Genomic DNA, 57,671 nt, shown 5'->3' with positions numbered 1-57,671 from the left:
GGATGCTGCTGCCCTGGCTGCCGTTCGAGACCACCGACGGGCACACCACCCTCGACGAGTTCGCGCGCACCCACCGCACCGTGCTCGTGACGTCCAGCGTGGAGGAGTTCCGGCAGGTCGCCGCGATCGCCTCGGCCGCCGGACTCGGCGTCGTCAACGGCGGCTACACCTACGACCGTGAGCTGGTTCACCGGCTGCCCGAGATCAGGCCCGAGGTGAGCGTCGCCGACCTCGACCCCGAGACCCTCACCGCCCACCTCGACCCCGTCGACCGGGAGACGGAACTCGCCGCCGCGGCCTACCTCGCCCAGGCCCGCGACGCCCTCGCCGTCTTCGACTGCGACGTCGCGCTGCGCACCTTCCAGCCGGCCTCCGCCCCCGCCCTCCTCGTCGACAGCCGCGAGGCCCGGCACGAGCGCACCCGCTCCCAGCTCGCCCGTGAGCAGGAGGGCGGTTTGTGGGGCGACATCCTCGGCGCCCTGCGGCAGGAGGCACCGCGGGCCCAGCTGATCCTCAACCAGCTCAACCCGCTGGTCCGCACCGCCGTCACCATCGACGAACCCGAACTGGCCCGTACCAGCGCCGAAGCCCTCTACGGACAGGCCGCGATGCTGTCCCGGCGCCCGCTCAGGCCCTCCGAATCGAGCCTCATCAACCGCTCCTTCCTCGACCTTCTCGCCCACGCCCTGCGCAAGGACAGCTGACGATGCCGACCGCACCCCATCCCCAGAACACAGACGAGCTGTTCCAGGCGCTCCAGGAGAACGACCGGCGCCCCTACGGCCGCACCCGCACCGTCACCGCCGAGGAACTCGTCGACGCCGCCGAACAGTTCGCGGAGCCCGCCCCGCTCGTCCACGCGCTCCTCGAACTCCAGGAGGCGTACACCTATGGCTCCGAACCCCGGAAGTCGCCCGTCGTCTTCGCCCGCCTGCTCACCCTCTTCGACGAGCAGCCCGACGTCTTCGACGAGCGCCTGCGCCACATGCTGTTCTGGCGGTTCAAGTGGGTGGCCAACGCTCTGCGCGCGCTGCCCGAGATGCCGCTGGCCAGCCTGCAGCAGTGGCTGAAGGAGATGCGCGACCGGTACGAGAAGGCCGACCTCGGCCTCCAGCCCTACTACGGACAGGCGTACCAGCTCGCCGCCCACGTCGGCGAGGACACCACCCTCGCCTACGAGCTGTGGGCGGGCCGCACCCGCACCAGGCTCAGCGACTGCGAAGCCTGCGAGATCTGCGAGCGCGCCCTGTACCACCTCACGGCGGGCGACGACGAGCGGGCGCTCAGCGCCTGGGAGCCCGTCCTGGCCGGGAAGGAATCCTGCCAGGAGGAGCCGGCCCGCTCCGTCTCGTACGCGCTGTTGCCCCTGCTGCGCACCGGCCGCACCGACCGGGCCCGCGAACTGCACCTCGCCGGCTACCGCGGCTGCCGCCGCAACCCCTCGATGTCCCAGGAGGTCGGCCGGCACCTGGAGTTCTGCGCGCTGACCGGCAACGAGGCACGCGGTCTGGAACTGCTCGCCGAGAACCGGAACCTGTTCGACGAGGTCGACTCGCCGCTGGACCTGCTCGGCTTCCTCACCGGCGTGGAGGTCCTCCTCCAGCGCGTCGAGTTCCTCGGCCACGGCGAACTGCCCGCCGCCGGGTACGCGGGCCGCACCTGGACGGTGGCCGGCCTGCGCGCCGAGGTGCGCGGCCGCGCCGACGACCTCGCCGCCCGCTTCGACGCCCGCAACGGAACCACGGCCCACACCGACCGCCGCAGGGCCCGCCTCGACCGTGCCCCGCTCCTGGACACGCTGGACCTGACCCTGCGCCCCCGCAGCCTCGACGACGTGGCCCCGGCCGCCCCGGTCGCCGAACCCGCCGCCCGTACGGCCGCCGCCCTCCCCGACTCCCTGCCCGAACTCATCCTCCGAGCAAGGACGTTGAACGAGCAGGCGCACCCGGACGCACATGCCTGCTGGGCGCGGCTGCGCACGCTCGCGGCCGCCCGCGACTACACCCACCCCGACGATCCGGCCGTGGGCCCGCTCGTCCAGCTGCGCGCGGACCTGCTGGCCGACGAAGCGAACCGGGCGGGTGAGAAGGACGAGTTCGCCGACGCCGCCGCCCTCCACGAGGAGGCCGCGGCCCTGTACGACGACGCCGGAGAGCCGGGTCACGCGGCGTTCTCCCGCGCCTGCGCCCTGCTCGCCACCGCCGAGACCCCCGCACAGGGCGCCGACGGAGCCGAGGCGAAGGCCGCCGCGCTGACCGCCGCCCACGCGTCCTTGGTCCGCCTGCACGAGGAGACGCCCGGCCTCGCCCCGTACCAGGAGGCCCGTCTGCTACGGCTGAGGGCGACCGCGCTCGGCCTGCGCCTGCAGACGTCGGGCAGCGAGGAGCACGTCGCGCCGGTCCTCGCCGAGGTGGACCTGCTGCACGCTTTCGCCACCCGGCACGACATCACCGGGCAGATCTCCGGCGCCCTGCTGCTGCGGGCCAGCACGTGCGCCATATCCGGCGACCTGCCTGCCGCGGTGTCCGAGATCGACGCCGTCCTCGACCGGCTGAAGGCGTGCGGCCCCGCCTGGCACCTGCCCCGCACGCTCGGACTGCGCGGCCGGCTCCAGCTCGGCCTCCAGGACGCGCAGGCCGCGCACGCGGACCTGACCGAGGGCTTGCGACTGGCCGCCGACTGGCCGGCCGACACGGTCGACACCGCTCGCCTCCACGGTGATCTGGCCGAGGCCTGCATGCACCTGGGCCGCCCCGACGAGGCACTGCGGCACCTGACGCGCTCCGCGGAGGTGGAGCTTCGCCGCGGCAGCCGGACGGACGCGTTCTGTGCCTACAGCAACGCGGCCCAGCTCAGCCTCGACCTGGGCCGCGTCGAGGACTGCATCGCTCTGCTCGACTCCCTTCTGGCCGAACCGGACGTCGCCGCCGGAGAGTTGGACGACCGGATCGTGGCCCAGCTGCGCCTGACCCGCGCCCGCGCGCTGCACGCGGGGGAGGACCTCAAGGCGGCCACGGCGGAGTTCGTCGCCCTCGCGGCCGAGTCGGCCGACTGGGACGACGACCCGGGGAGCCACGCCATGATCGCCGCGGAGACCGCCGTACTCCTCAGCGAGTCCGGCGAGTTCGGCCGGGCCCGCGAAGCCGCGGACCAGGCACTCGCCGCCCACGCCCAGGCCCCGCGCTACGAGCAGCTCAGCAACTGCCTGCGCGAACTCGCCCGCCTCCAGGCTCAGCAGCAGGGCCCCGACGGCTTGGCCGACGCCCTCGCCCTGCTCGCCGACGCGGGCCGGATCGCCGACGAGGCCCGCGCCGCCGAGTACGAGGCCCACGGCCGTTCCCTGGACACCGTCCTGGCCTACGAACATGGGCGGGTCAACGCCTACGCGGGCGAGTACGAGGACGCCCTGGCCGCCCTGGAGAAGGCCCTCGCCCTGCTCGGCGAGCCGGGACGGGAGGACGAACACGCCGGCGAGTGGGCCGAGTGCGTCCGTCTCGCGGGTGCCGTGGAGGGCATCTACATGGAACGCCCCGCTCCCGCCCTCACCCGCCTCGACGCGGCGATCTCCAGCCTGACCGTCTTGGGCCACACCGAGGAGACCGAGCCGCTGATCTCCCTGGCGGCCCGGCTGCGCGACGAGGAGTGACGCGGCGGTGCCGGGGCGACAGCCCGCCCCGGCACCGCCGCCCACCGCCAAGTGCGCGCGCCGAGCCGGGCAGAGCATTCAGGTCCTCTTCCGCTATTACGCCAAGTTCCTGGCCGGAGCGCGAAACCCTGCCCACAGCCTGATAGAAGACTCCATGCGGCCGGAAACGCCCCGGAACTGCTGGTCAAAGGGCGCCTGTCGGGAATCTGCCCTGGTCAGGCGCCTTTGGCCAACCTGGAGACCTGCATCGTCTGCGCAGCGAACGACGCCTGGTGAACAGCTCAGAAGCCGTATGAGCCATATTCGTTGTTTTTGTGGCGGCGCTACGGCGCCCCCTCCTACCGGGTGGCCCGGTCCAGCAGCTCGAAGAAGGTGTCTCCCCTCACCACTTCGAACGGGTCGGTGAGCAGCTCGCCGAGCTCGGCGATGTCGCTCGGCGTCCAGTTCCACGCGTTGACCGCCCCGGCGATGAAGAGCGGACCGCTCCCGTCCCAGCCCTCGATGTGCTTCACCAGCCCGTCCCGGTACTCCGCCGCGTTGCCCTGCGGCCAGTAGTTGCCGATCACCGGCAGCCCGGCGGGGCGGATCTGCAGGTCACCGGTCTCCCAGGACTGGATGATGCCGCGCAGCGGGGTGTTGTCCCGGTAGGAGCGGACGATGCGCTCGTCGAAGGGGACCCAGCCGTTGCCCTCCGCAAGCCGCTGGTTGTAGGCGTAGACCAGGTCCATGCCGGTCCGGCGCAGGAAGCTCCCGGTGAGCCGGGTGTACGCGTCCAGCGCCTCCTGCGGCCAAGAGCCGGGATAGGTGTATCCGGCGCCGGACGGGCCGCTGATCAGCAGGTCGTTGGCGGTGGCGGTGCGCTGGTAGTAGGCCAGCAGTGCGGGGCCGATGTCGGCCAGGAGCGGACTGACCGTCCAGTTGACGGGCACCTGACCGCGCGCGGGGTTGTCCCACAGGTCGCGCATGCGGCGTTGGCAGTACTGGATGTTGTCGCCCTCGCCCACGGTGAGCGTGAGGTACACCCGGTTGCGAAGCTTCGCCGACGGACGTGGCCGAACCCGGTCGGAGACTTTTGCCCGGGTGCCGGCGTGCACCGTGCCGTTCATGTAGTAGTCGGCGGGCACCACTTCCACCCCGTGCTGTGAGGCCCGGTCGACGCCGCCCCATTCCCCCGCCACGTCATTGGAGAACCAGCCGCAGTACGGGGTGGTCGGCTCGACCCGGCTGAACACCTCGTCGAGCAGCGCGCCGGTGGCTCCTGAGGGCGGCAGCCACACCACCATGGCCCGGGAGGCGACCGCGTAGTCGCGGAAGTACGGGAAGGGCTCGACGCGGGTGGGCGCGGTGGTCGTAGCGGTGACCAGGTACTGGTTCCACAAGTCGACATCGACCGTGAGCCGGGTGGTCCCGGCCGGTGCGGTGAACCGGTAGACGAAGTAACCGCCGCCGTCACAGAAGCGGTTGGCGTCGCCGCCGATGGAGGAGTTGAGCCCGTCGAAGAGGTACGTGGCTTCGGCATCCGTACCCGGCGCGAAGGACGCGATCTCCTGGCCGTCGGCCCGTACGGTGACCCGCCCCACCGAAGCGCCCCAGCCGTCGTCCCCCAGGGAGTCCTGGAAGCGAAGGAAGGCCCCGTCCTTGCCGGGGAGTTCGGGGCTGAGGTCGAAGGTGCGCACCTCCCGGTTGGAGGAGTCGCGGATACGGTTCGGCTCGCGGGCGATCTCCCGCCACTGGACACCGTCCACCTTCACGGTCCTCGTGGGCGGGAGCCCGGCCAGCAGGGTGTGGGCGCAGCGGGGAAAAAGATTGTCCAGCTGCCAGCGGTAGACCGCCTGCGGATCGTCGGCGAAACGGCCCCGCAGATCGGCGACGACCTTCAGGCCGTACCGGTTCGCCTGTTCGGCGGTGGCCGCGACGGCGTTCTCCAGACCGGCCAGGGTGGTGGCGACGTTGACCGAGTCGGGGACCTTGGGGTCGTGCAGGACGGCCCCGCGGACCTCGCCGCGGTAGCGACGGATCAGGTCGAGAGCGTTGTCGTGGCGGGTTATGTCGGCGCCGGTGCCGGTCAGCCAGCCCAGGTCGACGCCGCCGGCGTCGTAGTTGAAGTAGAGGCGGGGGCGGCGCCGGTTGACGACCCCCTGGAGGGTGGTCAGCAACAGCTGATCGTCCCCGTGGAGTGTGCTCACGTCGGCGACGTCGAGTGTGGTGGCGCGGCCGAAGGACGGCAGCAGGGGAGTGGGACTGTCGCGTTCGGCGGCGGCGGCCTGACCGGGGAGGCCGAAGCCCAGACCGGCTGCCGCCAGGATCGTTCCGTTGGTCAGCAGGAAGTCTCTTCGGGACACCATTGACGATCACTGCTCCTCGGGCGCGGAGTTGACATCGTTGTCACCAGCCAGTGAAGCTAGCGACGCGTGGGGGGTGTGTAAAGGGGGCGGACGCCTCGGCCGGGTCGGCAGCGTGGGCGCGTAGGTCGAGTGGAAGACCAGCGAGGCTGCGCCGATCGCCGCCGCGTCGGCTCCCATCGGCGCGATCTCCACCCGCACGTCGTGCAGACGGCGGTTGAAGGAACGGGTGTTCACCGCCTGCGCCATGGCATCGCGGAAGGCATCCGCGGCTTCACGCAGTGCCGGGCCGCCGATCAGCAGGAGGTCGACGTCGAGCAGGTTGACGATGCTCACGGCGGCATCGGCCAGCCGTACGGTGACGCCCCGGATCGTCTCGACCGCGCCGACATCCCCGGCGCGGAAGGCCGCGCAGATCCCGGCATGGGTGAGCCGGTGACCGGTGCGCGCCGCGTGGGCTGCCTCGATCGCTGCCGGGCGACACTCGGCCTCCAGGCAGCCCCGGTTGCCGCAGTAGCACTCGGCCCCGCCGGGGACCACGGTGAGGTGACCGAACTCGGCCGCGCCGAGGGACCGGCCCCGGTAGATCTGATGGTCGAGGACGAGGCCGCCACCGATGCCCGTACCCAGGTACAGGTAGGCGTAGCTGGGCACGGATCTGCCCGCGCCCGCCCAGCGTTCGCCGATCGCGGCGGCGGTGGCGTCGTTGTCGAAGCAGACGGCGAAGCCGGTGGCCTCCTCCAGGAGCGCCCTGATGGGGATCCGGTCCCAGCCGCTCAGTTGGGGCGGCGAGTACATGGTGCCGTCTGTGTCCAGCGGGCCGGGGCAGGCGAGCCCGACGCCGAGGACCTGGGCGTCGGAGACCCGCGCGGCGTCCAGCAGAGATCGTGTGGTGCGCGCCATGACGGCGATCACCGACGCGGGCCGGAGTCCGGTCGTCAGGGTGCGGCGGCAGGTCCGTACGGGAACTCCGGCCAGGTTGGCCAGGACGACCGTGATCTCGGCGGGATCGAAGTGGATCCCGATCGCGTATCCGGCGTCGGGGTTGATCCGCAGGATCGTGCGCGGCTTGCCGCCGCTCGACGGGAGGGTCCCGCCCTCCCGCACCAGTCCCTCCCCGAGGAGCCGCCGCACGATCACGGAGACGGTCTGCGCGGTGAGGCCCGTACGGCCGGCGATCTGGACCCGGCTGATGCCGTCCGAGGCCCGGATCGCCTCCAGTACGACGGCCTGGTTGTAACTCCCGATTCCGGGGTGGTTCGTTCCCATCGGCATGTGAGGCAATATCACACAGCGTATTGACTTAGTAAATCAGACTGACTTACGTTTCCCGGCACTTGAGGCACGACAGCGCACAACACCGTCATCAGGAGGACGAGTTGAAGAGGCGCACTATGTTGGCCGGGGCGCTCGCGACGGCAGCCGCCGGTGCGACCGCCGTCACGGGTTGTTCGGGTGGTTCCGGGAAGAAGTCGAACGAGATCGAAGTCCTCTACCGCGTGGAGCCGACCTGGCCCCACTTGGAGAAGTCCCTCAAGGGAGCCAAGGCCGAGTACGAGGACGCCCACCCGGACGTCAAGATCAAGCTGACGGCCGTCCAGGGCACCAACGAGGACTACTACACCAAACTCGCCTTGCTGAACCGGTCCGCCGACTCCGCCCCCGACGTCTACCTCCACGACACCTTTCAGGTGAACGCCGATGTGGCGGCCGGGAAGCTGGCACCGCTGGACGATTTCCTCGCCAAGTGGCCCGACTGGAAGGCGCAGTTCCCCGAGTCCGTCCAGAAGGCGGCGCAGGGACTCGACGGAAAGACGTACGGTGTGCCCATCTCGACCGATACCCGCGGTCTCTGGTACCACAAGGATGTCTTCGAGGCCGCCGGTCTGCCGATCCCCTGGACGCCGAAGACCTGGGACGACGTGCTGGAGGCGGCGCGTACCGTCAAGCGCAAGGTGCGCGGGGTCACCCCGTTCTCCATGTATTCGACGAAGATCCTCGGCGAGGCCGCGACCATGCAGGGCTTCGAGATGCTGCTGTACGGGACACCCGGTGGGACGCTGTTCGAGAACGAGAAGTGGGTGACGGCCAGTGCGGGCATCACCGATTCACTGAAGTTCGTCGACACCGTCTACCGGGAGGACCTCGGCCCGAAGAAGGCCGACGCCCTCAACGTCAAGCTCGGCGACAAGGTGCTCCTGGAGTGGTTCCCCAAGGGCAAGATCGGCATCGCGCTGGACGGCGCGTGGATCTCGGGCGCCTGGAAGCCGACGAGCCCCACCCCATGGGCCGACTGGACGAAGAAGGTGGGCTGGACCCCCATGCCCACCCAGAAGGGCGAGGCGCCTGGTGCGGTGAGCATGTCCGGCGGGTGGGTGATGGCGGTGAGTTCGTACAGCAAGCGCAAGCAGGACGGCTTCGACTTCATCACGTTCGCGATGAACAAGAAGCACGCCATGGAGTACTCACTGGGCACCGGCGACCTCGCGGTCCGCAAGGACGTGGCGGCCGACCCGGAGTACGTTGCGGACAACCCGTCGGTGGAGTTCTGGACCGATCTCGCGAAGGTGTCGCACTACCGTCCGGCCTACGAGGCGTACCCGAAGGTCTCCACCCAGATCCAGGAGGCGATGGAAGCGGTGACCCTGGGGTCGAAGTCCCCCGAGGAGGCGGCCGAGCAGTACGCCGAGGGTGTGGAGCGTGCCGTAGGGTCAGACAACGTTGTCAGCAAGGCGTCGTGACGCTCACCACCGCGACCGGACCGAAACGGGCGCCGGTCGCGAAAGCGCAGCCGTCGCCCGTACGGCGCGGGAAAACCATGCGCTGGCTGCTCCCTCTGGCCCCCACGCTCGTGCTGCTCGCGATCTTCCTGGTGGGCCCGGTCGGGTGGAGCGTGTACGTCGCGTTCACCAACGAGACGCTCACCGGGTCGGCGTCCGTCGATCCCCGCTTCGTCGGGCTCGACAACTTCACCCGGCTCTTCGACGACGAGGCCTTCGTCAGCTCACTGATCCGCACCCTCGTCTTCGTCCTCGGCTCGGCCGTCATCGGGCAGAACATCCTCGGCATGCTCATCGCGCTGCTCCAGCGCGGCAAGAGCCGCATGGTGCGCGGCGTGGTGAACGGGGTGGTCATCGCCGCGTGGGTGATGCCCGAAGTGGTCGCCGCCGCCTGCTGGTTCTCGTTCCTCGGCGACGAGGGCACCGTGAACTCGGTGTTCGGGATCCACCAGGAGTGGCTGGTCACCTCACCGCTCTTCGCGGTGATCCTCGCCAATGTCTGGCGCGGCACCGCGTTCTCGATGCTCGTGTACTCGGCAGCGCTCTCCGAGGTGCCGCGCGACCTCCTGGAGGCCGCGAAGGTCGACGGCGCGTCCACACTGCGTACGTTCTTCAGCGTCACACTGCCGCTGATCCGCCGCTCGGTGCTGTCCAATCTGATGCTGACCACCCTCCAGACCCTGGCGAGCTTCGGCCTGATCTACGCCCTGACCGGCGGCGGACCGGGCGAGGCCAGCCAGACCACCCCGCTGTACATGTACGAGCAGGCGTTCCGGTACTTCGAGATCGGCTACGGCAGTGCCATGGCGCTGGTGATGCTGGTCATCGGCGCCCTCTTCTCGCTGGTCTACCTGCGACTGATCAAGGTGGAGTCCTGATGACCCGCTGGGGCGCGCGCTGGTCGGCCCACGCCGTACTCGCGCTGATCACCCTCTCCTTCCTCGGCCCCTTCCTGTGGGTGCTGCTCTCGTCCGTCCAGCCCGGCTCCTCTCCCGCAGCCAAACCCTCCTTCTCCTTCTCCCTCGACAACTTCAAGGCCGTCCTCAACTACGACACCGTGTACGGCCCGCTGCTCAACTCCGTGGTCATCTCCGGCGGGACCGCCGTCCTCACCGTCGTCGTGGCCGGTCTCGCCGCCTACCCGCTCTCCCGCTACCAGTTGCGATTCAAGCGCCACTTCATGCTCACCCTGCTCTTCTCCACCGGCCTCCCGCTGACCGCGATCATGGTCCCGGTCTATGCGATGTTCTTCCGCTTCAGCCTGTACGGCTCGGTCACCGCGATGGTCCTCTTCCTGACGGCGAGTTCGCTGCCGTTCTCGATCTGGATGATGAAGAACTTCATGGACGGGGTGCCGATCAGCCTGGAGGAAGCCGCCTGGGTGGACGGAGCCGGCTGGATGAAGTCGCTGCGGTTCGTCGTCGCCCCGCTGATGGCGCCGGGCATCGCGGTCGTCGCGATCTTCGTGTTCGTCGGCCAGTGGGGCAACTTCTTCGTCCCGTTCGTGCTGCTCGACGCCCCCGACAAGCAGCCCGCCGCCGTCACCATCTACACGTTCTTCTCCCAGTACGGCCGGGTCGCCTACGGCCAACTCGCCGCGTTCTCCGTCATCTACACCACCCCCGCGGTCCTGCTCTATGTCGCGGTCAACAAATACCTCTCCGGCTCGTTCAACATGGCCGGCTCGGTGAAGGGATAACAGGTGCGCATTGTCGAGGTCGAGTCGACCGACCTGTTCGTCGGAACCGCGGACGATCCGCTCCAGGTCGTACGGGTCACGCTGAGCGAACCCGCCCAGGTCGTCATCAGCGGCCCCGGTGTGCACGGGGAGGGGATGGCGGGCGAGATCGGCGTACGGTGCGAGGCCGCCGTGCCCGGCACCGTCGTGCCCATCACCGTCCGGGCCGGCGACGCGCGGATGGAGGCAGAGCTGACCGTCGCCGAACCGGGGTGGACGGTGTGGATGGTGCCGCACTTCCACTACGACCCGGTGTGGTGGAACACCCAGGCCGCCTACACCACCACATGGGACGCGGCGGGCGACACCGCCCAGCAATTCCGGATCGACTTCCAGCAGACCGGCTTCGAGCTGATGCGGCTGCATCTGCGGACCGCCCGCCGTGACCCCGACTACCGGTTCGTCCTGGCGGAGATCGACTACCTCAAACCGTACTGGGACGCCCATCCCGGCGACCGCGCCCTGCTGCGCCGACTGCTCGCCGAAGGGCGGATCGAGCTGATGGGGGGCACGTACAACGAGCCGAACACCAACCTCACCTCCGCCGAATCCACCGCCCGCAACCTGGTCTACGGCATCGGCTTCCAACGCGGTGTGATGGGCGGTGACCCGCAGACCGCCTGGCAGTTGGACGTCTTCGGCCACGACCCGCAGTTCCCCGGCCTGGTCGCCGACGCCGGGCTGACCTCCTCGTCGTGGGCGCGCGGCCCCTACCACCAGTGGGGTCCGATGCTCACCGACCGCGACCGGGAGCGGGACGGCTGGGGCGACCCGTCGGGGATGCAGTTCCCCGCCGAGTTCGAGTGGCTCTCGCCCAGCGGGCACGGGGTGCTCACGCACTACATGCCGGCGCACTACAGCGCGGGCTGGTGGATGGACAGCGCGACGACCCTCGGCGAGGCGGAGGACGCTGTTCTGGAGCTGTACCGGCTGATGCGGAAGGTGTCCGCGACCCGCAACATCCTGCTGCCGGTGGGTACCGACTACACGCCGCCCAACCGCTGGGTCACCCAGATCCACCGCGACTTCGCCGCCCGCTACACCTGGCCGCGCCTGGTGTGCGCGCTGCCCCGCGACTTCTTCGCGGCGGTCCGCGCCGAGCTGCCCGCGCCCTTGCCGCAGACCCGGGACATGAACCCCGTCTACACCGGCAAGGATGTGTCGTTCATCGACACCAAGCAGGCCCAGCGCGCCGCCGAGACCCTGCTCACCGACGCGGAGAAGTTCGCCACCCTCGCCGCGGTCGAGACCGGGGCGGCCTACCCGTACGCCCGCATCGACAAGGCGTGGCGGCAGCTCGCGTACGGCGCGCACCACGACGCGATCACCGGCTCGGAGTCCGACCAGGTCTATCTGGACCTGGTGACGAGCTGGCGGGAGGCGTACGACACGGGGCGCGATGTGCTGGCCGCGTCGCTGCGGCGGCTGGGGGCCGACGACGCGATATGCGTGTTCAACCCGTCCGCCTGGCCGCGCACCGATCTCGTCCGCACGCGCCTGACACACCCTCAACCTGGCTTTCACGGCTGGGAGTTGGAGGACGGCACGCCGATTCTGGTGGAGAACGCCGTCCACCACGAGGACGGCTCGCTCGCGGAGGCCGACCTCGTCTTCCTCGCCCGCGATGTGCCCTCGCTCGGCTACCGCGCCTACCGGCCGCGCCCTTCGCGTACGGGCTGCGCCTGGACGCCGTCCGACGGCCACCGGATCGCGAACTCCACCCACACCCTGGAGGTCGACCCCCGGCGAGGCGGCTGCGTCTCCCGGCTGGCCGTCGAGGGCCGCGAGTTGCTCCAGGCGGGGCGGGTCGGCAACGAGCTGCTGGTGTACGAGGAGTACCCGGCGCATCCGCGCTACCACGAGGGCCCCTGGCATCTGGTCCCCAGCGGCCCGGTGACCGGCTCGGCGTCCCTCCCCGCCAAGTCGGTGACGGTCGAGACGAGCCCGTTGGGCGAGCGGATCACCGTCACGGGCACGGTCGGCCCGGTCTCGTACACCCAGACGCTCACCCTGTGGCACGGGCTCGACCGGCTCGACGGGGTCACCCACATCGACGCTTTCGACGGGGCCGACCAGCTGCTACGGCTGCGCTGGCCGGTGCGGGTGCCTGGTGCGCTGCCGGTGAGCGAGGTCGCCGACGCGGTGATCGGGCGCGGGTTCGGGCTCATCGATGTCGACTCCGAGGAGCACCCCTGGACACTGGACAATCCGGCGGGCAACTGGTTCGCGCTGTCGTCGACGGCCCGGGTCGATCTGCCGGGCGGGGCACGTGCGATCGGTGTCGCGGAGATCGTCACACCTGACGGTGGCGGGGCACGCGATCTGGCGGTGGCTCTGGTCAAGTCCGGTGTGACCAGCACCTGTTCGGCTGCTCCGGGCGCACGGTACGGGGATCTGACCGTCGACTCCAACCTGCCCGATGTGCGCATCACGATCGGAGGCCCCGAAGAGAACCCGTTCACGGCGGAGGTGCTGAGCGGTGTGTACGCCGACGCGTTCGCCGAGCAGCTTGCCGCGACCGGGCGGGTGCGGTTGTGGATCCCGGCCGACAGCCCGCTGGAGAAGGTGTGGGTGCCGGGCGCCGATCTGCGTGGCCCCTGTGCGCTGCCGGTGCTGGTGATCGCCGGTGAGGGGGCGGTGGACGCGCTCGTGGCGGACCTCGACGACGCCGTGATCGAGGTCACGGAGGGCGGTCCGCTCACCGAGCCGCCCCTCGACGACTACACCGTCGCCGTCGTCAACCAGGGCATGCCAGGCTTCGCCGTGGACACCGGCGGCGCGCTGCACCTGTCGCTGATGCGCTCCTGCACCGGCTGGCCGTCGGGCATCTGGATCGACCCACCGCACCGCACCACCCCCGACGGGACCGCCTTCCAGCAGCAACACTGGACCCACTCCTTCGACTACACGCTCCTCGCGGGCGCCGGGGACTGGCGGGCGCGAGGCGTCGTACCGCTCGCGCACGACATCAACCACCCGCTGCGCGCGGCGCACGGCGAGCGCACGGGGCAGCCGGAGCAGCGCTCGTATCTGTCGGTGGAACCGGCCGGGCAGGTCGTTCTCACCGCCCTCAAGCCCACCGGCAATCCCCTGTCCGACGGCCACGACCCCGGCCCGGTCGAGAGTCTCACGATGCGCTGGCACGAGGCGACCGGCCGGGACGCGCGGGCCGTCATCACCACGGACCTCCCGGTGACCGAAGCCCACCGCGCGGACCTGCTGGAACACCCTGAGTCCCCGCTTGCCGGCCTCACCCTGGACCTCGGCGGCATGGACATCGCCACCGTCGTCGCCCCCCTCACCACCCCGGGCGGCGCCCCCGCCCCCGGCCAGGAGCCGCACCAGCCGGTCTTCACCCGCTACTGGCTCCACAACACAGGTCCCGCCCCGATCGGCAACATGCCGCTCGCCCTCCATCTCGAACCGCCGGTCCTGCGGAACACCGACGACGAGATCAAGGTGACGGTCGCTTCGACCCTCGCCGATCGACAAGCCACAGGGAGCGTCGAGCTCATCCTCCCCGAGGGCTGGTCGACCCGGACCGGCCTCCTCCCGTACGACCTCGAGCCCGGTGGTCACACCTCCCGAACGGTCCGGATCGCACCACCCGCCGCGGCCGAGGCGGGCACGTACTGGGTGCGGGCGCGGACGACCCATGACGGCCAGGTCTTCGAGGACGTGACGCGGGTGCTGATCGGTGACGCTCCGGCCGCCGAGCCGGTTGCGGCGCTGGGGACGGCCGGGGTGCGACTGGCACCGGGCGAGTCCGGGGCCTTGGAGGTCACGCTCACCTCCCAGGTGAGCACCCCCGTCTCCGTACAGGCTCAACTGATCAGCCCCTGGGGGACGTTCGAGCTGTTCCCCGAGTGGGACACGGGCACCGAGGTGCCGGCGCACGGCGAGGCCGTGGTGCGCTTCCCCGTCACCGTCCCGGCAGGGACCCGCCCCGGCGGCTGGTGGGCCGTGGTCAAGCTGGCGGCGGCGGGCTGGCTGCACTACACCGAGGCGGTAGAGATCGAGGTGACCCCGTGACCGGGCCGCGGGCGGCCGCGCACGTCGGGGCGCGCGCCGTCACCGAGGACGCGGTCCAGGCGAGGGTCACGGCACTGCGCCGGGGCCCGCTGGCCACCCGGCTGCCCCGCCCGGGCACGGCGGACGCCCGCAATCTGCGCCGCTGGGTGGTCCAGCTGCTGACGTACGAAGCGGTGATCGAAGACGCGGCGGCGGCCATGGGCCTGGCCACTGAACAGACCCACCGGCGAAGGGAGTTCAATCTGTCCGCCGCACTGAGCACGGGCGGAGTCACAGCAGCCGTACTCGCCTCGCTCCCGGTCGCCATGGCTGTGTACGACCACATCACCGCCCACATCACTGTCCCCCCGTCCGAGGTACGCGCCTACTACGACCGCAACCGCGACGAGCACCCCGACCCGTACGAGAAGGCCCGCCCAGCCATCGCACACGAACTGCGCCGAGCGGCAGCGGACCGCCACTTCGCCCTCTGGCTGGAACACCGCCACGCGATGACGGTCACCCTTCATCCCGGCTTCGAACACCCCGCCGATCCCCGCCACGCCGACGCCACCCACCGGCACTGACGCGGCAAGGCACCACGCCTACAGTGCGGTGACCCCCGGAGTGTGGACACAGGGGCTCATGCGACGAGTGAGAGTTTAGCTATCTTGCGGTGTTGCTGTTCGAACTCCATCGGCGAGTACGACACCAGCAGGTTCTTTGTCATCGCCGCTGGGGACGCGGGAGTGATGCCGGACTACCCGTTCCGGCTGAGCTGCCAGGCCGCCACGCAGCTGGGCCCGGCGGCCGCCGACACGATCCTGCGCCGGATCGCGGGGAAGGCGCCCGCTCCCGTCCGGATGTTCTTCGCCGGGCAGTGCCTCAGCCTCGGCCGGAAGGAGGGCGTCACCCAGTTCTCCTACCCGAACGACAAGGTGAACGCGCTCAGCATCAGCGGGCGGCCCGGTGCCGGCGTCAAGGAGATCGCCTGCGTGTTCACCGTCAACAAGTTGGTGTCCGGGGCACGCAAGGCCGGTTCCCGCGCATCCCACGGCCACAGCACCGACCGCCTGGACACGCCTGGGGCGCGACAGACGCCGTCCAACACCGGGCGCGCCGCTTGACCGCTCCTCCTTCCTTCGGCCGGTTCATGTTCAACGGCCTGCTACTGGCGCATGGGGCCGACCGCGAGAGAGCGAAACACACGTATGCTCCGCCGTCGAAGCGGACGTGGCAGTTCGGGCAGAGGCACAGCAAGTTCTCGGTGAGGTCGGGTCCGCCGTCCTCTCTGGCTTGCTCCGGCTCGAACACGACCGAACCACCTGAACGAAGATCACCAAGAGTCACGAGACATTACTGAGATGCGGCGCGGTTCCGCCGGCACCGGCGGACTGGAGCACATACCCGCCCCGATCCGCCTGCCGACATCAGTGCTGTGCCGGGCGGCATCCTCATCCGCCCGGCACAGCGGACTGCCGGCTAGCGAGGCGTCACGGTGAAGCGGTGAGCGCCGGCGTCCAGAGCGGTGATCGTGACGTGGCCATCGACGACCTTCACGTCACGACGTGCGGCGCGGTGTCCGTCCCACACCTTGCTCCCGTTGACGCGTACCACCACGTCCTTGGCCGCTTGGGGGAAGACGACCACACCGGCGGTGCGCTTGGGAGCATGGACGGTCAGCTTGAACTGCGTGGGGGAGTTGGTCCACGCGACCCGTAGCGGACCGTGCGGGGTGGGCAGTTCACCTTGCGCCCAGGCAACGCTCCCCGGATGGGGGCGCACCTGCCATGTGGTGTATCCCGGCGCGGTCGGCTGGGCGCCCAGGAGCTCGTGCGTCAACGCCGGCAGAACACCCGTCGCCCACCCGTGGGCCATGCTGGTGAAACCGTCCTGGTAGAGCGACCCGTTGGGACCGATGGCCTCCCAATGGGTGATGCCCGGGTCGTGGCTGTCCATCCAGCCGTAGGTGCGCCGGATCTGGTCCAGTGCGGAGTCCGCGCGCCCGGTCAGGAAGCGGGCGACGATCTCCGGGTATGAGGTGAACGCGTACACGCGCTGCGAGGCGCCACCGAAAATGGTGTCGTTGTCCATGAACGCGTTGCCGTAACGCAGTTGCGTGGTGGCGTCGAGATGTCCGAGAGCGCTGGTGGCGCGCTCGGAGTCGGCGACTCCTGCGGTGATGGCGATGGAATTGCCGTCCTGGGCGTGCCGGACCGGGCCGGTCGAGGAGTCGAGATAGGCGCCCGCCGACTCGTCCCACAGATGGGTGTTGACAGCCTGGGTGACGTCCTCAGCGCGTCGTGCCCACCGTGTCGCGTCCGCGTCGTGCCCCAACCACCGCGCCAGGCGTGCCGCGTCGTTGAGGGCCTGGACGTAAAGAACGTTGTAGTAGGTGATCCGGCCGGTGCGGTTCAGGAAGGCGTAGTCGCCATAGCTTCCGGTGTCGTTGAGCCCCTTACTGAGCAGTCCGGCCGTGTCGGTGACGCTGGGGTACCACTCGTCCAGGACTTTCAGCAGGTTCGGGTAGTAGCGGGCAGCGTAGGCCCGGTCCCCGGTGTACAGGACGTAGTCCCAGCTGCAGGTCACCCACCACAGGGGATAGTCGAACAGGTGAAGGTCGTAATGGGCGATGGATGCCGGCGGGATCCATCCGTCGGCCCGCTGGTGGTCGGCGAGATCCGCCAGGACGTTGCGCGCTGCGGCTGCGGCGTCGTCGTGCGTGAGGTACAGGGTCCGCGCGGACACTGCGAGGTCGCCGACGTAGGGGTCGCGGTCCCGCTTGGGGGCGTCGTGCAGAACCAGCTTTCCCTCGAGCGATTCGCTCCAGGCGTTGCGAGGATCGACGTCGTCACGGCGGAACGTGTCGATGACAAGCTCGTTGGTGTACGACGCGCCGTACCAGTAGCGGTTCAAGTCCTCGTCGGAGCACTCGAACCAGCCACGGTAGGTATTCGGTGTCCCCAGATAGGCGCTGAACTCCAGGACGACGGAATCGACCGCGACCGTGCCCCAGGGCTGCGCCGCGGGGGCGTCGGTGGCCAGGGCATCCAGAGTGATCTTCAGGTAGCGGAATCCGTGCAGTCCGTCCGCGTAGACCTTGTCCCCGGCCTGGAAGCCCTTGCGGTCGAGCCAGTCGGCGCCCCGGGCGGGAACGGCGAACTGGTCGGTTCCCTGGCTCGCCCCGCCGGCCTGGTCGTTGCGCGTGAAGTCGGAGCGGTCGGTCAAGAACTGCTTCGTCTCCGAAAACGCCAGGCGCACCCCGGGCGAGTTGTCGGAGGCCGAGGCGAAGAGGATACGCGGATACCCCACGACGACTTTGCCGAAGTCGAGCGTCACACTCGGCGCGGCAACCACCGCGATCGGCTCGGGCCATACCTCATTGACACGGGTGAAAGCGCCGTGCGACGTGTCCTGGACCGCGGTGACCGTGATACGGACCCGGGTGGTGGTCACCGCTGCCGCGAACGGCACCGCACACTGGATGACATCGTTGTCTGAGATCGTGGCGACGGTCTGCCACCGCTCTTCCTGCCAGGCCTCGACAGTGAAGTGGGTCGGCACGCCGTCGCTGTTGGAGACGAGCGTGAGACCGGACAGCTCCTTCGGGGCGGGCAGAGTGATGGTCAGTGTGTCGGGTCCGGCGGCTATCGTGTCGTCGTTCCAGAACGTGTCCGGGTTTCCGTCGATGGCGTTGTCGGCCACGTAGGTGCGCGGCTTTCCGTCATTGCCGTTGTTGCCGGCGTGTGCGGAGGACGCCTCGGCGGTGGTCCCCTCGGGCCATGTGGGCGGGACCGCCGGCCTCTCACGGTGCAGGACGGTTGCGGGCCCGCCCGCTCGCAGCAGGGCGTTGGGCCGTTGTACATCGCCGGTGGTGGCAATGACCCGGACCGGCCGCACGGTGGGGGACGAGGGCGCCTGCACATAGCGGTGCCAGGATCCGGGGCCTCCAGCGGCCCCGGGGGCGGCCTTCTGCGGAGGAGTCGCGTCGGCCGATGCGGCCCCGGCTCCGGAAACAGTCACGGACAGGGCTACGGCGCTCGCTCCCGCGACCACCGCGCGACGGCTTGGGCCAGGCTGCTCAACACTCGGGCGCATACTGCCTCATCTCTCGCTCGATCGTTAATTGAAACGATTCAATTCCGGGGAGTGAGGTGAAGTTATCGCAGGGCGTTCGCGCCGTACAGAGATCGCGCAGGATGAGCCGCTCTCCGCGTGGGAATGGGCAGAAATGATCTACAACTCGCCTGACTGTCAGAGCCTGGCGTGGAGAAGCCGTGTTCAGTTTCGGCCGTGCGACAAGAGAGCGGGCGCCACGGAATGTCGGTTACGCCTCGGTTCACCAGAACGTCGGCCGCGCGGCCCATCAAGGCGAGCATCCTGGCCAGAGGTGCCGCATTGGAGGGCGGGCTCACCGGCGGTTCGAAAGGGCCGAAGCCGTGCAACTGCGTGTCCAGATGGGCGCCTTGCACAAGATCCCAGGCATGTACGGTCAGATCGAGCGTCAACTGCCAGGCGGCCGGCGGGGTCGTGACGCATGGCGGCGAACAGCAGATGTCGCCTGCCCTGGTCGTCGGTGAAGTCGGTGGCCAGGCTGCGGGCGTTTCACCGCGAAGCCCGCAGACCTCCGTTGCTCGGGATGCCCGCGGCCCGCGCACACCTCTCGCACATGGTCGAGCAGTTCCCGCGACCGGCAGATCGCGGGTGGGCGTTGCCCGCGCGTGGAGCGGTCCGCAATGCACGAGGCCACCCGATTGACGCCGTGTTCGTCGCGACGGCAGTCAGTCAGGCAGGCCCGCAGTCAGCCACACAGGAGAAATGTCATGCGGTACGTCGTCACAGGCGCCACCGGACAACTGGGCCGCCTGGTCGTTGAAGAACTGCTGGAGCGCGGGGTCGTGCCCCGCCGACCTCGTTGACCACAGCTTGGTCGTGACGAAGGCGTTGCCGCGGGGGAGGCCCAAGCGACGGATGCTCGCCGACCTCCTATTCGTTGCGATAGCCCGCGGCGGTTTCGATCAGCCCGTATTCGCCCTTGAGCGCGGTCTCGAGCCCAGGCACGGTCTCCTCAGGTAACCCAAGCGGCTCCAAGAGACCGAATCCGCTTGTGTGATGGGATGCCCACTGGCGCTCACGGCGGGCACGCGGGTACGTCGCGACAGCCGCAGGAACGAGGGAAGAGGGAGAGGGGGCCATGACGAGCGGGCACGAGACTCACGGGGCAGCTTTCGGCCCGCGGCTGCTGCAGACGCGCGCCCTGACCCGTGAGGCCGGGCAGGCACGGCAGCTCCTGGCCGCCGGGAAGTGGCGCCCTGCCGCGGTGGACTCCGAAGCAGCAGCGGCCGTCCTCGACCGCCTCGCGGCCCCGCTCCCAGCCCGGCGGGCAGCGACCGCACGGACGCTGGCCACGGACCGGGACCGGCGACTCCAACGCCTCCTGCGCACCACCCTCCACCATCTCGACGCAGGCACCGTCAGCCCGCCCGCGGCCGCCCTCTTGGCCGCCGTCGCCCGCGCTTTCCTGCCTTGGCATGCCACCCCGAACCCACCGGGCGCAGCGGCGGCCCCGAGATACGGGACCCCGGCGGGGACGGCAGACGGCCTGGCCGTGCCACCGACAGAGGCTGGCGAGGCCCTGCTCCCCGATTTGATCGCACTGTTCGCCGTGCTGGCCTCGACGAGCCTGCCCGGGACCGTCCCGCTCACGCACCCGGTCGAGCCCTGGCAGGTCCGGTACGCGGGCCGCTTCCGTCGTTATGACAGACCCGCTTTCGGGGTGTGGACGGCCGAGACCGTCGCCTGCCCGGCGTGCGGGGGTATGGCCGGCCCGTGGACCGTGACTTGCGACTGGCGCCTGATCTCGCTGGGCTGCCCGTGCGGGGTGGTGACCCACGAGCACGGCCTCGCCTTCTCCGAAGTCTGGCTTCTTCTACCGGACATGTGACCAGGCGTCGTGGCCGACCGCCCGACGCTCAGTCACAGCCAGCAGGTTGGAAAGGGCTTATGGCTTTCCCTGGGTTCCCCGGCTCCAGGATGAATCTTTCCCGTTTTCCCTAAGGACGAAGGGTGGGGCTGGACGCAAACGGCATGTCGCCGCCAGTGACGCCCGTTGTGCAAGCCCGGGACTTTAGTCCCGGGTAGTTGACTGATGCAGGCCAATTACTGGTGGCAGATGGAGGCCCGGCTGCACGCAGGGCCGGACCTCCAGCGGGTTGCACCATTTCTCGGACTGAGTCGTGGGGGGACTCAGCAGCCGTAGTTGATCAGGTCGAACGAGGCGTAGTGGTCGGCGGTGTAGTAGTCCTCCTGGTTCTCCTCACCGGTGACGATGCGGCGCGCACCGCGCGTGGAGGAGCCCGGCGTGATCACGGTGTATTCGTGATAGTAGCCAGAGGACTGGCTCGGCAGGATGCCTTCCCGGTTCTGGAAGACGGTGCCGTCCTGTGAGTACGGGTAGGGGCCGCCCTGCTCGATCAGTTCGAGGGTGTCGTACGCCTGGGAGGGCAGGTCGCTGTAGCAGATGCTGCCGACCGCGGCGGCCGCCGGGGTGGCGGTGACGGTGCCTCCGACGAGGAGGGCGGACAGGACGGCGGCCGCGGCGCCGATGCGGGTGATTCGTGGGGGGAATCTCATGCCCACATGATGACGCGCGTAGACAGTGGCATGTCAATGACAACTCCGGAGATTTTTCCGTCAAGTCCGATGAGTTTTCGGGAAGTTAACCTGTCGCGCGACGGCTTCATGAGGCCCGCACGTTCGGCTCGCCGGCGCTCTTGGCGTAGGTCGTTCCTGACCGCGCTCGCTACCAGCCGCGCGCGTAGGAACCCTCACGGAACATGCCAGTACTTCGTCCTCGCTGTGCCGCACCCCAAGGTCCCCGCTGGCCCTCACTTCCTCCTGGCCTGACGCCTGCCCGCCCAGGCCGGCGAGGATCGAACGCGCGCTCTCGGTGGTCGGCGTTATCGGAGCCGTACCGGCCCCGCGTCGATCGGCACGTGGACCAGGAGGCGCTTCGAGGTGGCGTACGCGGGTGTGGCGAGCGAAGTCGCGGCCAGGGACGTGGCGGCCGCGGTGACGAACGTGCGGCGCTTCACGCGAGTGCCTCCAAGTGGCTTGCAGAAGGAGCAAGTTGACTCAGAATCGCGGAACGGTGGGGGATCGGCCGGACAGCGCCGTGACCCGTTGTCGTGAGGGCGGCGGCCTCCACCGCCGAGGCGCCCTCGACCAGCCGGGAACGCTCCGTCGAAGGCGTCGCTGGCGCGGGAGGCGTCGACGGGGGTGACGCGGTGCGCGGCGTGACCGGCTGCAAGAAGCAGCCCGCGGCGCCGAAGCCCGCGTGGGCGCAGCCGCCGGCGCACGTCATGGCAGACCCTGTTCGTCAGGCGTGACTGGATGCACGGCGCCGACGCCTCGTCCGTACGTTCCCCACGACCTGCCCCGGCTACGGGTTCACCGGAGCCGGGCAGGTCCGCACCCGCTGCGTCGGGTTGCCGCGCGCCGGCGTCCCGGGGTTGGTCAGGGGCGCCAGCCGTACTGCGACGGGATGCGTACGTCCGCGCCGAGTTCGCGGGCGGCGCGGCGGGCCCAGGTGGGCTCGCGCAGCAGCTGACGGCCGATCAGGACGGCATCCGCCTCGCCGTTGGCGAGGATCTTCTCGGCCTGCTCCGGGTCGGTGATCTCGCCGACCGCCGCCACCGGCATCTCCGTCTCGCGGCGGACCTGGGCGGCGAAGGGCACCTGGTAGTTCGGGCCGACCGGGATGCTCACCCCGGCGGCGTTGCCGCCGGTGGAGACGTCCATCAGGTCCACGCCGTGCTCGGTGAGGATCCGGGCGAGGGCGACGGTCTCCTCCGGCGTCCAGCCGTCCTGCTCCAGCCAGTCGGTGGCGGAGATCCGGAAGAACAGCGGCAGTTCGTCGGGCCATTCCGCGCGTACGGCGTCCACGACCTCGACGGCCAGGCGGACGCGGTTCTCGAACGAGCCGCCGTAGGCGTCCGTGCGGGTGTTGCTGTGCGGGGAGAGGAAGTTGCCGATCAGGTAGCCGTGGGCGCCGTGGATCTCGATCACCTGGAAACCGGCCTGGAGCGCCAGGCGCGCCGAGGCGCGGAATCGGCCGACGACCTCCTGGATCTCCTCGACGGTCAGCTCGCGCGGCACCGCCAGTCCGGTATAGGCGACGGCACTCGGGCCGACCGGCTGCCACCCGTGCTCGTCCGGGCCGACGGCGCGGTCGCCCTCCCAGGGCCGGCTGGTGGACGCCTTGCGGCCGGCGTGGGCGAGCTGGATACCGGGGATGGTGCCCTGCTCCTTGAGGAAGGAGGTGATCCGACGCAGGGCGTCGGCCTGGGTCTCGTTCCACAGTCCCAGGTCGTTGGGGGAGATCCGTCCTTCGGGGGCGACGCCGGTGGCCTCCAGGATGATCAGGCCGGTGCCGCCCGCGGCGCGCGCGCCGTAATGCTGGAAGTGCCAGTCCGTGGGCACGCCCTGCGCCGGGCCCGCGGGGGCCGCGGAGTACATGCACATCGGGGGCATCCACACCCGGTTGGGGATGGTCACGGACCGCAGGGTGTACGGCTCGAACAAGACGCTCACGGAGGTCTCCCGTCGATCGGAAGGTGGGGGGGAGTGCGTCGGTCGCGCGCTGCGGTGGGCACGACCGGCATCTCGTACGATAAATCTCGTAGTACGTCATCTGTCAAATTACGATGACCCTCGTACAAGCATGTGCTGCAATGTGCTGCGAGAGGGTCGCCACCTGCCCGGAGCTGATCCGCCATGTCTCATCCGCAGGCCGAGGCCGCCGCGCGCCGTTCGACGGGGCGGGAGTTGCCGCACCCGGACCGCGACGAGATCCGCCTCACCGCCGTCCTGCACGCCCTCGCCGACCCGATGCGGATGCGCGTCGTCCGCGCGCTGGCCGAGGACGGCGGGGAGCTGTCCTGCACCGACATCGAGTTGCCGGTCACCAAGTCCACCCGCACCCATCACTACCGGGCGCTGCGGGAGAGCGGAGTGCTGCGCCAGGTCTACCGGGGCACCGCCAAGATGAACCGGCTGCGCCGCGAGGACCTGGACGCCCGCTTTCCCGGGCTGCTCGACACGGTCCTCGCCGCCGCGGACAACAGTCCCGAACTCTGACGCGCCGTGCGTCGGCGCGGCGTCTGCCGGATGCCGGTCTACCAGGTTCGGGCCGCCTGCCGGAGGCGGTCGCGGACGCGGTTCACGTCGGGGTTGGCGTCGGTGCCGGGGCGCTGGACCAGGAAGAGGGTGTTCAGCGGCGGCTCCTGCGGCTCGTGGAGGAGGGCGAGGCGGCCGGAGTCCAGGTACTCCTGGCACAGCGAGCGGGGCAGCACGCTGTAGCCGGCGCCCGCGTTGACCGCCGACAGCACCGCGTACAGGTTGGGCACGGTGACGGCCGCGCGGGCGGTGAGCTGCTTGCCGAAGATGCTGCGCCAGTAGCGGCGCACGATCGGCAGGTCCTCGGCGTACGTCACCATCGGGACGTCCCGCAGGGCTGCGCACGGGTCGTCGGCCTCGCCCTGCCCGGCGACGCGCTCCGCCCAGGCGGGGCTCGCGACCAGCAGATACTCCTCGTCGGCGAGTGGCACCGACTCCAGCGCCCGGCCGCGCGGGCGCCGGGTGGCGATCACCAGGTCGTGCCGGCCGGCCCGCATCTCCTCTAGCAGGGGCTCGGGCAGGCCCTGGGTGACGCGGAGCTGGACGCCGTCGGCGACGAGCGGGACCAGGGCGGGCAGTACCCGGACGCAGAGCAGCTCCGACGGTCCGGCCAGATGCACGGGCGCGGCCACCGCGCCGGCATCCTGCAGCGTGGCCAGCGCGTCCAGCGGGCCGGCGATCTGCCCGGCGAGTTCGTGGGCGTAGGGCGTGGGCTCCACCCCGCGGGACAACCGGGTGAACAGGTCGCGCCCGGTCTGCTGCTCCAGGGTGCGGATCTGCGCGGTCACGGTCGGCTGGGACAGCCCGAGCCGCGGCGCCGCCGCCGTGAACGACCCCGAGCGGTACACGGCCAGGAACGTGCGCAGCAGGTTCAGGTCCGCGTGCGGCGGGAGCGGCTTGCCACCGGCCGTCGGGGTTGCGCCGGGAGCCTCGCTCGTGGTCCTGCCCAGGAGCTCGCCCGTGGCGAGCATCTGGTGCTTCATGGCATCCAGCGTAGCGACCGAATCCATCGGGGTTCCGATAGCAGGAATCAGCCTCCCTATTGGCAATCGGATAGGAATCCGGATCGTCGGCGAGGCCTCCGACGGCAGCGAGGTCGAGGCGCTCGTCGAGCACACCCGCCCGGATGTCGTCCTCATGGACATCCGGATGCCGACCGTCGACGGCCTCGCGGCCACCGAGAAGCTGCGCGGCCGCAAGGACACCCCCAGGTCGTGGTCCTCACCACCTTCCACGCCGACGAGCAGGTGCTCCGGGCCCTGCGCGCGGGCGCCGCCGGGTTCGCCCTCAAGGACACCCCGCCCGCCCAGATCCTCGACGCGGTACGACGGGTCGCGGCCGGCGACCCCGTGCTCTCGCCCACCGTCACGCGCCAGCTGATGGAACACGCGGCCGCACACCGGGGTTCGTGCGCCGCACGGAGCATCACACGGAGGACCCCGGCGCGACGCCGGGCGGGGTCCTGAGCGCTCCGGTGGCCTCCGGACCGCCGCGGTGCGGCTCCGCACAGGGGGAGCCGCACCGCGGAAGGCCGGGTTCAGCCCCGCGCGCCGGGAATCTCCGACAGCCGCACCGGGCGCCGCTCGTGCCGCGACAGCTCGCAGGCCTCCGCGATGCGCAGCGCGTGCAGGGCCTCCCGGCCGTCGCACGGGTTGGCGCGTTCGCCGCGGACGACCTCGACGAAGGCGGCGAGCTCGGCCTCGTACGCGGGGCCGAAGCGCTCCAGGAAGCCCATCCACGGCTTGTCGGCGGGCGGCGGCCCGGCCGGTTCCGTGGAGGCGATCGGCGTACGGTCGTCCAGGCCGACGCCGATCTGGTCCAGTTCGCCGGCGAGCTCCATGCGGACGTCGTAGCCCGCGCCGTTCAACCGGGTGGCCGTCGCCGTGGCGAGCGTGCCGTCGTCCAGGGTGAGGACGGCGGCGGCCGTGTCGACGTCGTTCGCCTCGCGGAACATCGCGGGCCCGGCGTCGGAGCCGGTCGCGTACACCTCGACGACGTCGTGGCCCGTGACCCATCGCAGTATGTCGAAGTCGTGGACCAGGCAGTCCCGGTAGAGCCCGCCGGAGAGCGGGAGGTAGTCGGCCGGCGGCGGCGACTGGTCGGACGTCATCGCCCGGACGGTGTGCAGCCGTCCGAGCCGTCCCGACCGGACCGCCTCGCGCGCGGCCGTGTAGCCCGCGTCGAAGCGGCGCTGGAAGCCCAGCTGCAGGACCGTTCCGGCGGCGTCGACCTCGGCGAGCGCGGCCAGCGTGCCCGGCAGATCGAGGGCGATGGGTTTCTCGCAGAACACCGGGAGCCCGGAGCGAGCTGCCCGGCCGATCAGTTCGGCGTGGGCCGAGGTGGCCGCGGTGATGACGATGGCGTCCACGCCCCAGGTGAAGATGTCGTCCACACTGGGCGCCGCCGTCTCGCCCAGGCGGTCCGCGAGCTCTTGAGCCCGCGCGGTGTCCGCGTCCGTCACGATGAGGGAGCCGACCTCGCGGTGACGACTGAGAGCGGTCGCGTGGAAAGTGCCGATACGGCCCGTTCCGATGAGTCCGATGCGCATGGGAACAAACTGAGGGCGGACCAGGCACCATGTCAATGGTTTGTCCGGACAATCGAACTTCAGAACTTCCCGTCAACATCTCACGGAGCTACGCTCGGGCCGTGCCGAAACCAGATGTGGATCCGACCGTGTCGCTCCAGCTCAGCGTCGACCGCAGCAGTCCGGTCCCGCTGTACTTCCAGCTGTCCCAGCAACTGGAGGCCGCGATCGAGCACGGAACCCTGACCCCGGGCAGCCTGCTGGGCAACGAGATCGAGCTCGCCGCACGGCTCGGCCTGTCCCGGCCCACGGTCCGCCAGGCCATCCAGTCCCTCGTCGACAAGGGCCTGCTGGTCCGGCGCCGCGGCGTCGGCACCCAGGTCGTGCACAGCCAGGTCAAGCGCCCGCTGGAACTCAGCAGCCTGTACGACGACCTGGAGGCGGCCGGGCAGCGCCCCGCGACCCGGGTGCTGGTCAACACCGTCGTGCCGGCCTCCGCCGAGGTCGCGGCGGCCCTGGGTGTCGCCGAGGGCAGCGACGTACACCGTGTGGAGCGACTCCGCCTCGCCCACGGCGAACCGATGGCGTACCTCTGCAACCACCTGCCTCCCGGCCTGCTGGAGCTGGACAGCGCCCAGATGGAGGCCACCGGCCTGTACCGGCTGATGCGTGCCGCGGGCATCACCCTGCACAGCGCCCGCCAGTCCGTCGGCGCCCGCGCGGCCACCGCGGAGGAGGGCGAGCGGCTCGGGGAGCCCGCCGGAGCCCCGCTGCTCACCATGCAGCGCACCACCTTCGACGACACCGGCCGTGCCGTCGAGTTCGGCTCCCACACCTATCGCGCCTCGCGCTACTCCTTCGAGTTCCAGCTGCTTGTGCGGCCGTAAAGGCCCGGCGGATCTCAATCGTAAGAATGTTCTGACAAGTCCATTGACTGACGCGCGGACCCGGAGCTAGAACTCCCCTCAGCCGCAACGGGGCGGCGGGAGAGAGGGTGGTCCCACCATGCGTACAGCCCGAACCGCAGCAGCGGTGATAGCCGTCATCGCGCTCGCGGCCGGATGCAGCAGCTCCGGTGGCAAGGACTCCGAGAACAAGGCCGACAGCAGTGAGAGCGGTGGCAAGGCGGCCACCACGCCCCGTCTGAAGATCGCCATGGTGACGCATTCCGGCGAGGGCGACACCTTCTGGGACATCGTCCAGAGCGGCGCGAAGCAGGCGGCCAGTAAGGACAACGTCGACTTCCTGTACTCCAACGACAAGGAAGCCAACGGCCAGGCGCAGCTCGTCCAGGCCGCCATCGACAAGAAGGTCGACGGCATCGTGGTCACCCTGGCGAAGCCCGAGGCCATGAAGGACGTCCTCGCGAAGGCCGCGCAGGCGGGCATCCCGGTCGTCACGATCAACTCCGGCGCCGAGTTCTCGAAGCAGTTCGGGGCGCTGGTGCACTTCGGCCAGGACGAGTCGGTCGCCGGTGAGGCCATCGGTGACGAGCTCAACAAGCGCGGTCTGGAGAAGGCCGTCTGCGTCATCCACGAACAGGGCAACGTCTCGCTGGAGCAGCGCTGCGCGGGCGTGAAGAAGACCTTCCAGGGCTCGGTCGAGAACCTCAACGTCGACGGCACCAACGCCCCCGCCACCCAGTCCTCCATCGAGGCGAAGCTCCAGGCGACCAAGGGCATCGACGCCGTCGTCACGCTGGGCGCCCCGATCGCCGCCGTCGCGGTGCAGGCCAAGACCGACGCGGGCAGCAAGGCAGAGATCGACACCTTCGACCTCAACGCCGAGGTGGTCAAGCGTCTGAAGGCCAAGGAGGTCGGCTTCGCCGTGGACCAGCAGCCCTACCTGCAGGGCTACGAGGCCATCGACGAGCTGTGGCTCTACAAGACCAACGGCAACGTGCTCGGCGGCGGCCAGACCGTCCTCACCGGCCCGGCCATCGTGACGGAGAAGGACGTACCGCAACTCGAGAAGTACACCGCGCGCGGGACCCGCTGATGGGGTGCACCATCCCCGTGTCCGTTGCGTCTGCCTGGGGGGCAAACCCCGGACCCCCGGCCGAGGGTCGGCCGCGGTGCCCGGGACCTGGGCGGCGGCAGCGATCCAGGGTCGGCGATACTTGGGCGTTCGGGGCCGGAGGACATCCGGCCCCCGGGGCCTACCGGAAGGCCCACCGGGCCGGTCCGCGGGCCCTGGCGCACCAAGTAGCACAGCAAGAAGGGCACGGCCTCGTGGCACGGACTCGGACCTGGGTAAGCATCGCGCTCGCAGGGGCGCTGGGGGTGTCCCTCGCGGGATGCAGCAGCACCGGCGGGAAGCGGGCCGAGGATGCCCGTAAGGCGGCGGCGGCCGAGGGCAAGGCCGCGGTGAACACGCCCAACTGGACGTTCGCGATGATCACCCACTCGGGGGACGGCGACACGTTCTGGGACATCGTGCAGAGCGGCGCCGAGCAGGCCGCCGTCAAGGACAACATCAACTTCGTGTACTCGCACAACGCGGAGGCGCAGCAGCAGGCGCAGCTCATCGACGCCGCGGTGGACAAGCAGGTCGACGGCATCATCGTCACGCTGGCCAAGCCGGACGCGATGAAGGCCGCCGTCGCGCGCGCCGAGAAGGCCGGCATCCCGGTGATCACGGTGAACTCCGGCTCCGAGCAGTCCAAGGCGTTCGGAGCGCTCACCCACATCGGGCAGGACGAGACGATCGCCGGTGAGGCGGTCGGCGACGAGCTGAACAAGCGGGGCCGCAAGAAGGCCCTGTGCATCCTGCACGAGCAGGGCAACGTCGGTCACGAGCAGCGCTGCGCGGGCGTCAAGAAGACCTTCGACGGCACCGTGCAGAACCTCTACGTCCAGGGCACCAGCATGCCCGACGTGCAGTCCTCCATCGGCGCCAAGCTGCAGGCCGACAAGTCCATCGACTCGGTCGTCACGCTCGGTGCCCCCTACGCAGACACCGCGGTGAAGGCCAAGAAGGACGCGGGCAGCAGCGCCGAGATCGACACCTTCGACCTGAACGCGAAGGTCGCCGCGGAGCTCAAGGACGGCACGCTGGGCTTCGCCGTCGACCAGCAGCCCTACCTCCAGGGGTACGAGGCCGTGGACCTGCTCTGGCTCTACAAGTACAACGCCGATGTCCTCGGCGGCGGCCAGCCGGTCCTCACCGGACCGCAGATCATCACCAAGGACCAGGCCGCCGCGCTGGAGAAGTACACGAAGCGGGGAACCCGATGACCGCCACCGCACCCGCCCCCGCGCCGTCGCCGGGCACCAAGGCCGACGAGCGCCTCCTGAAGACCTCGCCGCTGCGCAAGCTCATGGGCCGTCCCGAGCTCGGCTCCGTGGTCGGCGCGATCGCGGTCTTCCTCTTCTTCGCGATCTTCGCGGACAGCTTCGTACGGGCCGCGAGCCTGAGCACGGTCCTGTACGCCTCGTCGACGATCGGCATCATGGCCGTACCGGTCGCGCTGCTGATGATCGGCGGCGAGTTCGACCTCTCCGCGGGCGTCATGGTGACCAGCTCCGCGCTGATCTCCTCGATGTTCAGCTACCAGATGACCACGAACGTCTGGGTCGGCATCCTGGTCTCGCTGGTCGTCACGCTGGCGATCGGCGTCTTCAACGGCGTCATGCTGACCCGCACCGACCCACCGAGCTTCATCATCACCCTCGGCACCTTCCTGATGCTGACCGGAATGAACCTCGGCTTCACCAAGCTGATCAGCGAAACGGTCTCCACGAAGTCGATCGCCGACATGGAGGGCTTCTCCTCCGCCAAGGACGTCTTCGCCTCGACGATCACCATCGGCGGCGTCGACTACAAGATCACCATCCTGTGGTGGCTGGCCCTGGTCGTCGTCGCCACCTGGATCCTCCTGCGCACCAAGGTCGGCAACTGGATCTACGCCGTCGGCGGCGGCGAGCAGGCCGCCCGCGCGGTCGGCGTCCCGGTCAACAAGACGAAGATCGGCCTCTATATGGGCGTCGCCTTCGGCGCCTGGGTCTCCGGCCAGCACCTGCTGTTCTCGTTCGACGTCGTGCAGTCCGGCGAGGGCGTCGGCAACGAGCTGATCTACATCATCGCGGCCGTCATCGGCGGCTGTCTGATCACCGGCGGTTACGGCTCCGCGGTCGGCGCGGCGGTCGGCGCGCTGATCTTCGGCATGGTGAGCAAGGGCATCGTGTACGCCGAGTGGAACCCGGACTGGTTCAAGTTCTTCCTGGGAGCGATGCTGCTCCTGGCGACCCTGCTCAACCACTGGGTCCGCAAGCGCGCGGAGGCGACGAAGTGACGAGCGGTGGCGACGAAGTGACGAGTGGAGGCGACGACATGACGACGGACGCGGACAAGGCGACGGACGCGGCCTCCGCGGAACGTACGGCACTCGTCGAGCTCGACGACGTCAGTAAGTACTACGGCAACGTTCGGGCCCTCGAAGGCGTCTCGCTGGTGGTGCACGCCGGGGAGATCTCCTGCGTGCTCGGCGACAACGGCGCGGGCAAGTCCACCCTCATCAAGATCATCGCGGGGCTGCATCGCCACGACGCGGGAACGCTCCGCATCGAGGGCGAGGAAACCCGTCTGTCGTCCCCGAGGGAGGCTCTGGACCGCGGTATCGCCACGGTCTACCAGGACCTCGCCGTCGTCCCGCTGATGCCGGTCTGGCGCAACTTCTTCCTCGGCTCCGAGCCGTCGAAGGGCGTCAGGCCCTTCAAGCGCATGGACGTCGACTTCATGCGCAGGACCACCCACGCGGAGCTTCTGCGCATGGGCATCGACCTGCGTGACGTCGACCAGCCCATCGGCACCCTCTCCGGCGGTGAGCGCCAGTGCGTGGCGATCGCCCGCGCCGTCTACTTCGGCGCCAAGGTCCTCGTCCTCGACGAGCCCACCGCCGCCCTCGGTGTGAAGCAGTCCGGTGTGGTCCTCAAATATGTGGCCGCCGCACGGGACGCCGGACTGGGTGTTGTGTTGATCACCCACAATCCGCACCACGCGTACCTGGTGGGCGACCGTTTCGTCCTCCTGAAGCGCGGCACCATGTCCGGCAGCCACACCCGCGACGAGATCACCCTGGACGAGCTGACCCGCCAGATGGCGGGAGGCAGCGAACTGGACGACCTCAGGCACGAGCTGGAGCGCACTTCGTAGGAGTCTTCGCCGCGAGCCGGAGCGCCCCGACAGGGGCGCGGTGCTGTGACATTTGTGACGTCGCCGCGTGGGCGCGACCAGCCACAACGGACCCGCAGTTCACGCGCGACAGGCACCGCCCCACCGCTCCCGCAGTGCAGCCAGGTGGCGGCGTAAGGCAGAATCGGCCCGATGAGCACCTACCGCGACCTCGCACACCGCGGCTCCGCGCGGGCCACTGTCCTGCGGACCGTCGGGACGCGTGAGCGCCGTTCCCATCTGACGGCGCCCCGCGTACCCACCGTCGGCATCGACATCGGCGGCACCAAGGTGATGGCGGGTGTCGTCGACGCCGACGGCAACATCCTGGAGAAGCTCCGCGCCGAGACGCCGGACAAGTCCAAGAGCCCCAAGGTCGTCGAGGACACCATCGTCGAGCTGGTCCTGGACCTCTCCGACCGGCACGACGTGCACGCGGTCGGCATCGGCGCGGCCGGCTGGGTCGACGCCGACCGCAGCCGCATCCTCTTCGCCCCCCACCTGTCCTGGCGCAACGAACCGCTGCGTGACCGGCTCGCCGGGCGGCTCGCCGTCCCCGTCCTGGTCGACAACGACGCCAACACCGCCGCCTGGGCCGAGTGGCGCTTCGGTGCCGGCCGCGGCGAGGACAACCTCGTCATGATCACGCTCGGCACCGGCATCGGCGGCGCGCTGCTCGAGGACGGCCAGGTCAAGCGCGGCCGGTTCGGCGTGGCCGGCGAGTTCGGCCATATGCAGGTCGTGCCCGGCGGCCACCGCTGCCCCTGCGGCAACCGGGGCTGCTGGGAGCAGTACAGCTCCGGCAACGCGCTGGTGCGCGAGGCCCGCGAACTCGCCGCCGCGGACTCCCCGGTCGCGTACGGGATCATCGAGCGCGTCAAGGGCAACATCCCCGACATCACCGGACCGCTCATCACCGAGCTGGCCCGCGAGGGCGACGCCATGTGCGTCGAGCTGCTCCAGGACATCGGCCAGTGGCTGGGCGTCGGCATCGCCAACCTGGCGGCGGCCCTGGACCCCTCCTGCTTCGTCATCGGCGGCGGCGTCAGCGCCGCTGACGACCTGCTGATCGGCCCGGCGCGCGACGCCTTCCGCCGCCATCTGACGGGCCGCGGCTACCGTCCCGAGGCCCGCATCGCCCGTGCCCAGCTCGGCCCCGAGGCCGGCATGGTGGGCGCCGCCGACCTGGCCCGCCTCGTCGCCCGCCGCTTCCGCCGCGCCAAGCGACGCCGGGTGGAGCGCTACGAGCGGTACGAGCGCTACGCGGAGACGCGCCGTACGACCCAGGGGACGCCGTGACGCCCTCGCTGCCGCTCCAGTCCTCACCCCAGGACGAGCCCGAGCGGCCCTCGGAGGATCCGCGCCGCAAGTTCCGCCGCCGTGCCCTGACGCTGCTGATCATCGTGCTGCTCATCGGCGTCCCGGCGGGCTACCTGGTGATCTCCGCCAACCAGAGCCGCGACAGCGGCAAGGAGAAGGAGAAGAAGTACTCGGCGACCGGCCTCACCTACGGCTGGCCGTCGAAGGTCCAGCGTCGCCTCTACCAGGTGCTGATTCCGCACCCGGCGAACAGGGTCGCGTTCTACGAGACGAACAACTGGAGGAGCAGCCGCCTCTACGCCCAGTTCCAGCTCACCAACGCCGGTCTGGACACCTTCCTCGGCGACCTGGGCACCAACCGGGACGCGCTGAAGGAGAACAACATCACCATCAGCGCCCGCGACCAGAAGGTCACCGGCTGGAAGTTCTCCGTCCCCGGCAAGTGGCGTGGCTTCGTCCGCGAGCAGGAGAACCCGGCGCCCACGCAGGACGTCATCGTGAACCTGGCCAATCCGCAGTACCCGATGGTGTACGTCGTCTCACGCACGGTTCCGTAACGGGGCCGGACCGGTTGTCAGACCCCGCCCGTAGAGTCGAAGACAACTGATTCGACGGAGGGGCGGGAGGTGACCGGGCGCATGGGGGACGGGGCAGTGACGATCGACATGGCTGTGCCGACGCGGCTTGCCGCCGTATTTCTGCCCGCACCGCTGCCGCGTGAGGGCCGCGTCGCCTTCTGGGACCCGGACGGCGAGCCGCTGCAGTCGCCCGAGCCCCTCGGGCAGAGCGAGCTGACGGTCGTACGACGACATGGATCCGGAGCCCGCAGAGGTACCGCTCCCGCGCTGATCCTGCCGCTCGGCGAGGCCCTGCCGCTGCTCGCCGGGGCGCGCCGCGACCCCGCCGCGCATCCCGCGACCGTCTGCTGGGGTGCGGCCGCGCTGCACGCGCTGCGGCTCGTCGCGCGGGGACGACTGCTGCCGGGGCTCACGGCGACGGGCCACGACGCCTGGCGCGCGGGCCCGCTGGACCCGGACGACATCGCCCACCTGCGGGCGGTGGCCGCCGCCCTTCCGTACGAAGGGCATGCCGTCCCGCTCCCCGGCAAGGGCCCCCTCCGGCTGCCCGAACCGGAAGCGCTGATGCGCTCCTTCCTGGACGCGGTCGCCGACACACTGCCGCGCACCCCGGCCGCTCCCCACACCTCCGGAAAACCCTTCGCGGCCAGGGAACCGCAGCGACTGCCCGGTGCCCAGGACTGGGCCGCCGAGGTCGCCGCGGGCATGGACGCGGGCGTCCGGATCTCGCTCCGCCTGGACCTGTCGGCCTACCAGCTCTTCGACGACGGAGAGGAAGCGCACCGTGCGGGCGCGGCCGTCGTCCAGGTGCACAGCCTCGCCGACCCCACGCTCGTCGTCGACGCCGCGGCGCTGTGGGCAGGCACCGCCGACGCCACGTTCGGGCCCCGCGCGCGCGTGGACGCGGCGCTCGCCGTCCGCCGTGCCGCCCGCGTCTGGCCGCCCCTGGACCGCCTGTCCGAACAGGACGTGCCCGACGTACTCGCGCTCTCCGAGGAGGAGCTGTCCGACCTGCTCGGCGTCGCGGCGACCCGCCTCGGCGCGGCCGGAGTGGCCGTCCACTGGCCCCGCGACCTCGCGCAGGACCTGAGCGCGGCCGCCGTGGTGCGCCCCGCGCCCGGGTCGGCCAAGGACGGCACCGGCTTCTTCGAGAGCGAGGAGCTGCTGCAGTTCCGCTGGCAGCTGGCCCTCGGCGGCGACCCGCTCACCGAGGCCGAGATGGACTCACTGGCCGAGGCCCACCGTCCGGTCGTCCGGTTGCGGGACCAGTGGGTCCTCGTCGATCCGGCCCTCGTCCGCAAGGCCCGCAAGCGGGAACTGGGACTGCTCGACCCGGTCGACGCGCTGTCCGTGGCACTCGCCGGCACCGCGGAGGTCGACGGCGAGACGGTCGAGGCGGTACCGGTCGGCGCGCTGGCCGCGCTGCGGGACCGCCTGACGGCCGGCCTGACCCCGGTGGAGCCGCCGCCGGGCCTGCAGGCCCGCCTGAGGGACTACCAACTGCGGGGCCTCGCCTGGCTGGACCTCATGACCTCGCTCGGCCTCGGCGGCTGTCTCGCCGACGACATGGGTCTCGGCAAGACCATCACCGTCATCGCCCTGCATCTGCGCCGGGCCCGCAGCGAGCCCACCCTGGTCGTCTGCCCGGCATCGCTGCTCGGCAACTGGCAGCGGGAGATCACCCGTTTCGCGCCCGGCGTCCCCGTCCGCCGATTCCACGGACCCGACCGCACCCTGGAGGACCTCGACGGCGGCTTCGTCCTCACCACCTACGGCACGATGCGGTCGGCCGCACCGCGGCTCGCCCAGCAGACGTGGGGCATGATCGTCGCGGACGAGGCGCAGCACGTCAAGAACCCCTACTCGGCGACGGCGAAGGCCCTTCGTACCATCCCGTCCCCCGCGCGCGTGGCCCTCACCGGCACCCCCGTGGAGAACAACCTCTCCGAACTCTGGGCCCTGCTGGACTGGACGACCCCCGGCCTGCTCGGCCCCCTCAAGTCCTTCCGCGCCCGGCACGCACGCGCGGTGGAGAACGGCGAGGACGCGGAAGCGGTGGCGCGTCTGGCCCGGCTGATCCGCCCCTTCCTGCTCCGCCGCAAGAAGTCCGATCCCGGGATCGTCCCGGAGCTCCCGCCCAAGACGGAGACGGACCACCCTGTGCCGCTCACCCGTGAGCAGGCCTCGCTGTACGAGGCCGTGGTCCGCGAGTCGATGCTCGCGATCGAGACCTCCGAGGGGATCGCGCGCCGCGGCCTGGTCCTGAAGCTCCTCACCTCCCTCAAGCAGATCTGCAACCACCCGGCGCTGTATCTCAAGGAGGACGCGCGGGCCGCCGCCCACGGACCCTCCGCCCGCTCCGGCAAGCTGGCCCTGCTCGACGAGCTGTTGGACACGCTGCTCGCCGAGGACGGCTCGGCGCTGGTCTTCACCCAGTACGTGGGGATGGCCCGCCTGATCAGCGCGCATCTGACCGCCCGCGCCGTCCCGGTGGAGCTCCTGCACGGCGGTACACCGGTCGCCGACCGGGAACACATGGTGGACCGCTTCCAGAGCGGAGCGACGCCGGTCCTGGTGCTGTCCCTCAAGGCCGCCGGCACCGGCCTGAACCTCACCCGCGCGGGCCACGTCGTCCACTTCGACCGCTGGTGGAACCCGGCCGTCGAGGAGCAGGCCACCGACCGTGCCTACCGCATCGGCCAGACCCAGCCCGTCCAGGTCCACCGCCTCATCACCGAGGGCACGGTGGAGGACCGCATCGCCGAGATGCTCGAAGCGAAGCGGGCGCTGGCCGACGCGATCCTCGGCTCCGGCGAGGCGTCCCTGACCGAACTCACCGACCGCGAGCTGTCGGACCTCGTGTCACTGCGGAGGTCCACGTGAGCGCTCTTGCGGACGAGGAGGGCCGGGCGGCCGGAGGCGAGGAGAGGCCCGCCGCCGAGCCGTCACGCCCGGTGGGCGGGGTGCGCCCCGCCGACGAGGCCCGTCGGGCGCTGCGGGCGGCGCGGGAGCGCGAGACGTGGGGGGCGGCGGCCGAGGCCGAGCCGGGTCCGTCGCCCTCGGCCTCGACCTCGCCGGGTGCGGACGACGCGCGTCCCCGGGAGGCTTCCTCCCCGGGGGCGCGACCGGGCGACGCGGCACGCGAGGCCTTGCGGCGCGGGGCCACGAGGGGGAGCGGAGCGGGCGCCGACACCGATGCGGGTGCGGGCAGCCACGCCGGTGCGGAGGCCGAAGCCGCGCCGGCTCCCGAGTCCGGCGCAGGCGCCGACCCCGGTGCGGTACGACCTCCGGCTCCGACGGCGGCCACCGGGCCGGACCGCTCCGGCGACGGGGCGTCGGGCGGCGCGCGGCCGGGTGACATCGCACGCGAGGCCTTGCGCGCCGCACGGAGCGAAGCGAGGCAGGCGCGGACGGACGCCGAGAACAAGGGGGCCCGGTCCGCACGCAGGTCCGCGAGCCGCGCGCCGACCGATTCCCCGGCTCCGAGGGCGGGTCGGGGAGCCCAGGCCCAGGAGGTACGAGACCTGCTCGCCGGAGCGTTCCAACTGCCCGATGCCACATCACCGCCCGCCGGGCGACCGGCGACAACGGACGCCCGGAAGGGAAGGCACCGCGCGGCACACCCGGACGAGCCGCGTCAGGCGACCCAGGACCCGCGCCCCGGGCACCCCACAAGCACCGCCGACCCGACCCCGAACCACAGCCCCGAACCGTCCGGCGGCGCCCACACGACCCCGGGCTCGCCCCTGCCGGAAGGCATGGACGTGGCGGGCTCGGCTGTGTCATCTGCCCTGTCCGGGGGCGTACGCCGGGCACCCCTTGAGCCGCGCTCGGCGCAGTCCGAGTCGGAGGAGTGGGGCGTACCCTCTGCCGGTGGGGTACGGAAGTCCATGGGATCCCCGGGGCGCGACGGGGAGTTGCGCCGTACGTTCGCGGCCTTCGCGGCGCGGGTGTCGGACGCGACGGCGTTCGCGGAGACGTGGTGGGGGAATGCCTGGGTCGGCGCCCTGGAGAAGGGCGCGCTGGACGCGGCACGGCTGGCGCGGGGGCGGGCGTACGCCGCCAAGGGCCACGTCGACGCCATCACGGTCACCCCGGGGCTGGTGCTGGCGTACGTGCACGGCAGCCGTCCGCGTCCGTATCGCGTACAGATCAGGTTGCGGACGCTGGACGAGGCCGACTGGGACCGCTTCCTCGACGCGGCCGCCGAGCGGCCCGGGCACATCGCGGCGCTGCTCGACAAGGAGATGCCCCGCTCGCTCGCCGACTGCGGAGTCGACCTGCTCCCCGGCCCCGGCGACCTCGCACCACAGTGCAGCTGCCCCGACTCCGGCCACCCCTGCAAACACGCGGCCGCCCTCTGCTACCAGACGGCACGCCTGCTGGACGAAGACCCCTTCGTGCTGCTCCTGCTGCGTGGTCGCGGCGAGCGCGAGCTGCTCGACGCCTTGTCCCGCCGCAATGCGGCCCGCGCGGCCCGCGCCGCCCAGGAACAGGATCCGGCGCCGCTGCCCGGCGTACGCGCGAGTGACGCCCTCGCGCGCCGCACGCTGCCGCCCCTCCCCGCGCCCCTGCCGGTGCCCACGCACCCCGAGCAGCCGCCGACCTATCCGGGCGCGCCGGGCGGCCCGGACCCGTTCGCGCTGGACCAGTTGGCCACGGACGCGGCCGCGCGCGCCCACGCACTGCTGACCACCGGCCGCGACCCGGTCGCGGAGCTGACGCTCTGGCAGGACGCGGTACGCCTCGCCGCGGCCCGCCCCGGTTCCGGACTCACCGCCGCGACCCGCGGCCTCTACTCCTCCCTCGCCTCCGCCGCCGGCCGCACCCCGTCCGACCTGGCGCGTGCGGTCGCCGCCTGGCGGCAGGGCGGATTCGAAGGGCTGACCGTCCTCGAAGAGCCCTGGGACCCACCGGCGGGCCGTTTCGACCGTGCCCGCCCCCTCCTCCTCGCCGCGGACCTCCCGGCCTTCCGCCCCTGGCGCAACCGCCTGACCCACCCCCGAGGCCACGCCCAGCTCCGCCTCGGCCATGACGGCCTCTGGTACGCCTACGAATCAGAACCGGGCCAGGACGACTGGTGGCCCCGAGGCACCCCCGACCTCGACCCCGTCGGTGCGCTGACGGGCCTCGGCGCACCGGGCGATCTCTGACCGCCGCGCGGGACGGGATGGTGCGTGGGGATACCGACTGGCGTGATTCCAGGGTGAGTTGGGCCCCTGACTTGTACGATGGCCGCATGATTCTCGGCAACCACCGCTCAGCCCCGCGGTCCCGCGCGCTGCTGTCGCGCGGTTGTTGTCGCTGATCCCTGCCACGGACGCGGTACGCGTCACGGCCGCCGCGTCCCGCCGACGATGACGTAGCCGCCGTTCGGCGCCAGGGTCCGCCGTTCAAGGCGCCATCGGACACCCGTCCCCCTCGTACGTCCCCGTCACCGTGCCCTGCGCGCGTTCGCGCCGGCCCCCGCCTCCGCCACGCCCTCCGAAAGGCAGGCCCTCATGCCCCACCCCGAATCCACCTACGACCGCCGCAGACTCCGCCAGTGGCTGGCGGGCGAGGCCCGTGCCGACGGAGTCGCCCGGCGTGACCTGCTCAGATTGCTCGCCGCGGCAGGCCTCACGGCGGCCGTGCCCACCGCCCTCGCCACCCCACCGGCCGTGGCCGCCCCCCGAACAAACGCCACCGCGACCGCCCCCGGCATCGTGAAGCCCCTCCCCGACGAGTGGTTCACCATCCGCGGCACCAACGCCGAGACCAAGTTCCCGTCCCTGGCCGGCACCGGCTACCACACCCCCGTGGACCACTTCTTCGTACGGAACCACACCGCCACCCCGGTCCTGGACGCCGAGACCTGGAAACTGACCGTATGGGGAGACGGCCTCGCCCACCCGGAACCCGTCGAGTTCACGCTCGACGAGCTGAAGCGGCTCCCGGCCACCAGCCGCACCGCGTTCGTCGAGTGCGCGGGCAACGGCCGCAGCTTCTTCGCGACCCAGCAGGGCCAGACGGTCAGCGGCACGGCATGGACGCTCGGCGCGATCGGCACGGCCCACTGGAAGGGCGTACGGCTCGCCGAAGTGCTGCGCCGGGCCGGACTCACGCAGCGCGCGGTGGACGTGCTGCCCCGCGGCCTCGACGCGGAGTACGTCACCGCGGACGGCACGAACCTCGGTCGCGTCCGCCGTCCGCTGCCCCTGTCGAAGGCGTTGGACGATGTGCTGCTCGCGTACGAGATGAACGGCGAGCCGCTGCCCGCGGACCACGGCCACCCGGTGCGCGTGCTCGTGCCCGGCTGGGTGGGCATCGCCTCGATCAAGTGGGTCGGCGACATCGAGGTCGCGGCCCAGCCCCTCTACTCGCCCTGGAACACCGACTTCTACCGGCTTCTCGGCGACGCGTACCCCGACGGCGGCAGCGCGCCCCTCACCCACCAGACCCTCAAGAGCGCCTTCGAGCTCGCCTGGAACGCGGATCTCCCGGCCGCCACGGACCAACGACTCACCGGCCGCTCCTGGTCGGGCGCCGGGGGCGTCGTCCGCGTCGACGTGAGCACCGACGGCGGCACCACCTGGCGCCGGGCCCGGTTGCACGACGCCCCGCGCCGGGCGGGCTGGGTCCGCTGGTCCACCGACTGGCGTCCGACGACTCCGGGCACGTACACCCTGCTGGCCCGCGCCACCGACACGACGGGCCGCAGCCAGCCGGAGACGACCGTCCCCAACACCCAGGGCTATCTCTTCGACGCGGTGGTCCGCCACCCCGTGCAGGTGGTCTGACCACGTACGCGCACATGTGGAGGCGTGTTTTCGAGCGCCGATCACGGGACAGAGCCATCTTCAGGACAGTCCCGATCTTGCCGCGACCACCAACGGACCGGGCGCTCGGCTCACCCCGGCCGGCAGCGGGGCATCGCAACGATGCCTCGCTGCCGACGGTCGGCGCGTCAGGACAGGAAGCTTCGGTAGGGGCCGTTCAGGCCGAACTTTCTGGCGCGTTCGTTCTGCATGTTGGTGACGGCCCACCAGTAACGGTCACCGCCGTTGGGCGTGTTCTCGTACCAGCTCCGCGGCTGGTCACCGCCCACGACCTCGACCGCGGGGTTGTTCAGCGTGAAGGTCTGGTTGGCCTCGCCGTGGCAGGCCCCGAACCGATCATCACGGTGAGCAGAGCCGCCCAGAGGGTCAGGAACCGAGATCGTCTCATCCGGCCATTCCCCTGTTCCCCTATTCCCCTGACGGTGAGGGCAGTGTGACGCCGAGGGCCGCCGGGGTGCCGAAGTTGGGTGTGCCGTCGGCGTTCCAGGTGAACTTCTGTGCTCTGGTACTGCGGTTCATGTCGCAGCCGCCGGAGGCGGAACTGTTGGCGTGGTAGACGATCCAGTCCTCGGTCCCGTCGGGCGACTTGAAGAAGCCGTTGTGGCCGGGCCCGTACACACCGTTGGCGTTGGACCTCTGGAAGACGGGGTTCGGTGACTTGGCCCAGGAGGAGGAGTTGAGAGGGTCGCCACCGTTGTAGGTGAGCATCCCCAGTTTGTAGTCGGGCGTGGAGCAGTGGCTGGCGGAGTAGACGATGAACGTCCTGCCGCCCCGCTGGAGGACCTCGGCGCCCTCGTTGACCGCGCCGCCCACCGTCTCCCAGCTGTAGGTCGGGGTGGACAGGACACGGCGGGTGCCACTTGCGGTCCACGGGTTCGACAGCGGCCGGATGAACATGGGCTGTGAGCCGTTGTAGAAGGTGCCGAGGAGGTAGAGCTTGCCGTCCAGTTGCAGAATGCCCGGGTCCAGCTCCCAGGTGTTGTCCTGGGTCGGATCGAGCAGGTCCGCCTTGAAGCTGTAGGGCCCCATCGGGTCCAGGCCCGCGCTTTCGAGCACGTGGATCCGCTGGGTGCCCAGGTCGTACGGCTCCCGTCCGGCCGTGTAGTAGAAGTACCACCGCTTTCCGTTGGGGCCGTCGAGCAGGTGGAACTCCGGGGCCCACATCGTGCCGGCGCCGTTGGGCCGGGTGAGGTTGAAGATCACCTGGTCGGTGGCCGTGGCGAGGCCCGCGAGGGTGTCGGCCTTGCGCATGGTGATCGTCGAGTTCCAGGTCGTGGTGGCGAGGTAGTAGTACCCGTCGTAGTAGGTGAGCCAGGGGTCGGGGCCGCGCTGGGAGAGCGGGTTGGTGAAGGTGCCCGGGCTCGTGCCGCCGCCGGTGAAGCCGGGCAGGCGCCACACCCTGCCGTTCGCGGTGCCGCAGGGCAGCTGCACCAGGCCGGTGTTCGAGGCCGACGAGCCGCCGCTCGGCGCGACGCACTTGCCGGAGCTGACGGAGACGAGGTTGAAGGTCTTGTCGGTTCCGCTGACGGTCACGGGGACGAGCCGCCACTGCTGGTTCGTTCCGTTGTGGCAGGTCCACTGGATGATCGTGGCGTTGTCCGCGGTGGACGCGCCGTAGACGTCGACGCACTGGCCGGAGGCGTGCGTACTGATCGTGTAGGTGTCCGCCGTCCCCGCGACCGGGGTGAAGCCGAAGGCCTGGCTCGCACCGGAGGTGCACGTGTTGGCGCGCAGCTGTGTCCCGTTGGTCGTCGAACTGCCCGGGACGTCAAGACAGTTGCCGCCGTTCTGGTTCACCCCCGTCGAGGTGAAGGTGACGGCGGCGGCCGCGGGCGCAGGCGCCACCAGGAAGGCGACCACCATGGCGAGCACGGCGGTGAGCACGGACAGGCATCTGGAACGGGTCACTGGGCACACCCTTCATCGCTTGGAGGTTGCGGTGGGGCCGTACACCTTTGCCTCGAGGAGGCCGACGGAGTTGGTGCCGTTGCCGGTGAGCAGCACCCGGAGCCGGGTGGTGCTCGTGGCGGTGAAGGTGACGGTGTTGTACTGGTTCTTGGACAGCGGGTAGGTGCCGGCACCGGGCAGGTCGACGTAGGCGCTGCCGTTCCAGTACTGCAGCTTCCATGAGGCGGGCATGTCGATGCCCTGGTCGTCGTCGAAGAAGTACACCTCGGCCTTGTCGAGGGTCTTCGCCGATGGCCAGGTCAGCTCGGCCCATTGCTGGCCGGTCTCCGGCCAGGTCCCCCAGCGCGGGTTCACGGTGTCGTTGGACGAGGGCGGGTCGATCCCGTCGTTGACCGCGGTGACGCTCTCCCAGGAGGAGGTGTACGACGCGGACGCCGTCGCGGACAGGGCCAGGTTGGGGTTGGCCGGTGGCTGGACGCCGCCCCGGTTGTACACCTTGACCTCGGTGAGGCCCGTCTTCGCCCCGGAGGCGTTGGTGGCCAGGACCCGGATGCGCTGAGCACTGATCGCCGGGAACTGCACCAGGTTGTAGTTGGCCCGCGGCGCGGACGGGCTCTTGGTCTGGCCGGGGGCGTTCACCCAGGCACTGCCGTTGTAGTACTGGATGGTGTACGCGGACGGGGCCCGGTAGGTGGTGCTTGCCGGGCGGCTGTCCTTGAAGTACAGGCGCACCTCGTTGAGCGTGCGGGCAGTGCCGAAGTTCAGCTCGTACCAGTCCTGGCTGTTGGCGGAGCCGCCGGCGCCCCAGAACGGCTCGTTGGTGGGATACCCGTCGACCGCGCCGGAGACGTTGCTGCCTGATCCGGTGTGGGACGCGGACACGGTCGCCCCGGAAGCGAGGTTGGTCAGGTCGGCGGTCAGATCGACGCCGGCCTTGGCGAGCATGTCGACCATCTGCGGACTGTTCTGCACGACCTGGTTGGGGGCCTTCAGTCCGGCGACGGCCGAGTGGTGGGTGACCGTGCCGCTCGTGGTGACGTCGCCGGTGGCCGGGTCCCAGGTGAGGGGCACCAGCGAGCTGACGGTGGCGGCCCGGTTGCCGTTGACGTAGATCGAGTAGCCCTCCGGGACGCCGGGATAGCGCACCACCCCGTCGGCCGGGTCGTCCCAGACGATGGACAGGTCGGCGCCCCGGTAGCGGAGGTTGTTGACGGTGAAGTGACTCCAGCCGATGTCGATCGGGGACAGCTCGACCTTGGCGTCGTTACGGGGCCGTAGGCCGGCGACGTCCTCGATCACCGTCCAGTTGCCGCTGCCCAGGATGTTGTGGTGGATCCAGGAGCGGTAGTTGATCGCGCTGCCGTTCCAGTCGGCCCAGAACTCGTTCGCGTCCGGCCACTGGGTGTTGCCGCCGACGTACTGCGCCCAGGTGTTCCAGTAGAGCAGTTTCTTGTAGTCGGTCGCGTTCATCCAGGAGTTGGGGTAGTTGCGCAGCACTGAGGAGTACAGCCGGAACTGGACGGTCGAGTTGATGGTGGAGAAGTTGTTCGAGCCCGGCTCCCCGGCATCGGCTGCTGCCTTCTTGTCGACCTGGTTCGCCGTGTAGAAGGGGAAGATCGGGTACTGGGCCGGATCGTCGTACAGCCGCAGAGCCTGCTTGTACGTCGCTGTGTCGGGGACGGCTCCGACCGAGAACGGGTAGTAGTTGTTGATCTCTTTCCAGGGCACCCATTCGTTGGTCGACTTCAACCGGTGCTCGAACAGTTGCCGGCCCGGATTCCAGAGCACGTTGACGATGGCGTCCTTGATCTGCGTCGCGAGTGTGCGCATCTCGGTGGCCTTGGCCGTGTTGCCGGTCGCCTCGTAGGCCTGCGCGGCGGCGAGCGCGCCGCTGTACTGATAGGCGGACTCGGCGCGGTCCATGGTGCCGGGCTTCCAGTGGAAGGAGACGGCGTCGGCGTCGTTGCCGGTCAGGGCGCCCCAGTCGTACTCGATGAGCTTGTTGTTGTCGTGGTCGTAGTGGGCGAGTTGGCCCTTGACGTCGCCTTCCGCGTAGCGGGCGAGGTTGCCGGCGATCGCGGGCTGGCCGCCGTGGATCTGGTAGCTCTTCCACGCCGCCTCGGCGATGTACTGGGTGTAGCTGTTGGACCAGTTCTCCGGGTCACCCGGGTTGTCGAGGAAGCGGCCGCCCTTGGAGGTCTGGCCGACGCCGATCCAGTCCCCGTACGCGTAGGCCGGGTTGCGCAGGTACTTGAGGTCGTCGATGTGCATCGGCTGGGTGAGCGCGATCGCGTTGTTGTAGCCGAGGACTCCTTCGGTCGAGGTCGGGAACTGGAAGGTCTGCCCGGGGATGTCGGCGTCGAGGCTGTTGAAGCGCATCAGCCACCAGCGGTAGTAGATGTTCTTCTTGATCGCGGCTTCGGGTACGTCGATGTAGGGCACGTTCTTCGCCCACCACAGGTTGTAGGCCCGGACGTGGGTGGCGAACGCGGTCGCAGGGGAGTAGCCCGCGTAGGCGTGGTACTCGGTGAGCGATTCGGGGATCTCGTCGGTGACGAAGCCCATCACCACCTTGGCGGTCACCGTGGCTCCGGCCGCGATCGTCACGGACCGGTTGAGCCCGCCGCCGGAGACGGCGAAACCGTCGCCGGTGAGCCGCGGGCGGATGGTGGTGAGGCCGTTGTAGGCGTTCACCTGCCCGGTCAGCTCGCTGCCGGTGCCCGTGGTGGCGTACGGGGAGGTGGCCCGTAGCTGCAGCGTGGTGGAAGTGCCGCCGTTGTTCTTGATCGACAGGTTGGTCACGGCGACGTTGTTGTCGGTGATGAACTTGGTCTGGTTGACCGTGACCGAGCCGTTGGTGTGCACGCTGTTCCAGTGGCTGGGTGCCTGCCGGCGCTGGGAGACCTGTTCGGTGAAGGTGCCCGGGGTGATCGCGACGGTGTAGGCACTGTTGTCGTTGATGCTCTCCCAGTAGGCGACCTTGCCGCCGAACCCGAGCCGGGAGGGGTCGTGCTCCTTCATGAACACCGCGCGGCCACGGCTCATCAGCCACGGTCCCGCCGGGTCGTCGCCGGAGCGGGCCAGCAGGCGGTCCATCCAGAAGTCGGTCCCCGAACTCTCCGCGTCGTAGATGCTCTGCATCATGTCGCCCGGTGTGTAGGCGACGGGCGGTGCCGGGATCGCGGGCCCGCTGAAGGTGGGGAACCCGATGGTCTGCGCCGCGTGGGCCGGGGTCGCGGTGAAGACGGAACAGACGATGAGCACCAGTGCGACGAGAAGGCGCTTCATCACAGGGCCTGCCGTTCCTGGACGCCCGACAAGTGAGCGGCCTTCGAGGCCGCGTTCGGCCGGAGCCGCATCGTGCTGCCGTCGCCTCGTGCGCCGACGTCGTACCGGTGGGACGCGCTGTTGGCCCCGCCGGGGACCGCCGTCCGTCGTCTTCTCATCGGATGCTCCCTGTCCGGTCGACAGCAAGCGTCTGCACCCGGGCGCGCATGGTGACGGGGCATCGGCTGCCGTCGCTCATGTAGTGCTCATGACATAAAGCTGTGCCTGTGAGGCTGTGCTTATAGGGCTGTGCACGTGGAAGCGCTGAAGTGCGAGGAAGGGGACCGCTCAGGGGAGTGGTCCCCTGCGTCCCCGAGAGGTGCTGAAACGAACCTAAAAGGTTTTCGCAACGTAAGTGTGGGCCCTGGAAGTGTCAAGAGGGACGCGAGCGGCCCCACCTGTCCACGAGATGGCCAGGCGTCGCAGCCGGCTGTTGCGGAACACCGGGCGCCGGCCGCGGTGCTCAGGACAACGGCGCGGTGGACCCCCTGATCACCACGCGGCAGGGCAGGGTCTCGACGCCCGAGCGCCGTGCCCCGGCGATCGCGCTGAACAGGGCGTGTGCGGCCGCCCGCCCGACCTGTTCGAGGTTCAAGTCGACACTGGTCAGCGGTGGGCGGGAGGCGGAGGTAAGGATCTGCCAGTTGTCGAAGCCCATGACCGCCACGTCCTCCGGCACCCGGTGGCCCCGTTCGCGCAGTACGTCCATGACACCGCGAGCGATCTGGTCACTGCCGCACAGGACGGCGTCGACGTCCGGGTGCTGGTCGAGCAGCATCGCGGTGGCCGCCCGTCCCCAGCCCTCCGACCACACCCCGAACCGTGGTTCGCCGACCAGGGCGAGGCCGGCGTCGGCGAGCGCGGACCGGGCACCCTCGGCCCGCTCCTGCGCCGCGAGATACCCGGGGTCGCCGGTGATGTGCGCGATCCGGTGACGGCCGCAGGCGAGCAGATGGTCCACGGCGATCCGACCGGCGCCCACGCTGTCGGGGACGATGGACAGATCCGCCGGATCCTCCGACGGGGCGTACGCGTAGACGACGGGGACGGGCAACTCGCGGCCCAGGGACGGGCGCGGGTCGGTCCGGCTGCCCACCACGATGAGGCCGTCGACCCGGCGTCCCAGCAGCGCGCGGACGTGGTGCTGCTCGCGGATCGCGTCGCCACGGGCATCGCAGAGGAACACCGCGACCTCGCCCGCTCCGAAGGCGTCCTCGGCACCCATGAGGATCGGGATGCTGAACCGGCCCTCCAGGTCGCTGGTGAGCAGACCTACGGTGCCTGTGCGCCCGGCGAGCAGACCGCGGGCCAGCTGGTTGGGCCGGAACGACAGCCGCTCGGCCGCGTCGATCACCCGCTGCCGGGTCTCGGCGCGCACCTGGCTGCGGCCGTTGAGGGCCTTGGACGCGGTGGCGATGGATACGCCTGCCAGCCGGGCGACGTCGCTGAGTGTGGCGGGCTGCGAACGAGAGGGGTCGGTGACCTGTGCCATGGGGTACTCCTGTCTCGTGTCGTGGGCCGGGCCGTCGAGGCTGATGCGTCGGGCGTAAAACAGTACGCGAAAGGTTTCGGAGCCGGATCCGCTCTGCCTTTCGATGATCCGTCGACACCCGCTCGCTGCAAGGGGATTGACGGGCACCAGGTCGAGTCCTAGCGTCTCAGAAAACCTTTTCGGCCCCTTCCCGCCGTCCGCCGTACAGTCCAGCGCCACCACAGCCATCGGCATCCATCGTCCCGACGGCAGGCCGCGTACGGCCTGCCGCGACAAGAGGGGGAGCGAACATGGGGAGCACGATCGGACCACGTGGACGCGTAGGCCGCCTCGTCACCGGCACCGTCGCCCTGCTCGCCGCGGCGAGTCTGGTCACGGCGTGCGGGTCGGGGGACGGCGGTTCGGGCGGTGGGGGAGGGAGCGGGGCGGCGGATGCCGACGGCGTCGACGACGGTGCGACGCTGACGATGTGGACGCGTGCGGCGACCCGGCCGCAGAGCGAGGCGCTGGTCAAGGCGTACAACGAGAGCCACCAGAACAAGATCGAGCTGACCGTCGTCCCCACCGACGACTATCAGGCCAAGGTCGGTGCGGCCGCCGGGTCCAAGGACCTGCCCGACCTGTTCGCCTCCGACGTGGTGTTCGTCCCGAACTACACCTCCAGCGGGCTGTTCGCCGACCTCACCGAACGCGTCGACGCCCTGCCCTTCGCCGAGAACCTCGCCCAGTCGCACATCAAGGCCGGCACGTACGAGGGCAAGAAGTACGTCGTGCCGCACACCCTCGACCTGTCGGTGCTCTTCTACAACAAGGACCTCTACCGGAAGGCGAAGCTCGACCCCGACAAGCCGCCCACCAGCCTGAGCGAGTGGGACCGGCAGGCACGGGCCGTGGACGCGCTGGGCGGCGGCGTCAACGGCACCTTCTTCGGCGGCAACTGCGGCGGCTGCGGCGTCTTCACCTGGTGGCCGTCCGTCTGGGCCGCGGGGGAAGAGGTGCTGAACAAGGAGGGAACCGAGGCAACTCTCGCCTCCGACGCCGCGAAGAAGGTCTACGACACCTACCGCGGGTGGGTGAAGGACGACATCGTGGCCCCCGGCGCACGCGAGGAGACGGGCACGACCTGGACCGGGGTCTTCCCGAAGGGCGAGGTCGGCGTCATGCCCATGCCGTCGACCACCCTGGGGCTGATGCCCAAGGGCCTCGACCTCGGTGTCGCGCCCATCCCCGGACCCGACGGCGGCAGGTCCACCTTCGTCGGCGGTGACGCCATCGGTATCGCCGCCACCAGCAAGTCGGCCGACCAGGCCTGGAACTTCCTCGCCTGGTCACTGGGCGACAAGGCACAGGTCGACGTGGTCGCCGCGCACAAGGACGTGGTGGCGCGCACCGACCTCGCGTCCAACAAGTACTCCGAGGCGGACCCCCGGCTGGTGACGATCAACGAACTCGTGGCCGACGGCCGTACCCCGTACGCGCTGAAGTTCGGCCAGACCTTCAACGACCCCAACGGGCCCTGGCTGAGCATGATGCGGGACGCCGTCTTCGGCGACGGGACGTCCGTCGACAAGGACAACGACGCGGTCAGCGCCTCACTGGCCGACTGACCGGCACCCGGCTCCCGCAGCACCCCTCCCACGTCACACGGCAGAGGAGAGTCATGCAGGTGAAGGCAGCCGACCCAGCGGCGGCCGAACCCCGGACCCGGCCGGAACACCGGGTCCGCCCGTCCCGCGCCACCCCGCCCCGGTGGCGGTCCCGCAAAGTACAGGGTCTCGCCTACGCGGCCCCCACGGCCGTGTTCGTCACGGTGTTCTTCCTGCTGCCGCTGCTGCTCGTCGGGCAGATGTCGCTCAGCGACTGGCCGCTCCTCGCGGGCGACCGGGGCTTCAACGCCCCCGAGAACTACACCGACGCGACCGACAGCACCCTGTTCTGGCCCGCGGTCCGCTTCACTCTCCTCTACACGGCGATCGTCACCGTCGTACTCCTCGGCCTCGCCCTCCTTCTCGCCCTGCTGGTGCAGGAGTCGCGGCCCGGGGCGGGCTTCTTCCGTACGGTCTACTTCCTGCCCGGCGCCCTGGGACTGGCCTCCGCGTCCCTGCTGTTCTGGGGCCTGTACAGCCCCAGCACCGGTCCGCTCAGCCGCCTCCTGGGAAAACTCGGCCTCGTCGACGACCCGGTGTCCTTCCTCGGCACACCGACCTCAGCCCTGCTGTCGACGGTCTTCCTCATCGTCTGGAAGTTCGCCGGCTTCTACATGCTGATCCTCCTCGTGGGCCTCCAGCGCATCCCCCAGGAGGTGTTCGAGGCCGCCCGCATGGACGGCGCGAGCCGCGGCCAGATCTTCCGCTCCATCACGCTGCCACTGCTGCGGCCGTCCCTCGCCCTGACCCTGCTGCTCTGCGTGACCGGATCCCTGCTCGCCTTCGACCAGTTCTTCATCCTCACCAAGGGCGGACCGGACAACAGCACCGTCACCGTCGTCCAGTTGATCTACCGCGAGGCCTTCCAGCGGCTGAATCTGGGCACCGCGGCGGCCCTGTCGATCACCGTCCTTGCCGTGCTGCTCCTGCTCAACGTCCTCCAGTTCCGCGGTCTGCGCCGCGCCGACGAGTCATGAGCCGTATCTCATGAGAAGGGACACCACGGTGCTGACCCGCGCCCTCGGCCGGACGCCCCACTACGTCGTCGCCGGAGGTCTGGCCGTCATCTTCCTCTTCCCGCTGCTGTGGAACGCCTGGGCCTCCGTCAGCGGACAGCCCGGCACCGCACAGGAATCCGGCTACGGCCTCGGCAACTACCGCACGCTGCTCGACTACGACGCGGGCCTGTGGCGATACCTCCTCAACAGCACCGTCGTCTCAGCGCTGACCGTCGCCCTGACCCTCGGAGTGTCGCTGCTGGGCGGCTACGCCTTCGCCCGCTTCGACTTCCCCGGCAAGAACCTGCTGTTCCTGGTGACCCTGGCCATCCTCATGGTCCCCTACGCCACCCTCCTCATCCCCCTCTACGTACTGCTCGGCAGACTCCACCTGCAGAACTCACTGATCGGGCTGAGCCTGGTGCTGGCCATGTTCCAACTGCCGTTCGCCACCTTCATGATGCGGATCTCCTTCGAGGCGGTGCCGCGCGAACTGGAGGAGTCGGCGCTGGTCGACGGCTGCGGCACGGCGGGCGCGCTGCGGCGGGTCCTCCTCCCGGCGGTGCGACCGGGACTGATCACCGTCGGCCTCTTCGCGTTCCTCGCGGCCTGGAACGACTTCATCGCACCGCTGATCCTCATCTCCGACAGCGAGAAGGCGCCGCTGCCACTGGCCGTCGCGAATCTGCGCCAGCAGAGCATGGGCGCCGTCGACTACGGCGCCACCGAGGCGGGCGTGGTGGTCCTCGCCGTGCCCTGCCTCGTCCTCTTCCTGCTGCTGCAACGGCACTACGTACGGGGCTTCATGTCCGGCGCGCTCAAGGGCTGATGGCTGACGCGTCAAACGACCTGGCCGGACAACCGGGACAACCGAAGGGATGAACCGAAGGCATGAAGTGGTGAAGGAGAACACAGCGGGGTCACTCGTCCTTCCGGTGGCGCCGACCCGCGGCAGGCTGCGACCACTCGGTCTCGACGAGGTCAGGATCACCGGGGGATTCTGGGCCCGCCGCCGGCACACCAACGAGAGCGCCTCCCTCGGCCACTGCCGCGACTGGATGGAACGCGTCGGCTGGACCGGCAACTTCCGGGCCGCCGCCCAGGGCCGCATCCACCGGGACCGGCGTGGCCGGGAGTTCGCCGACTCCGAGCTTTACAAGCTCCTCGAAGCCATGGCCTGGCAGGCCGGCACCTCGGGCACGTTCGACACGGACATCGCCGCACTCACCGAGGCCGTCGCATTCGCCCAGGAATCGGACGGCTACCTGAACACCGCCTTCGGCCACCCCGGACAGCAGCCCCGCTACAGCGATCTCGAATGGGGCCACGAGCTCTACTGTCACGGGTTCTTGATCCAGGCGGGCGTGGCCCAGGCCCGGGCTCGGGGCGAGGGCGAGCTGACGAAGATCGCCCGACGGGCTGCCGACCACGTCTGCGCCACCTTCGGGCGGGGCGGCATCGAGGGTGTCTGCGGCCACCCCGGGATCGAGACAGCCCTGGTGGAACTGGCCAGGCTGACGGGGGAACAGCGCTACCTCGACCAGGCCGCGCTCTTTGTCGACCGCCGCGGCCACGGCACGCTCGCCGACAGCGAGTTCGGCCGCGTCTACTACCAGGACGACATGCCCGTACGCCGAGCCACGGTGCTGCGCGGCCACGCCGTCCGCGCCCTCTACCTCGCGGCCGGCGCCGTCGACGTGGCCGTGGAGACCGGGGACGACGACCTGCTCGACACGGTCGTACGGCAGTGGGAGGCGACGGTCGCCCGACGGACCTATCTGACAGGCGGCATGGGCTCGCACCACCGGGACGAGTCCTTCGGCGACGACTTCGTCCTCCCGCCGGACCGCGCCTACTCGGAGACCTGCGCCGGCGTCGCCTCCGTGATGCTCAGCTGGCGGCTGCTGCTGGCCACCGGCGAGCCGCGTTTCGCCGACCTCGCCGAGCGGACCCTGTTCAACGTGGTCGCGACGTCCCCGGCGGAGGACGGCCGGGCCTTCTTCTACGCCAACACCCTGCACCGACGCCACCGGGGCGCCGTGCCCGCCGTGGACGCGGTGAGCCCGCGCGCCGAGTCGAGCCTGCGCGCGCCCTGGTTCGCGGTGTCCTGCTGTCCGACCAATGTGGCGCGGACGCTGGCCCAGCTGCCCGCGTACCTCGCGACGGCCGACGACCACGGCGTGCAGCTGCACCAGTACGCCGACGCGGAGATCGCCACCTCGCTCGAGGACGGCCACGGGGTCGCGCTGCGCGTCCGTACCGACTATCCGTCGGGCGGAAGCGTGACCGTGCGCATCGACCGGTCGTCGTCGGACCGCCCGTGGACCGTGTCGCTGCGCGTCCCCGCGTGGACGGCGGGCGCCACGGCGTGGCTGGTCGACCCGGACGGGACCCGCCGTGCGGTGGCCCCGGGCATGGCCGAGGTGACCCGCAGTTTCCGGCCCGGTGACGAGATCCGGCTCGAACTGCCCGTACGGCCGCGCTGGATCCGGGCCGACCCGCGCGTCGACGCCGTCCGCGGCACGGTGGCCGTCCAGCGCGGGCCGCTGGTGTACTGCGCGGAGTCCGTGGACCTGCCCGACGGACACGACGTCGACGTGATTCGGGTGGACCCGTCCGTCGCGCCGGAGGACGGGCCGGACGGCACCGTGGTCACCGCTGGGCAGATCACCGCGTACGACGCACAGCACGACGAGACCTGGCCGTACCGGCCGCTCGACAGGGCCGCCGTCCCGCCCTCCGCCGACCGCACGGGGATCGTCCTGGTCCCCTACCACTCCTGGGCCAACCGCGGGCCTTCGACGGTACGGGTGTGGCTGCCGGCCGTGGAACCGGGCCGTCCCGCCCCGCCGGACACCACCCCCACAGGGAGGTAGCCGTGCACGGACCGCGAAGACGGCACCGTCACCGGTACGCCGGGCCGGGCACCTTCGAGGTGAGGGGAAGCGTGGCAGGGAGCAGCCATCGTGCCACGGTCACCGTCACCGTGATCGCTGCTCCCTGACCGCGCGGTCGCCGTACCGCCGCCCGTACCCGCCGATGACCGACGACTGATGACCGATGACCGACGACCCATCACCGATGACCGATGATCGGAGTCCGTGCATGTCCCAACCCCCCACCCGCCGCCGTCTGTTGAGACTCGCCGCCGGGACCGCGGCCGCGGCCCCGCTCGCGTACGCCACCCCCTCGGCGTACGCCGGCGCGACCGGCCCGGTCCCGCCCGCGGTGCCCGTCCGGGCCGCCGCGGCTCCGGTGCCCGCCCCGCCCACCTGGGCCGTGCGCCCCTTCCCGCTGGACCAGGTGACGCTCGACGACGGTGTCTTCCGCCGCAAGCGCGACCTGATGCTCGACTACGCCAGGGCGTACCCGGCCGACCGCATCCTGGCGGTCTTCCGGGCCAACGCCGGGCTCGACACCCGTGGTGCCCGGCCGCCCGGCGGCTGGGAGACCTCCGACGGCAACCTGCGCGGCCACTACGGCGGCCACTTCCTCACCCTCGTGGCCCAGGCGTACGCCGACACGCAGGAGGCCGCGCTCAAGGCCAAACTGGACTACCTGGTCGGAGCGCTCGGCGAGTGCCAGCAGGCGCTGGCGGAGCACGGGTCGCCGAGGCCCAGCCACCCCGGCTACCTGGCGGCGTATCCGGAGACTCAGTTCACCCTGCTGGAGAGCTACACGACGTACCCCACCATCTGGGCGCCGTACTACACCTGCCACAAGATCATGCGCGGTCTCCTCGACGCGCACACCCTCGCCGGGAACGGGCAGGCCCTGGAGATCGCCTCGAAGATGGGTGACTGGGTGCACAGCAGGCTCAGCCCCCTGCCGACGGCGCAGCTGGAGCGGATGTGGTCGATCTACATCGCAGGCGAGTACGGCGGGATGAACGAGGTGTTGGCGGACCTGTACGCCCTCACCGGCCGGGAGGGACACCTCGCCGCCGCTCGCTGCTTCGACAACACCGCGCTGCTGAACGCCTGCGCCGAGGATCGCGACATCCTGGAAGGCAGGCACGCCAACCAGCACATCCCGCAGTTCACCGGCTACTTGCGGCTGTTCGACGCCACGGGAGAGGAGGAGTACGCCGACGCCGCCCGCAACTTCTGGGGCATGGTGGCGGGCCCCCGGATGTACAGCCTGGGCGGTACGGGTCAGGGCGAGATGTTCCGCGCCAGGGGCGCCATCGCGGCCACCCTGGACGACAACAACGCCGAGACCTGCGCGACGTACAACATGCTCAAGCTGAGCCGGCAGTTGTTCTTCCACGAGCAGGACCCCGCCTACATGGACTACTACGAGCGGGGCCTGACCAACCACATCCTCGCCTCCCGCCGGGACGCCCCCAGCACGGACAGCCCGGAGGTCACCTACTTCGTCGGGATGGGCCCGGGGGCGCAGCGCGAGTACGACAACACCGGCACCTGTTGCGGCGGCACCGGCATGGAGAACCACACCAAGTACCAGGACTCGGTCTACTTCTGCTCCGCCGACGGCAACGCCCTGTACGTCAACCTCTACCTCGCCTCGACACTGCGGTGGTCCCAGAGGGGCTTCGTCATCGAGCAGACGAGCGAGTACCCGGCCGAGGGCGTACGTACCCTGACGATCCGTGAGGGCAGCGGCAGACTCGACGTGAGACTCCGCGTTCCGTCCTGGGCCACGGGAGGGTTCAGCGTCACGGTCAACGGGGTCCGGCAAGGGGCCGAGGCGGTGCCCGGCAGCTACCTCACCCTGAGCAGAAGCTGGCGGCGCGGCGACCGGATCCGGATCTCCACTCCCTACCGCCTTCGCATCGAAAGGGCCCTGGACGACCCCGCCGTCCAGTCGGTGTTCTACGGGCCGGTCCTGCTGGTCGCTCGGAGCCAGGAACCGCAATTCCGCGCGTTCTCCTTCTACAAGGACTTCACGCTCCGGGGCGATCTCGCCGACTCGATCCAACCCGAGGGCCGTCCGATGCACTTCACCACGCACGGCCTGACCCTCGCACCGTTCCACGTCGCGGACGACACCCCCTACCACGCCTACTTCAAGCGCTCAGAACCCGTCGTCGTGTTCGGTACGACCGACTCGGGCGTGCCCAACCGCGCCCGCGGTGACGGTCTGACCTTCCTCGATGTGCTCTGGGAGCAGGCTCCCTTCGCCACCTCCGGCCGCTTCGTGGGGGCGGTACGCGCCCTCGCGGACGGATGGCTGTCCGAGGGACTGTTCACGCGCACCGAGCGGGATCGCGTCGTCGCGGCCGCGGGCCGCGCGGACCTGAAGCGCTGAGGTCGGCACCGATCTCCACCACGACGGATAAGGCCTACGCCACCTTCTGCGTCGGCTGCTGACAGGCGCTAACGGCTCAGGCCGGCGACGAAGCAGCCCCTCGGCGGACACCGCCCCTGGAACATGCGGGATGCGTGCCGACTCTCCCGGCACGCATCCCGATCCCGGCCGCCCGCCGCGTTCTCCCTCCGGCTGACTGTCCGGCCCGGCGCACAGCGATCGATGCACGCCGGTTTCGTAGGCGGTTTCCGCGCCGCTCACGGCTTGTGCGCTCCGCTGTTCGGGTTGCCCGCTCCGCTGTTCGGGGGATTCCGGCGTCACTGTTCTGGCATGGCGGAACCGGCCGGGAGCGTACTGGTCGGACCGACCGGAGTCGCCCAACTCTCTGCCGAGGGACGACGGTGTGCCTGCCCAGCACCCGTCGCCGCTGATAGCGGCCCCTGGCAGTGGGGGACGAGAGGCGGCCCCAACCAACCCAGACTCCTGCGGAGGGCCGATCCATGCCTGCAACCCTGACCTTAGCCACCACCTCGCCGAATCCTTCGGTCATCGGTCAGCCGGTGACGCTGACCGCGACCGTCATCCCCCTCGGGGCGGGGACTCCGACGGGGACGGTCACCTTCACCGTCAGCGGCGGGCCGACCGTGACGGCACCCCTCGTGGGCGGTACCGCGACAGTGACGGTCACCAACCTGCCCGTCGGAAGCCTCCCGGTCACCGCCACCTACAGCGGTGACGCCAACTTCACCCCGTCGACGGGTACCACGGTCCAGGTGGTCCTCAAGGCGTCCACCCTGACGACGGTGACCTCCGCACCGGATCCGTCGACCTTCGGCCAGGCGGTGACGATCACGGCGACGGTGGCGCCGGTCGCGCCGGGGACGGGCACGCCGACGGGCACGGTCACCTTCGTCATCAGCGGGGGGCCGACCCTGACGGCACCGCTGGTGGGGGGAACGGCGACGGTCACCACGAACGCGTTGAGCGTCGGCCCGCACACCATCACCGCGATCTACGGCGGGGATGCCAACTACCTGCCGTCCTCAGGGACGGACACGCACACGGTGCAGGACAAGGCGGCCACCACGACGACGGTGACCTCCTCGCCGGATCCGTCGGTGACGGGCCAGCAGGTGAGCTTCACCGCCACCGTGGCGCCGGTGCCCCCCGGGGTGGGCACGCCCACAGGAACGGTGACCTTCACCTTCGGCGACGGGCCGCCGCCGGTGACGGTTCCCCTGGTGGGAGGTGTGGCCACGGTCAACCACACCTACACCAGCACCACCGGCAGCCCGTACGCGGTCACCGCGACCTACAGCGGGGACGCCAACCTCAAACCCTCCACGGGCACGGACACCCAGACCGTGCTGCCGGCGGCGACGACCACGACGGTCACGTCCGCGCCGGATCCGTCGGTGGTGGGGCAGTCGGTGAGTTTCACCGCGACGGTTGCGCCGGTGGCGCCGGGCGCGGGCACGCCGACGGGCACGGTCACGTTCACCTTCGGGGACGGGTCGCCGACGGTGACGGTGCCGCTGGCCGGTGGCACTGCCACCACCACGCACGCCTACACCACCACCACAGGCAGCCCGTTCACGGTGACGGCCACCTACAGCGGCGCCGGGAGCTTCGTCACGTCGTCGGGCACGGACACGCAGACGGTGGCTGCGGCGGGGACCAGTACGACGGTGGTGTCGTCGCCGGATCCGTCGGTGGTGGGGCAGTCGGTGAGTTTCACCGCGACGGTGGCGCCGGTGGCGCCGGGTGCGGGTACGCCGACGGGGACGGTCACCTTCGACTTCGGTGACGGGTCGCCGACCCAGAGCGGCACCCTGGTGGGCGGCACGGCCACGGTGACCCACACGTACACCACGACAACCGGCAGCCCGTTCGCCGTCACTGCCACCTATGCCGGGAACAGCAACTTCGCTGGTTCCTCGGGCACCGACACGCACACCGTCGGTCAGTCGGCCACGACCACGACGGTCACGTCCGCGCCGGATCCGTCGACGGTCGGCCAGGAAGTGACCATCACCACGACGGTGGCGCCGGTGGCGCCGGGTGCGGGCACGCCGACGGGGGCTGTCACCATCAACTTCGGTGACGGCAGCCCGGCCGAGACGGTGACCTTGGTGGGTGGTACCGCGACGGTGACCCACACCTACGCCACCACAACCGGCAGCCCGTTCACCATCAGCGCGTCCTACGGCGGGGACAGCAACTTCGTCTCCTCGACCGGCACGGACACCCAGACCGTACTGCCGGCGGTGACGACCACGACGGTGGTGTCGTCGCCGGATCCGTCGGTGGTGGGGCAGTCGGTGAGTTTCACCGCGACGGTGGCGCCGGTGGCGCCGGGTGCGGGTACGCCGACGGGGACGGTCACCTTCGACTTCGGTGACGGCAGCGCGACGGTGACGGTGCCGGTCGCCGGGGGCACTGCCACAACCACGCACACCTACACCACGACAACCGGCAGCCCGTTCTCCATCAGCGCGTCCTACGGCGGGGACAGCAACTTCGCTTCCTCGACCGGTACGGACACGCAGACGGTGGCTGCGGCGGGGACCAGTACGACGGTGGTGTCGTCGCCGGATCCGTCGGTGGTGGGGCAGTCGGTGAGTTTCACTGCGACGGTGGCGCCGGTGGCGCCGGGTGCGGGTACGCCGACGGGGACGGTCACCTTCGACTTCGGTGACGGCAGCGCGACGGTGACGGTGCCGGTCGTCGGCGGTACCGCGACGGCCACGCACGCCTACGCCTCCACCACCGGCAGCCCGTACGCGGTGTCGGCGGTCTATGGCGGTGACGGCGACTTCACCGGTTCGACCGGTACGGACACGCAGACGGTGGCTGCGGCGGGGACCAGTACGACGGTGGTGTCGTCGCCGGATCCGTCGGTGGTGGGGCAGTCGGTGAG

General features: G+C 70.4%; 39 protein-coding genes and 2 pseudogenes (1 of these 41 running past the window's edge). 27 read left to right on the top strand and 14 right to left on the bottom strand.

The window, feature by feature from the left end:
• Both AB0D57_RS15945 and AB0D57_RS15940 read left to right on the top strand, forming a co-directional pair.
• Positions 1 to 704, top strand: partial view of an HSP90 family protein gene (locus AB0D57_RS15945; protein WP_362072087.1) — the final stretch only. 1,189 nt of this gene lie to the left of the window's left edge; 704 of the gene's 1,893 nt are visible here — the last part of the coding sequence; the start codon falls outside the window, past its left edge; the stop codon is at positions 702 to 704.
• 2 nt (positions 705 to 706) lie between these two features.
• Positions 707 to 3,646 carry a hypothetical protein gene (locus AB0D57_RS15940; protein WP_362072085.1) on the top strand — a complete coding sequence of 980 codons (2,940 nt, stop codon included), beginning with the start codon at positions 707 to 709 and terminating at the stop codon, positions 3,644 to 3,646.
• A 338-nt stretch (positions 3,647 to 3,984) separates the two neighbouring features.
• Here AB0D57_RS15940 and AB0D57_RS15935 read toward each other — a convergent pair whose 3' ends face one another.
• Positions 3,985 to 5,991: a GxGYxYP domain-containing protein gene (locus tag AB0D57_RS15935; RefSeq protein WP_362072083.1), complete on the bottom strand. Its 2,007-nt coding sequence runs from the start codon at positions 5,989 to 5,991 to the stop codon at positions 3,985 to 3,987.
• 6 nt (positions 5,992 to 5,997) lie between these two features.
• Entirely contained in the window at positions 5,998 to 7,263 is a 1,266-nt protein-coding gene (locus AB0D57_RS15930; protein WP_362072081.1) for an ROK family transcriptional regulator, read from the bottom strand.
• 104 nt (positions 7,264 to 7,367) lie between these two features.
• On the opposite strand from AB0D57_RS15930, the gene AB0D57_RS15925 reads away from it, so the two are divergent.
• The 6 genes from AB0D57_RS15925 (at position 7,368) to AB0D57_RS15900 (ending at position 15,644) form a co-directional block, all read left to right on the top strand.
• On the top strand, positions 7,368 to 8,729 hold the full coding sequence (locus AB0D57_RS15925; RefSeq protein WP_362072079.1) for an extracellular solute-binding protein: 1,362 nt from the start codon (positions 7,368 to 7,370) through the stop codon (positions 8,727 to 8,729).
• On the top strand, positions 8,726 to 9,646 hold the full coding sequence (locus AB0D57_RS15920) for a sugar ABC transporter permease (protein ID WP_362072077.1): 921 nt from the start codon (positions 8,726 to 8,728) through the stop codon (positions 9,644 to 9,646). The genes AB0D57_RS15925 and AB0D57_RS15920 overlap by 4 nt, the downstream gene beginning before the upstream one ends.
• A complete protein-coding gene (locus AB0D57_RS15915) occupies positions 9,646 to 10,467 on the top strand; it encodes a carbohydrate ABC transporter permease (RefSeq protein ID WP_362072075.1) in 822 nt (273 codons plus the stop codon). Before AB0D57_RS15920 ends, AB0D57_RS15915 begins: the two co-directional genes overlap by 1 nt.
• 3 nt (positions 10,468 to 10,470) lie before the next feature.
• Positions 10,471 to 14,538 carry an NEW3 domain-containing protein gene (locus AB0D57_RS15910; RefSeq protein ID WP_362072073.1) on the top strand — a complete coding sequence of 1,356 codons (4,068 nt, stop codon included), beginning with the start codon at positions 10,471 to 10,473 and terminating at the stop codon, positions 14,536 to 14,538.
• A complete protein-coding gene (locus AB0D57_RS15905) occupies positions 14,535 to 15,104 on the top strand; it encodes a hypothetical protein (RefSeq protein ID WP_362072071.1) in 570 nt (189 codons plus the stop codon). Before AB0D57_RS15910 ends, AB0D57_RS15905 begins: the two co-directional genes overlap by 4 nt.
• Before the next feature lie 165 nt (positions 15,105 to 15,269).
• The gene (locus AB0D57_RS15900) at positions 15,270 to 15,644 is read left to right on the top strand and encodes a hypothetical protein (protein WP_362072186.1); all 375 of its coding nucleotides are present in this window, start codon (positions 15,270 to 15,272) and stop codon (positions 15,642 to 15,644) included.
• A gap of 97 nt (positions 15,645 to 15,741) precedes the next feature.
• Here the strand turns inward: AB0D57_RS15900 and AB0D57_RS15895 are convergent.
• Positions 15,742 to 15,831 (bottom strand): annotated as a pseudogene (locus tag AB0D57_RS15895) (HNH endonuclease); the annotation flags it as partial.
• A 168-nt stretch (positions 15,832 to 15,999) separates the two neighbouring features.
• Positions 16,000 to 18,540 carry an alpha-L-rhamnosidase C-terminal domain-containing protein gene (locus AB0D57_RS15890; RefSeq protein WP_362072069.1) on the bottom strand — a complete coding sequence of 847 codons (2,541 nt, stop codon included), beginning with the start codon at positions 18,538 to 18,540 and terminating at the stop codon, positions 16,000 to 16,002.
• A 1,171-nt stretch (positions 18,541 to 19,711) separates the two neighbouring features.
• Here AB0D57_RS15890 and AB0D57_RS15885 point away from each other — a divergent pair.
• A complete protein-coding gene (locus tag AB0D57_RS15885; protein WP_362072068.1) occupies positions 19,712 to 20,461 on the top strand; it encodes a hypothetical protein in 750 nt (249 codons plus the stop codon).
• 302 nt (positions 20,462 to 20,763) lie between these two features.
• Here the strand turns inward: AB0D57_RS15885 and AB0D57_RS15880 are convergent, their stop codons facing one another.
• The 3 genes from AB0D57_RS15880 to AB0D57_RS15870 all read right to left on the bottom strand — a co-directional run bounded on the left by AB0D57_RS15880 (position 20,764) and on the right by AB0D57_RS15870 (position 23,109).
• Entirely contained in the window at positions 20,764 to 21,150 is a 387-nt protein-coding gene (locus AB0D57_RS15880; protein WP_362072066.1) for a ribonuclease domain-containing protein, read from the bottom strand.
• Between the two features lie 326 nt (positions 21,151 to 21,476).
• Positions 21,477 to 21,611 carry a hypothetical protein gene (locus AB0D57_RS15875; RefSeq protein ID WP_362072064.1) on the bottom strand — a complete coding sequence of 45 codons (135 nt, stop codon included), beginning with the start codon at positions 21,609 to 21,611 and terminating at the stop codon, positions 21,477 to 21,479.
• 421 nt (positions 21,612 to 22,032) lie between these two features.
• Positions 22,033 to 23,109, bottom strand: a complete 1,077-nt coding sequence (locus tag AB0D57_RS15870; RefSeq protein ID WP_362072062.1) for an NADH:flavin oxidoreductase/NADH oxidase — start codon at positions 23,107 to 23,109, stop codon at positions 22,033 to 22,035.
• Positions 23,110 to 23,292: 183 nt separating this feature from the next.
• On the opposite strand from AB0D57_RS15870, the gene AB0D57_RS15865 reads away from it, so the two are divergent.
• Complete coding sequence (locus AB0D57_RS15865; RefSeq protein WP_362072060.1) at positions 23,293 to 23,655, top strand: transcriptional regulator; 363 nt, start codon at positions 23,293 to 23,295, stop codon at positions 23,653 to 23,655.
• Between the two features lie 38 nt (positions 23,656 to 23,693).
• Here the strand turns inward: AB0D57_RS15865 and AB0D57_RS15860 are convergent, their stop codons facing one another.
• Positions 23,694 to 24,677: a LysR family transcriptional regulator gene (locus AB0D57_RS15860; RefSeq protein ID WP_362072058.1), complete on the bottom strand. Its 984-nt coding sequence runs from the start codon at positions 24,675 to 24,677 to the stop codon at positions 23,694 to 23,696.
• Here AB0D57_RS15860 and AB0D57_RS15855 point away from each other — a divergent pair.
• A pseudogene (locus AB0D57_RS15855) lies at positions 24,676 to 25,088 on the top strand (response regulator transcription factor); the annotation flags it as partial. The gene AB0D57_RS15860 and the pseudogene AB0D57_RS15855 sit on opposite strands and share 2 nt — an antisense overlap.
• A 143-nt stretch (positions 25,089 to 25,231) precedes the next feature.
• On the opposite strand, the gene AB0D57_RS15850 reads toward AB0D57_RS15855, so the two are convergent.
• Entirely contained in the window at positions 25,232 to 26,242 is a 1,011-nt protein-coding gene (locus AB0D57_RS15850) for a Gfo/Idh/MocA family oxidoreductase (protein WP_362072056.1), read from the bottom strand.
• Between the two features lie 128 nt (positions 26,243 to 26,370).
• Here AB0D57_RS15850 and AB0D57_RS15845 point away from each other — a divergent pair, with 128 nt between their 5' ends.
• The 10 genes from AB0D57_RS15845 (at position 26,371) to AB0D57_RS15800 (ending at position 40,070) form a co-directional block, all read left to right on the top strand.
• On the top strand, positions 26,371 to 27,108 hold the full coding sequence (locus AB0D57_RS15845; protein WP_362072176.1) for a GntR family transcriptional regulator: 738 nt from the start codon (positions 26,371 to 26,373) through the stop codon (positions 27,106 to 27,108).
• A 118-nt stretch (positions 27,109 to 27,226) separates the two neighbouring features.
• Positions 27,227 to 28,219 carry a sugar ABC transporter substrate-binding protein gene (locus AB0D57_RS15840; protein ID WP_362072054.1) on the top strand — a complete coding sequence of 331 codons (993 nt, stop codon included), beginning with the start codon at positions 27,227 to 27,229 and terminating at the stop codon, positions 28,217 to 28,219.
• Between the two features lie 233 nt (positions 28,220 to 28,452).
• Complete coding sequence (locus tag AB0D57_RS15835; protein ID WP_362072052.1) at positions 28,453 to 29,457, top strand: sugar ABC transporter substrate-binding protein; 1,005 nt, start codon at positions 28,453 to 28,455, stop codon at positions 29,455 to 29,457.
• Positions 29,454 to 30,515 (top strand): ABC transporter permease, encoded by a 1,062-nt coding sequence (locus AB0D57_RS15830; RefSeq protein ID WP_362072050.1) that lies wholly within the window; start codon positions 29,454 to 29,456, stop codon positions 30,513 to 30,515. The genes AB0D57_RS15835 and AB0D57_RS15830 overlap by 4 nt, the downstream gene beginning before the upstream one ends.
• Before the next feature lie 38 nt (positions 30,516 to 30,553).
• The gene (locus AB0D57_RS15825; RefSeq protein WP_362072048.1) at positions 30,554 to 31,375 is read left to right on the top strand and encodes an ATP-binding cassette domain-containing protein; all 822 of its coding nucleotides are present in this window, start codon (positions 30,554 to 30,556) and stop codon (positions 31,373 to 31,375) included.
• 171 nt (positions 31,376 to 31,546) lie between these two features.
• The gene (locus AB0D57_RS15820) at positions 31,547 to 32,692 is read left to right on the top strand and encodes an ROK family glucokinase (protein ID WP_362072046.1); all 1,146 of its coding nucleotides are present in this window, start codon (positions 31,547 to 31,549) and stop codon (positions 32,690 to 32,692) included.
• Entirely contained in the window at positions 32,689 to 33,270 is a 582-nt protein-coding gene (locus AB0D57_RS15815; protein WP_362072044.1) for a sugar kinase, read from the top strand. Before AB0D57_RS15820 ends, AB0D57_RS15815 begins: the two co-directional genes overlap by 4 nt.
• An 81-nt stretch (positions 33,271 to 33,351) precedes the next feature.
• Positions 33,352 to 36,174: a DEAD/DEAH box helicase gene (locus AB0D57_RS15810; protein ID WP_362072042.1), complete on the top strand. Its 2,823-nt coding sequence runs from the start codon at positions 33,352 to 33,354 to the stop codon at positions 36,172 to 36,174.
• Positions 36,175 to 36,245: 71 nt separating this feature from the next.
• On the top strand, positions 36,246 to 38,444 hold the full coding sequence (locus AB0D57_RS15805) for an SWIM zinc finger family protein (protein WP_362072174.1): 2,199 nt from the start codon (positions 36,246 to 36,248) through the stop codon (positions 38,442 to 38,444).
• 348 nt (positions 38,445 to 38,792) lie between these two features.
• Positions 38,793 to 40,070 carry a sulfite oxidase gene (locus AB0D57_RS15800; protein WP_362072040.1) on the top strand — a complete coding sequence of 426 codons (1,278 nt, stop codon included), beginning with the start codon at positions 38,793 to 38,795 and terminating at the stop codon, positions 40,068 to 40,070.
• A gap of 167 nt (positions 40,071 to 40,237) precedes the next feature.
• Here AB0D57_RS15800 and AB0D57_RS15795 read toward each other — a convergent pair whose 3' ends face one another.
• The 5 genes from AB0D57_RS15795 to AB0D57_RS15775 form a co-directional block, all read right to left on the bottom strand.
• A complete protein-coding gene (locus AB0D57_RS15795) occupies positions 40,238 to 40,378 on the bottom strand; it encodes a hypothetical protein (protein WP_362072038.1) in 141 nt (46 codons plus the stop codon).
• Between the two features lie 139 nt (positions 40,379 to 40,517).
• On the bottom strand, positions 40,518 to 42,017 hold the full coding sequence (locus AB0D57_RS15790) for a family 43 glycosylhydrolase (protein WP_362072036.1): 1,500 nt from the start codon (positions 42,015 to 42,017) through the stop codon (positions 40,518 to 40,520).
• 12 nt (positions 42,018 to 42,029) lie between these two features.
• On the bottom strand, positions 42,030 to 45,305 hold the full coding sequence (locus AB0D57_RS15785; protein ID WP_362072034.1) for a discoidin domain-containing protein: 3,276 nt from the start codon (positions 45,303 to 45,305) through the stop codon (positions 42,030 to 42,032).
• Positions 45,305 to 45,463, bottom strand: coding sequence for a hypothetical protein (locus AB0D57_RS15780; RefSeq protein ID WP_362072032.1), 159 nt, complete (start codon positions 45,461 to 45,463; stop codon positions 45,305 to 45,307). The genes AB0D57_RS15785 and AB0D57_RS15780 overlap by 1 nt, the downstream gene beginning before the upstream one ends.
• 344 nt (positions 45,464 to 45,807) lie before the next feature.
• The gene (locus tag AB0D57_RS15775) at positions 45,808 to 46,836 is read right to left on the bottom strand and encodes a LacI family DNA-binding transcriptional regulator (protein WP_362072030.1); all 1,029 of its coding nucleotides are present in this window, start codon (positions 46,834 to 46,836) and stop codon (positions 45,808 to 45,810) included.
• Between the two features lie 290 nt (positions 46,837 to 47,126).
• Between AB0D57_RS15775 and AB0D57_RS15770 the strand changes: the two genes are divergently transcribed.
• The 6 genes from AB0D57_RS15770 to AB0D57_RS15745 form a co-directional block, all read left to right on the top strand.
• Entirely contained in the window at positions 47,127 to 48,443 is a 1,317-nt protein-coding gene (locus tag AB0D57_RS15770; protein WP_362072028.1) for a sugar ABC transporter substrate-binding protein, read from the top strand.
• A gap of 53 nt (positions 48,444 to 48,496) precedes the next feature.
• Positions 48,497 to 49,459, top strand: coding sequence for a sugar ABC transporter permease (locus tag AB0D57_RS15765; protein WP_362072026.1), 963 nt, complete (start codon positions 48,497 to 48,499; stop codon positions 49,457 to 49,459).
• Positions 49,460 to 49,487: 28 nt separating this feature from the next.
• The gene (locus AB0D57_RS15760; RefSeq protein ID WP_362072172.1) at positions 49,488 to 50,309 is read left to right on the top strand and encodes a carbohydrate ABC transporter permease; all 822 of its coding nucleotides are present in this window, start codon (positions 49,488 to 49,490) and stop codon (positions 50,307 to 50,309) included.
• Positions 50,310 to 50,358: 49 nt separating this feature from the next.
• Positions 50,359 to 52,356 carry a beta-L-arabinofuranosidase domain-containing protein gene (locus AB0D57_RS15755; RefSeq protein WP_362072024.1) on the top strand — a complete coding sequence of 666 codons (1,998 nt, stop codon included), beginning with the start codon at positions 50,359 to 50,361 and terminating at the stop codon, positions 52,354 to 52,356.
• A gap of 229 nt (positions 52,357 to 52,585) precedes the next feature.
• Positions 52,586 to 54,751: a beta-L-arabinofuranosidase domain-containing protein gene (locus AB0D57_RS15750; RefSeq protein WP_362072022.1), complete on the top strand. Its 2,166-nt coding sequence runs from the start codon at positions 52,586 to 52,588 to the stop codon at positions 54,749 to 54,751.
• A 500-nt stretch (positions 54,752 to 55,251) separates the two neighbouring features.
• On the top strand, positions 55,252 to 57,671 hold a 2,420-nt coding region (locus AB0D57_RS15745), incomplete at its 3' end, for an Ig-like domain-containing protein (RefSeq protein ID WP_362072020.1).

This window comes from Streptomyces sp. NPDC048275 (genome assembly GCF_040652275.1).
GTDB lineage: Bacteria > Actinomycetota > Actinomycetes > Streptomycetales > Streptomycetaceae > Streptomyces.
The sequence above is the reverse complement of the archived record's forward strand: the minus strand, read 5'-3'. Positions and strand labels throughout refer to the sequence as shown.

What these genes read in the sequence shown, in the direction of transcription:
- AB0D57_RS15935 (WP_362072083.1), bottom strand. Translation starts at nt 5,991, where the DNA reads ATGGTGTCCCGAAGAGACTTCCTGCTGACCAACGGAACGATCCTGGCG.
- AB0D57_RS15785 (WP_362072034.1), bottom strand. Translation starts at nt 45,305, where the DNA reads ATGAAGCGCCTTCTCGTCGCACTGGTGCTCATCGTCTGTTCCGTCTTC.
- AB0D57_RS15755 (WP_362072024.1), top strand. Translation starts at nt 50,359, where the DNA reads ATGAACCGAAGGCATGAAGTGGTGAAGGAGAACACAGCGGGGTCACTC.
- AB0D57_RS15820 (WP_362072046.1), top strand. Translation starts at nt 31,547, where the DNA reads ATGAGCACCTACCGCGACCTCGCACACCGCGGCTCCGCGCGGGCCACT.
- AB0D57_RS15860 (WP_362072058.1), bottom strand. Translation starts at nt 24,677, where the DNA reads ATGAAGCACCAGATGCTCGCCACGGGCGAGCTCCTGGGCAGGACCACG.
- AB0D57_RS15885 (WP_362072068.1), top strand. Translation starts at nt 19,712, where the DNA reads ATGACGAGCGGGCACGAGACTCACGGGGCAGCTTTCGGCCCGCGGCTG.
- AB0D57_RS15880 (WP_362072066.1), bottom strand. Translation starts at nt 21,150, where the DNA reads ATGAGATTCCCCCCACGAATCACCCGCATCGGCGCCGCGGCCGCCGTC.
- AB0D57_RS15800 (WP_362072040.1), top strand. Translation starts at nt 38,793, where the DNA reads ATGCCCCACCCCGAATCCACCTACGACCGCCGCAGACTCCGCCAGTGG.
- AB0D57_RS15770 (WP_362072028.1), top strand. Translation starts at nt 47,127, where the DNA reads ATGGGGAGCACGATCGGACCACGTGGACGCGTAGGCCGCCTCGTCACC.
- AB0D57_RS15750 (WP_362072022.1), top strand. Translation starts at nt 52,586, where the DNA reads ATGTCCCAACCCCCCACCCGCCGCCGTCTGTTGAGACTCGCCGCCGGG.
- AB0D57_RS15765 (WP_362072026.1), top strand. Translation starts at nt 48,497, where the DNA reads ATGCAGGTGAAGGCAGCCGACCCAGCGGCGGCCGAACCCCGGACCCGG.
- AB0D57_RS15930 (WP_362072081.1), bottom strand. Translation starts at nt 7,263, where the DNA reads ATGCCGATGGGAACGAACCACCCCGGAATCGGGAGTTACAACCAGGCC.
- AB0D57_RS15840 (WP_362072054.1), top strand. Translation starts at nt 27,227, where the DNA reads ATGCGTACAGCCCGAACCGCAGCAGCGGTGATAGCCGTCATCGCGCTC.
- AB0D57_RS15850 (WP_362072056.1), bottom strand. Translation starts at nt 26,242, where the DNA reads ATGCGCATCGGACTCATCGGAACGGGCCGTATCGGCACTTTCCACGCG.
- AB0D57_RS15830 (WP_362072050.1), top strand. Translation starts at nt 29,454, where the DNA reads ATGACCGCCACCGCACCCGCCCCCGCGCCGTCGCCGGGCACCAAGGCC.
- AB0D57_RS15915 (WP_362072075.1), top strand. Translation starts at nt 9,646, where the DNA reads ATGACCCGCTGGGGCGCGCGCTGGTCGGCCCACGCCGTACTCGCGCTG.
- AB0D57_RS15940 (WP_362072085.1), top strand. Translation starts at nt 707, where the DNA reads ATGCCGACCGCACCCCATCCCCAGAACACAGACGAGCTGTTCCAGGCG.
- AB0D57_RS15775 (WP_362072030.1), bottom strand. Translation starts at nt 46,836, where the DNA reads ATGGCACAGGTCACCGACCCCTCTCGTTCGCAGCCCGCCACACTCAGC.
- AB0D57_RS15825 (WP_362072048.1), top strand. Translation starts at nt 30,554, where the DNA reads ATGACGACGGACGCGGACAAGGCGACGGACGCGGCCTCCGCGGAACGT.
- AB0D57_RS15810 (WP_362072042.1), top strand. Translation starts at nt 33,352, where the DNA reads ATGGGGGACGGGGCAGTGACGATCGACATGGCTGTGCCGACGCGGCTT.
- AB0D57_RS15865 (WP_362072060.1), top strand. Translation starts at nt 23,293, where the DNA reads ATGTCTCATCCGCAGGCCGAGGCCGCCGCGCGCCGTTCGACGGGGCGG.
- AB0D57_RS15780 (WP_362072032.1), bottom strand. Translation starts at nt 45,463, where the DNA reads ATGAGAAGACGACGGACGGCGGTCCCCGGCGGGGCCAACAGCGCGTCC.
- AB0D57_RS15900 (WP_362072186.1), top strand. Translation starts at nt 15,270, where the DNA reads ATGCCGGACTACCCGTTCCGGCTGAGCTGCCAGGCCGCCACGCAGCTG.